32 protein-coding genes and 2 pseudogenes are annotated in these 42,141 nt (G+C 73.3%); 21 read left to right on the top strand and 13 right to left on the bottom strand.

Annotation, left to right across the window (positions count from 1 at the left end):
* Nucleotides 1-381: pseudogene (locus tag ACFVXK_RS17165) on the bottom strand (hypothetical protein); the annotation flags it as partial.
* A 107-nt stretch (nt 382-488) separates the two neighbouring features.
* Between ACFVXK_RS17165 and ACFVXK_RS17160 the strand changes: the two are divergent.
* Together ACFVXK_RS17160 and ACFVXK_RS17155 are read left to right on the top strand one after the other, a co-directional pair.
* The gene (locus ACFVXK_RS17160; RefSeq protein WP_389612453.1) at nt 489-1,028 is read left to right on the top strand and encodes an acyl-CoA thioesterase; all 540 of its coding nucleotides are present in this window, start codon (nt 489-491) and stop codon (nt 1,026-1,028) included.
* Between the two features lie 190 nt (nt 1,029-1,218).
* A complete protein-coding gene (locus ACFVXK_RS17155) occupies nt 1,219-2,715 on the top strand; it encodes a glycosyltransferase family 39 protein (RefSeq protein ID WP_389612452.1) in 1,497 nt (498 codons plus the stop codon).
* Nucleotides 2,716-2,737: 22 nt separating this feature from the next.
* On the opposite strand, the gene ACFVXK_RS17150 is transcribed toward ACFVXK_RS17155, so the two are convergent.
* A complete protein-coding gene (locus ACFVXK_RS17150; protein ID WP_389612455.1) occupies nt 2,738-4,138 on the bottom strand; it encodes an LCP family protein in 1,401 nt (466 codons plus the stop codon).
* Between the two features lie 261 nt (nt 4,139-4,399).
* Here ACFVXK_RS17150 and ACFVXK_RS17145 point away from each other — a divergent pair, with 261 nt between their 5' ends.
* Nucleotides 4,400-5,425 (top strand): glycosyltransferase family 2 protein, encoded by a 1,026-nt coding sequence (locus ACFVXK_RS17145; protein ID WP_389612450.1) that lies wholly within the window; start codon nt 4,400-4,402, stop codon nt 5,423-5,425.
* Nucleotides 5,426-5,524: 99 nt separating this feature from the next.
* Here the strand turns inward: ACFVXK_RS17145 and ACFVXK_RS17140 are convergent, their stop codons facing one another.
* The 4 genes from ACFVXK_RS17140 to ACFVXK_RS17125 all read right to left on the bottom strand — a co-directional run bounded on the left by ACFVXK_RS17140 (nt 5,525) and on the right by ACFVXK_RS17125 (nt 11,968).
* Nucleotides 5,525-7,237, bottom strand: coding sequence for an LCP family protein (locus ACFVXK_RS17140; protein WP_389612448.1), 1,713 nt, complete (start codon nt 7,235-7,237; stop codon nt 5,525-5,527).
* A 156-nt stretch (nt 7,238-7,393) separates the two neighbouring features.
* Nucleotides 7,394-9,130, bottom strand: coding sequence for an LCP family protein (locus ACFVXK_RS17135; protein WP_389612446.1), 1,737 nt, complete (start codon nt 9,128-9,130; stop codon nt 7,394-7,396).
* Between the two features lie 222 nt (nt 9,131-9,352).
* A complete protein-coding gene (locus tag ACFVXK_RS17130) occupies nt 9,353-10,645 on the bottom strand; it encodes an LCP family protein (protein WP_389612444.1) in 1,293 nt (430 codons plus the stop codon).
* Between the two features lie 573 nt (nt 10,646-11,218).
* Nucleotides 11,219-11,968, bottom strand: a complete 750-nt coding sequence (locus ACFVXK_RS17125) for a TIGR03089 family protein (protein WP_389612442.1) — start codon at nt 11,966-11,968, stop codon at nt 11,219-11,221.
* Nucleotides 11,969-12,108: 140 nt separating this feature from the next.
* Between ACFVXK_RS17125 and ACFVXK_RS17120 the strand changes: the two genes are divergently transcribed.
* Nucleotides 12,109-13,527 carry a peptidoglycan recognition protein gene (locus tag ACFVXK_RS17120; protein WP_389612440.1) on the top strand — a complete coding sequence of 473 codons (1,419 nt, stop codon included), beginning with the start codon at nt 12,109-12,111 and terminating at the stop codon, nt 13,525-13,527.
* A 70-nt stretch (nt 13,528-13,597) separates the two neighbouring features.
* Here ACFVXK_RS17120 and ACFVXK_RS17115 read toward each other — a convergent pair whose 3' ends face one another.
* Complete coding sequence (locus tag ACFVXK_RS17115; RefSeq protein ID WP_389612438.1) at nt 13,598-14,596, bottom strand: LuxR C-terminal-related transcriptional regulator; 999 nt, start codon at nt 14,594-14,596, stop codon at nt 13,598-13,600.
* Nucleotides 14,597-14,725: 129 nt separating this feature from the next.
* On the opposite strand from ACFVXK_RS17115, the gene ACFVXK_RS17110 reads away from it, so the two are divergent.
* From ACFVXK_RS17110 to ACFVXK_RS17080, 7 genes are all read left to right on the top strand, one after another.
* Nucleotides 14,726-14,869: a hypothetical protein gene (locus ACFVXK_RS17110; protein ID WP_389612437.1), complete on the top strand. Its 144-nt coding sequence runs from the start codon at nt 14,726-14,728 to the stop codon at nt 14,867-14,869.
* Between the two features lie 92 nt (nt 14,870-14,961).
* Complete coding sequence (locus ACFVXK_RS17105; RefSeq protein ID WP_389612435.1) at nt 14,962-15,990, top strand: HesA/MoeB/ThiF family protein; 1,029 nt, start codon at nt 14,962-14,964, stop codon at nt 15,988-15,990.
* Between the two features lie 701 nt (nt 15,991-16,691).
* Nucleotides 16,692-17,981: an alpha/beta hydrolase family protein gene (locus tag ACFVXK_RS17100; RefSeq protein ID WP_389612433.1), complete on the top strand. Its 1,290-nt coding sequence runs from the start codon at nt 16,692-16,694 to the stop codon at nt 17,979-17,981.
* Complete coding sequence (locus ACFVXK_RS17095; protein WP_389612431.1) at nt 17,981-19,207, top strand: tetratricopeptide repeat protein; 1,227 nt, start codon at nt 17,981-17,983, stop codon at nt 19,205-19,207. The genes ACFVXK_RS17100 and ACFVXK_RS17095 overlap by 1 nt, the downstream gene beginning before the upstream one ends.
* Nucleotides 19,204-20,457 (top strand): MFS transporter, encoded by a 1,254-nt coding sequence (locus tag ACFVXK_RS17090; protein ID WP_389612429.1) that lies wholly within the window; start codon nt 19,204-19,206, stop codon nt 20,455-20,457. Before ACFVXK_RS17095 ends, ACFVXK_RS17090 begins: the two co-directional genes overlap by 4 nt.
* Nucleotides 20,439-20,969, top strand: a complete 531-nt coding sequence (locus ACFVXK_RS17085) for a flavin reductase family protein (protein ID WP_389612427.1) — start codon at nt 20,439-20,441, stop codon at nt 20,967-20,969. Before ACFVXK_RS17090 ends, ACFVXK_RS17085 begins: the two co-directional genes overlap by 19 nt.
* Before the next feature lie 54 nt (nt 20,970-21,023).
* Nucleotides 21,024-22,034 carry a DNA-3-methyladenine glycosylase family protein gene (locus tag ACFVXK_RS17080; RefSeq protein ID WP_389612425.1) on the top strand — a complete coding sequence of 337 codons (1,011 nt, stop codon included), beginning with the start codon at nt 21,024-21,026 and terminating at the stop codon, nt 22,032-22,034.
* 24 nt (nt 22,035-22,058) lie between these two features.
* Here the strand turns inward: ACFVXK_RS17080 and ACFVXK_RS17075 are convergent, their stop codons facing one another.
* The 3 genes from ACFVXK_RS17075 to ACFVXK_RS17065 are packed head-to-tail and all read right to left on the bottom strand — an operon-like array spanning nt 22,059 to nt 24,917.
* Entirely contained in the window at nt 22,059-23,354 is a 1,296-nt protein-coding gene (locus ACFVXK_RS17075) for a coenzyme F420-0:L-glutamate ligase (protein ID WP_389612423.1), read from the bottom strand.
* The gene (gene cofD / locus ACFVXK_RS17070; RefSeq protein ID WP_389612421.1) at nt 23,351-24,310 is read right to left on the bottom strand and encodes a 2-phospho-L-lactate transferase; all 960 of its coding nucleotides are present in this window, start codon (nt 24,308-24,310) and stop codon (nt 23,351-23,353) included. The genes ACFVXK_RS17075 and cofD overlap by 4 nt, the downstream gene beginning before the upstream one ends.
* 13 nt (nt 24,311-24,323) lie before the next feature.
* Nucleotides 24,324-24,917: a cysteine dioxygenase gene (locus ACFVXK_RS17065; protein ID WP_389612419.1), complete on the bottom strand. Its 594-nt coding sequence runs from the start codon at nt 24,915-24,917 to the stop codon at nt 24,324-24,326.
* Between the two features lie 646 nt (nt 24,918-25,563).
* Between ACFVXK_RS17065 and ACFVXK_RS17060 the strand changes: the two genes are divergently transcribed.
* From ACFVXK_RS17060 to ACFVXK_RS17050, 3 genes are all read left to right on the top strand, one after another.
* Nucleotides 25,564-25,827 (top strand): WhiB family transcriptional regulator, encoded by a 264-nt coding sequence (locus ACFVXK_RS17060; RefSeq protein ID WP_003983763.1) that lies wholly within the window; start codon nt 25,564-25,566, stop codon nt 25,825-25,827.
* A 241-nt stretch (nt 25,828-26,068) separates the two neighbouring features.
* On the top strand, nt 26,069-29,716 hold the full coding sequence (locus ACFVXK_RS17055) for a glycosyltransferase (protein WP_389612416.1): 3,648 nt from the start codon (nt 26,069-26,071) through the stop codon (nt 29,714-29,716).
* The gene (locus tag ACFVXK_RS17050; protein ID WP_389612414.1) at nt 29,713-31,200 is read left to right on the top strand and encodes a DUF5719 family protein; all 1,488 of its coding nucleotides are present in this window, start codon (nt 29,713-29,715) and stop codon (nt 31,198-31,200) included. Before ACFVXK_RS17055 ends, ACFVXK_RS17050 begins: the two co-directional genes overlap by 4 nt.
* A 27-nt stretch (nt 31,201-31,227) precedes the next feature.
* On the opposite strand, the gene ACFVXK_RS17045 is transcribed toward ACFVXK_RS17050, so the two are convergent.
* Nucleotides 31,228-31,704, bottom strand: coding sequence for a metallopeptidase family protein (locus ACFVXK_RS17045; RefSeq protein ID WP_388948278.1), 477 nt, complete (start codon nt 31,702-31,704; stop codon nt 31,228-31,230).
* A gap of 217 nt (nt 31,705-31,921) precedes the next feature.
* Between ACFVXK_RS17045 and ACFVXK_RS17040 the strand changes: the two genes are divergently transcribed.
* From ACFVXK_RS17040 to ACFVXK_RS17015, 6 genes and pseudogenes are all read left to right on the top strand, one after another.
* Complete coding sequence (locus tag ACFVXK_RS17040) at nt 31,922-32,296, top strand: DUF3499 domain-containing protein (protein WP_389612412.1); 375 nt, start codon at nt 31,922-31,924, stop codon at nt 32,294-32,296.
* A gap of 79 nt (nt 32,297-32,375) precedes the next feature.
* Complete coding sequence (locus ACFVXK_RS17035; protein ID WP_389612411.1) at nt 32,376-33,746, top strand: phosphomannomutase/phosphoglucomutase; 1,371 nt, start codon at nt 32,376-32,378, stop codon at nt 33,744-33,746.
* Between the two features lie 245 nt (nt 33,747-33,991).
* Complete coding sequence (locus ACFVXK_RS17030) at nt 33,992-34,177, top strand: Trm112 family protein (protein WP_366450763.1); 186 nt, start codon at nt 33,992-33,994, stop codon at nt 34,175-34,177.
* 71 nt (nt 34,178-34,248) lie between these two features.
* Entirely contained in the window at nt 34,249-35,382 is a 1,134-nt protein-coding gene (locus tag ACFVXK_RS17025; RefSeq protein WP_389612409.1) for an SIS domain-containing protein, read from the top strand.
* Between the two features lie 48 nt (nt 35,383-35,430).
* Nucleotides 35,431-36,603 (top strand): mannose-6-phosphate isomerase, class I, encoded by a 1,173-nt coding sequence (gene manA, locus ACFVXK_RS17020; protein WP_389612407.1) that lies wholly within the window; start codon nt 35,431-35,433, stop codon nt 36,601-36,603.
* A 75-nt stretch (nt 36,604-36,678) separates the two neighbouring features.
* A pseudogene (locus tag ACFVXK_RS17015) lies at nt 36,679-37,678 on the top strand (cation diffusion facilitator family transporter).
* Nucleotides 37,679-37,719: 41 nt separating this feature from the next.
* Here the strand turns inward: ACFVXK_RS17015 and lepB are convergent.
* Entirely contained in the window at nt 37,720-38,430 is a 711-nt protein-coding gene (gene lepB, locus ACFVXK_RS17010; RefSeq protein WP_389612405.1) for a signal peptidase I, read from the bottom strand.
* Between the two features lie 176 nt (nt 38,431-38,606).
* A complete protein-coding gene (locus ACFVXK_RS17005; RefSeq protein ID WP_389612403.1) occupies nt 38,607-40,643 on the bottom strand; it encodes a fructose-specific PTS transporter subunit EIIC in 2,037 nt (678 codons plus the stop codon).
* Nucleotides 40,644-40,963: 320 nt separating this feature from the next.
* On the opposite strand from ACFVXK_RS17005, the gene ahcY reads away from it, so the two are divergent.
* Nucleotides 40,964-42,141, top strand: a 1,178-nt coding sequence (gene ahcY, locus ACFVXK_RS17000) for an adenosylhomocysteinase (protein WP_389612401.1), incomplete at its 3' end; no start/stop codon positions are given.

Here is a 42,141-nt window from a genome sequence, read left to right as displayed (position 1 = left end):
GCCGGGGCCGCCGGGGCCGCCGGGGCCCGTGGGGTGGCCGGGGCCGGAGGGGCGCCCGTAGACCTGGCCGGTGTTGTAGCCGCTGTCGTACGCCGCGTCGGGGCCCTGCGTCTGCTGCGGCGGCACGCCGTAGCCGGGGCCGGGCCGCGCTCCGGGCCGGCCGCCCGGCGGCGGGGCCTGCGGCGGCACGGGGGGCCGGGCGGGGCGCTGGGCGGGACGGGGCTGCTGGGACCGGGGAGGCTGCGGGGGCTGCGGCTGCCGCTGGACGTGCCGCATCCGCTGCGGCCCCTCCGGCTGCGTCTGCCCGCTGCCGCGTCCGTACCCGTCATCACGCCGGCCGCGCGCGTCGCGCTCGCCGCCGAAGCCGTCCCAGTCACTCATGCGCACAAGGATGCCCGTCCGCCGGGGGGCCGGGACACCCCGGTGGGGAGTTCGTACCGGTGCTGTTGCAGAGCTGATGCCGGAGCCGCGCACTTTAAAGTGGGTGCATGACACAGATACCGGAGGCACCGGAGGGCAAGCCGATCTCGGCGTCCCGGACCACCCTCAGCCACATCATGACCGCGGCCGACACCAACCTCCTCGGCACCGTGCACGGCGGTGTGATCATGAAGCTGGTGGACGACGCGGCCGGCGCCGTGGCCGGACGCCACTCCGGCGGGCCCGCCGTCACCGCCTCCATGGACGAGATGGCCTTCCTCGCCCCCGTCCGCGTCGGGGACCTGGTCCACGTCCGGGCGCAGGTCAACTGGACCGGCCGCTCCTCGATGGAGATCGGCGTACGGGTGCTGGCGGAGCGGTGGAACGAGTCCACCCCCGCCACCCAGGTCGGCAGCGCCTACCTCGTCTTCACCGCGGTGGACTCCGACGGCAAGCCGCGCCAGGTCCCGGCCGTGATCCCGGAGACCGAGCAGGACGAGCGCCGCTACCAGGAGGCGCAGATCCGCCGCACGCACCGGCTGGCCCGCCGCCAGGCGATCAAGGAGCTGCGCGAGCGCCGCATCGCCGAGGGGCTGGACGAGGACTGACCGCCGCCCCGGCCCGCCGCCCCGGTCCGGCCCGACCGGCGGGACTCGGTCATACGGGAGCTTTATCGGACACCGCCGTATGCTGGTACGTCGACGTCCGGCTCCCGCGCGAGTGACGGCCGTGCACCCACGACCGGCCCACGATCGGCCGTGACCGGCCCACGACCGGCACTGCCGCGGAGACCTCTTGATGCCGACTGCCACCCAGACCGCCCCCGCGCCCGCCGCTCCCGCTCGTGCGGGGCGGCGGCGGCCGTCCGGGCCCGACTGGCTGTGGGCGGCGCTGCTGACCCTGGCGGTGACCACCTTCCGCGCCGGGAGCCCGCAGCTGTGGCGCGACGAGCTGGCCAGCTGGAACGCCGCCTCCCGCAGCACCGGTGAGCTGTGGGGGATGCTGGGGCACGTCGACGCCGTCTCCGGTTTCTACTACCTGCTGCTGCACTTCTGGGTCGCCCTTTTCGGTGACTCCGCGGCGGTGCTCCGGCTGCCTTCGGCGCTGGCCATGGCCGGTACCGCCGCCTTGGTGGTGGTGATCGCCCGGGCCCTCTTCGACCGCCGGACGGCGGTGTTCGCGGGGCTGCTGTTCGCGCTGCTGCCCGTCGTCACCCGGTACGGCACCGAGGCCCGGTCGTACGCCTTCGCGGTGCTCGCCGTGACCGCCGCGACGTGGCTGCTGCTGCGGGCGCTGGAGCGGCCGGCGGCGGGGCGCTGGGTGGGGTACTCCGCGCTGGTCGCCGTGTCGGGGCTGCTGCACATGGTGTCCCTGCTGGTGCTCCTGCCGCACGCGCTGATCGTCGTCCTGCGGTGGTGGAGCGTCCGCCGTACCCGCACGGTGGTGTCCTTCGCGGTGGCGGCCGTGGCCGGGCTGGTGCCGGTGGTTCCGCTGGTGCTCCTGGGGCGGCGGCAGGTCGGCCGGCAGATCAGCTGGATCGAGACCCCGCGCATGCGGGACGTCTCCGGGCTCTGGGACAACCTGTTCGCCTCCCCGCTGGTGGGGCTGGCCATCGCCGCGCTGGCCCTGCTGCCGCTCGCGTGGCCGCGCGGCCGGCGCCACGCCGTCGAGCTGATGCTGCTGGGGGCGGCGCCGATCGCCGCCTGCTTCGTGGTCTCGCAGGGCAGCTCCTCGTACTTCATCGACCGCTACCTGCTGTTCACCGTCCCCGCGTGGGCGGTCCTCGCCGCCGCCGGGCTGGCCGCGCTGCGGCCCCGCGCGGCGGGTGCGGCCGGGCTGGCCGCGCTGGTCCTGCTCGGCGCCCCCGACCAGCGCCAGCTCCGTACCGCGCAGGCGAAGGAGCCCTCCGACGGCGTCGCGGCGGCACGGGTGATCGCCCAGGGCTACCGGCCCGGCGACGGCTTCGTGCCCCCGCGGGGCAAGACGGAGCGGGTCTTCATGGTCGACTACCAGATCGAGTACTACCTGCCCGAACGGGTCCGGCTGCGCGACGTCTTCGCCGAGCGGTCGGCGGTGGCGTCCGACGACCTGTTCCCCGTGGAGTGCAAGCAACCCGAGCGCTGCCTGGGCGACACGAAGCGGATCTGGCTGGTGACCCGGGACAGCGGCGACGACCACGACCCGTACAACTGGCTCCCCGCGGCGGACAAGAAGGCGCTGAAGGACCACTACCGGATCGCCCGGACCACGGACGTGCGCGGTCTGCACGTCTCCCTGCTGGAACGGGTGAAGTAGCCGCCCCCCCCGCGGGCGTCGGCTACTTCCCGCAGACCACCTGGTCGCCGGTGACCACGCCGTACTCGCCCTGGGAGGGTTCCTCGGCCCGTACCGGTACGACCTTGGTGTAGTCCGAGCCGGCGATGACCAGCACGGTCCTGCCCTGCCCGGCCACCGCGCGCAGCTCGCTGCCGGGCAGCGCCGCCGCCACCGTGCGGGCGGAGCGGTCCCAGCGCGGGTCGTACGAGACCACCGTGCGCCGCACGTCGCGGCCCGCGCCGTTGCCCGGGGTGCCGGTGGTGTCGAAGCCGGTCGCGCGCAGGGCGGAGTCCACCCGGCCGCCGAGCCCGTCGATCCGGGTGCCGTTCTCCACCTGGACCCGGACCTGCTGCGGCGGCACGTCCACCGGGACGGCCGCCGGTGTGGCGGCGGCCGCGGGCCGTGCGGCGGCGGGGTGGCCGGGGCGGGGCGCGGCCAGCGGGCGGTCCTCGCGCAGGGACTCGAACAGCTGGGCGGCCTTGGGTTCGTCCCACTTCACGGTCGAGCCGATGCCCTTGACCGGGTACGAGGCGTCCCCGATCGGGACGGAGGCGAACTCGGACGAGGAGGGGGTGAAGCCGCGCATGGCCTGCCCGAGCGCCAGCATCTGCTCGGAGCCGAAGTCCTTGTCGGCGCGCACCGAGCCCAGCAGGGTGGAGCTGACCTCTTTGAACTTCACCGGGTTGAGCAGCACCCCGCCGCCGGTGGCCTGCTTGATCAGGGCGGCGACGAACCGCTGCTGACGCTGCATCCGGCCCAGGTCGGCGGCCCCGTCGACATGGCGGGAGCGGACGTACTGGAGGGCCTGGCCGCCGGTGAGGCGGTGGGTGCCGGGCAGCAGGTGCAGGCCGGTGTTCTGGTCGTGGAGGGCCTTGGCGGTGCAGATCTCGACCCCGCCCATCGCGTCGACGGTCCGCATGAAGCTGGTGAAGTCGACCTCCAGGTAGTGGTCGATCTTGACCCGGGTCAGGTTCTCGACGGTGCGCACGGTCAGGTTCGGGCCGCCCTCGGCGTAGGCGGCGTTGAGCTTCACGGGGTGGGGGCGGTGGGGCTTGCCGGTGACCGGGTCCTGGTGGGCGGGGAGCTCGGCGTAGCTGTCGCGGGGGAGGCTGACGACGCTGGCCCGCTGCCGGTCGGCGGACAGGTGCACCAGCATGATCGTGTCGGTGCAGTGGCAGGGCTCCCCGCCGAGGCGGTACTCGCGCTTCTCCTCCGGGGTGATCTTGTCCCGGCCGTCGGTGCCGACCAGCAGGAAGTTCATCCCGTGCCCGGCCTGGGGGCGGTTCTTCATGTCCTTGAAGGGGTCCACCCGTTCGATGCCGGTGTCCAGGCCGGTCATCACGGCGTGCCCGACGGCGCCGGAGCCCAGGACCACCAGGGAGACCCCGGCCGCGATCCGCACGCCCCAGCGGGGCCGGTCGCGCCGGCCGCGGGCCGTTCCGCCGCGTCCGCCGCCCTTGCGTGCGCGCTGCGGCCGGTCCGGCGCGGCGGGCCGGTGGGGACGGTGCGGCTGGGGCACGGGGGACACCTCCCGGTACGTCGGGCAGATTCATCGGAACAGTAGGCCCATACGATCAGCGTCTGTCCGTACCGCTCGTCCGCCGCGCACCCGTGTCCCCCGTACGCGGTAACGTGACACCGATACCCGACCCTGAAGGACGACATGCCCGCCCACCAGCCCGCAGTCTCGGTGATCATGCCGGTGCTCAACGAGGAGCGCCATCTGCGCGACTCCGTCCGGCACATCCTCGGACAGGAGTACGCAGGCGAGATGGAGGTGGTGATCGCGCTCGGGCCGTCCACGGACCGCACCGACGAGATCGCGGCCGAGCTCGTCCGGGAAGACCCCCGCGTCCACACCGTCCCCAACCCCACCGGACGGACCCCCGCCGCCCTCAACGCCGCGATCGGGGCCTCGCGCCACCCGGTCGTCGTCCGCGTCGACGGCCACGGCATGCTCTCCCCGGACTACATGGCCACCGCCGTCCGCCTCCTGGAGGAGACCGGTGCGCAGAACGTCGGCGGCATCATGCACGCCGAGGGCGAGAACGCCTGGGAGGACGCCGTCGCCGCCGCGATGACCTCGAAGATCGGCGTCGGCAACGCGGCCTTCCACACCGGCGGCGAGGCCGGTCCCGCCGACACGGTCTACCTCGGCGTCTTCCGCCGCGAGGCCCTCGAACAGCAGGGCGGCTACAACGAGGAGTTCATCCGCGCCCAGGACTGGGAGCTGAACTTCCGCATCCGCGAGGCCGGCGGGCTGATCTGGTTCTCGCCCGAGCTGAAGGTGCAGTACCGCCCGCGGCCCTCCGTGCGCGCGCTGGCCAAGCAGTACAAGGACTACGGCCGCTGGCGGCACGTCGTGGCCCGCTACCACGCCGGCTCCATCAACCTGCGCTACCTCGCCCCGCCGACCGCCGTCTGCGCGATCGCGGCCGGGGTGGTCGCGGGCGTCGCCGTCAGCCCGTGGGCGTTCGCCGTCCCGGCCGGCTACCTCGCGGCGATCACCGCCGGGTCCGTCCCCGCGGGCAAGGGGCTCCCGCTGAAGGCCCGGGCGCAGATCCCCGTGGCCCTCGCGACCATGCACATGTCCTGGGGATACGGCTTCCTCACCAGCCCGCGCGCGCTCGCCCGCAAGGTCGTCGCCAGCCGCCGGCCGTCGGTGCGCCGCGACCCGGCCGGGGTCTGAGGCGGCGGGCGCAGGCACCACGCGAAGGGGTGACCCGGTCCGTACGGGACCGGGTCACCCCTTCGCGTGCGGTGGAGCCGCCTCAGCGCGGCCGCCGGCTCACCAGCGGTACGGCTTGTAGACGTCCATGCAGGCGCCGGTGTCCGAGCCGTTGATCGCGTCGGCGGAATCCGGGATCGACCCGGCCGCCGGCGGGGTCTGCGCCGGGAAGGCGTTGCCCTCGCGCCAGTCCGCGCCCACGATCAGGGTGATCTTCGAGACGTCGGCCGACTGCTGCACCGCCGTGTCCGGGATGCCCAGGGAGGCCGCCACGTTCTTCGCCTCGTCCGCCAGGTCCGGCGTCGGGTAGCGCACCACGGTGGTCTTCTCCGGGGTCAGCGCACTGTCCGCCCTGGCCCCGGTGAAGCCCTTGGAGACCAGGACGTCCGCGATCGCGTTCGCCCGGTGGGGCACCAGCGGCTGGTCGACGGCGGTGCCGTTGACCACGTTCACGGCGATCTTGTCGGGGGCCGTGCCCGGGAGCTTCGAGGGGATCTGGCCGGCCGGCGCCGCGGGCTGCGAGCCGGCCGGTGCGGGCTGCGAGGCACCGGTGGCGGGCTGGGTGGCCGACGGGCTCGGCGCCCCCTGCGGCGCGCCGTTCTTGTCGAACGCGATGTCCTTGCGGAGCATCGTCCACAGCTTCTCGGCGTCCGGCTGGTTCACGATGAGCCGGTCCTCGTCCCGGGGGTCCTGGAACGTCGGCATCGTCGTCATCGTGATGCGGTTGGTCGGGACGTCCTTGAGCTGCATGGCCAGGTTGTAGAGCTTCTTGACCGAGCCGATCTCCTCGGAGACCTCCAGGGCCTTGGTGCCCGCCTCCGCCAGGTCCGTGATCCGGCCGACGTCGGTGAAGGCGTTCTGGCTCTTGAGCTCGCGCATCATCGAGTTCATGTACATGTGCTGGGCCTGCGCCCGGCCCAGGTCGCTGCTGAACGCGTGCCGGGTGCGCAGCCACTGGAGCGCCTGCTCGCCCTTGACGCGGGTGGTGCCCTTCTGGAGCTTGAGGCCCGAGCCGCCCCCGGAGGTGGGCAGCGGCCGGTCCCAGACGTTGTCCTTGACGCAGACCGGGACGCCGCCGATCGCGTCGGCCATCTTCACCACACCGGAGAAGTCGATCATCATCCAGTGGTCGATGTAGACGTTGGTCAGCTTCTCCCACGTCGCCAGGGTGCAGCCGGGGCCGCCGCGGCCGAGCGACTCGTTGATCATCGCGTTGGTCTTCTTGAACTTCTCACCGGTCTTGGGATCGGTGCACTCGGGTATGTCCACCCGGGTGTCGCGCGGGATGCTCACGACCGAGGCGTTCTCGCGGTCGGCCGACACGTGCAGCAGCATCTGCACGTCCGCGAGCGGGGGGTTCCCCACGGTGTCGCGGCTGCCGCCGAGTTCCACGTTCTCCGGCTTGTTGCGGCTGTCGGAGCCGATCAGCAGGATGTTCAGCGGGCGCTGGCCCTTGGCGTTCGCGTGGGTCTTCTCCACGCCGCTCTCACCGCTCAGGCGCTGCCCGCTGCGGATGTTGTTGTTGAGGTGGTTGTAGTAGAGGTACCCGGCCGCCGAGGTTCCCAGGATCAGGAACGCCAGGACGGACGCCACCCAGAACAGCACCCGCCGGCGGCGCCGTCGGGCGGGGACGCCGCCGCCCGGGGGCCGGGCGCTGCCGCCCGAACCCTCCCGGGGCGGGGGCACCGTGCCGGACGCCTTCTTCTCGCCGCCTTCGGATATGCCGTCGGTGGCCTTGTCGGGCGCCCCCTCCCCCCGCACGCTGCTGTGCATCACGCGTACCCCCCATCGAGTTTCTTCACCGGTCGGTATTGTGCCGGTCCTGCCGGCCACCGCTCATCGGCGGTCTGTGGACTGTCGGCGGGCGGCCCGATCGCCGCCCGGTACTGCTTCGCCGCGCCATGGCGCGGCGCCCGCCGGAGCGGTCGGTCACTTGGCGCAGACCGCCTTGTCCGCCTCGACCCGCTGGACCCCCTCCGGGGCCTGCTGCGGTGCCGCCGCTCCGAGCGGTGTGCCGGGCTCCTTGAAATCGGAGCCCAGGGTCAGCTTCATCGGGGTCTTCGGCGCCGCGTCCACCGCACCCGGCTTCAGGGCCGAGGCCGGCAGGCCCATCATGTCCGCCAGCGCCCGGGCCTGGTCGGCCTGGTTGGGGGCGTACTCCAGCTGCGTCGCGGCCAGCCGCGCCGAGGCGTTGCCGTGGTTGCCGGCCTTGTAGACGCCCTTGCTGTTCTGCAGCCAGGTCAGGGTGGTGGACGCCGATCCCGGGGGACCGCCGCCGTTGTACACGTCCACCCGGACGTCCCCGGCGGGGGCGCGGTTGCCCTGGAGCAGCGCGTCCTGCTTGTTCTTGGCGTCGGTCTCGGCCGCGTTCTTGGCGGCCTGCTCCTTCTTCTCGACCTCCGTCAGGGACACGTCCTGGCGGATCATCTGCAGGAGCGGGTCCGCCTGCGAGGGGTTCAGCACCACGGTCGCCTTGCGGTTCGCGGGCTCGTTCGGGTTGTCGACCACCGGGAGCGTCGTGAACGTGACGTTCTTGGGGTTGATGTCCTTCAACTCGCCCGCCAGGGCGGTGAGCTTGGCGATCGAGCCCAGTCCCTGGTCCACGGTCAGCGACTTGGTCGCCGCCTCCGCCAGGGAGAAGAACTTCTTCGGACTGGTCAGCGTCTCCTTGGACTTCATCTCGCGCATCATCGAACCCAGGAACTGCTGCTGGGTCTTGATCCGGTCCAGGTCGCTCTCGTTGCCGAAGGAGTGCCGCGTGCGCACGAAGGCCAGCGCCTGCTCGCCCTCCAGCCGGTGCTCGCCCGCCTTCAGGTTCAGCTTGGAATCGCGGTCGTTGACGTCCTTGGCCAGGCAGACGGGTACCCCGCCCACGGCCGTGCTCAGGTTCTTCACCGCGTTGAAGTCGACCATCATGAAGTTGTCGACGTCGATGCCGGTCAGCTGCTTGACGGTGCGCATCGTGCAGCCCGGGTCGCGGCCCTCCTGGCCCAGGCTGTTGTTGAAGCGGGTGTTCCGGGTGCCGGGGATGTCCTTGACCGAGCCGTCGATCTTCGTCGGGCAGGACGGGATGTCCGTGATCAGGTCGCGCGGGATGGACAGCGCGGTCGCGTTGCTGCGGTCCTTGGAGACGTGGAAGAGGATCGTGGTGTCCGCGTGGCCGACGCTGTCCGGGTCCCCGTAGCCGTCGTTGCCCTTGCCGCTGCGCTTGTCCGTGCCGATGACCAGGACGTTGATCGGCTGGTCCTTCTTGAAGCCGCCGCCCGCGCCGCCGGTGTCGATGACGTTCAGGTTGTCGTTCAGGTGCTGGTAGTACAGGTACGAGCCCACCCCGCCGCCGACCAGCAGGAAGGCCAGGGTGCCGCCGGTGACCTTGAGCAGCCGCTTGCGGCGGTCCGGGGCGCCGCCGCCCTTGCGGGAGCGGCCGCCGCCGCGCCGCCCGCCGGGCGGGCCCTCGCCGCGGCGGGGCCCCGGCACGGCGGGGGAGGGGGCGGCCGGAGCCGGGGCGGCCGTGGACGATCTACGGGTTCTGCGGGGGCCGGAGGCGAGGCGCTGCTGCGCAGCGGAACGGCCCAGTTGCAGTTCGTAGTTGCCAGTGCGGGGATTGAGGACCCACTGGTCGGCGGGGTCGATCTCGTCCGCCCGCCCACGGCTTTGCGCATCCACGGTTGCTCGAATCCTCCGTCGGTGCTTCGCGACGCGCCTCCCCCCAGGCGCGCGGTCAACGATCCGGCTGCTGGTGCACGGCCTCTTCACAGCCGGTGCACCGGATCGCTCACCTTATCCGGCCAGGTCAGCCGCAAACCATGCTGGTGACAAAATCCACTCCCCCTATAACGGGCCAAAGCGCTCATCCGGCTCGGTTGAGCGGCCGGCTTTTGGATTGCTTTACCGGCAGTCGGCCGTGCCTGCCGTGGTTCCTGTGAAGGCAGGGGCGGGGGTGGTCGCCGAGGAGGTTCCGCTTCCCGTCGGCGAAGGACCGCCCGAACCGTCCCCGGAGGCCTCGCCCGTGCCGTCCGGGGAGGCCTCGCCCGAACCCTCCGCGGACGCACGGCGCGAGGGCCCGGCCGGCTCCGGATCCGGGCTCGGCGACACCGCGGGCGCGGTCACCGACACCGGCCGGTCCGCCCGCAGCTGCTCGAACAACCGGGACGCGTCCGGCTCCACCAGCTCGTCCCGGTTCGGGTCGGCCGCGTACGGGCGACGGGGCACGGTCAGGAACCTGACCTGGTCGGCCGGTATGTCCCGGACGCCCCGTACGAGTTCGTACAGCCCCCGCAACGAGGCCAGCCCCGGGTCCGTGGTCACCGAGGAGGTCGCCGCGTCCAGCACCGGGTACAGCTTGGCCGGGTTGAGCAGCACACCGTTGCTGCTCACCTTCTCCCACAGGGAGCCGAGGAACTGCTGCTGGCGCTCCATCCGTTCCGTGTCACTGCCGTCGCCCAGGCTGTAGCGGGCCCGGACGAACCCCAGCGCCTGCTCCCCGCCCAGCACCTGCCGGCCCGCCGGCAGCCGCAGGTGCGCCTCGGCGTCGTCCACCGGCCGCTTCAGGCAGACCTCCACGCCGCCGACCGCGTCGACCATCTTCTTGAACCCGCCGAAGTCCACCACCATGTGGTGGTCGACCCGGATCCCGGTCATCTTCTCGACCGTACGGATCGTGCACGCGGCCCCGCCCCACTGGAAGGCCCAGTTGAACTGCGCGAACCGGTCCCCGGTGCGCGAGCCGTCCGTCCCCAGGCACTCCGGCACCTGCGCCATCAGGTCCCGGGGGATCGACACCGCCGTCGCACTGCGCCGGTCCGCCGCCAGGTGCAGCAGGATCGTGGTGTCCGAACGCTGCGTGCCCCCGTCCTGCCCGTAGCCCGCGTTCGCCGACCCGGCGCGCGAGTCCGACCCGATCAGCAGGATGTTCTGGGCCCCCGACGCGAAGTGCGCCGGCCGCTCGCGTTCGTAGCGGCGCAGTTCGGCCGCAGCGGAGGTGTCCTCCGTGATGTTCCCGTCGAGCTTGGCGTACAGCCACCAGCCCGCCGCCGCCCCCGCGAGCACCAGCAGCACGGCCACGAGCCCGATCCAGCGCAGCAGCCGGCGCCGCCGGCGGCCGCGCGGGGGCGTTCCCGCGCCCGAGCCCGCGCCCGCCGCCGTGCCGGCGTCGTCCGGTATGCCCGCGCCGTCCCTCACTCGCGCACCGTCCCCTCGCCACGCCGGCCGCGGCTCCACCGCACCGGCTTGGGGGCCGTACGGGTGAGCACGGCCTGCAGCGATACTCCCCCCGGGGGAGAGGGGCGGCCCGGGGGCGGGGGCCTGTCTAGACCCATGCGGGTGACAAATCGCCCTCAGGTGCCCTCAGGCGTCGCGGGTCGGGTCCCGGTGGCGGGCCCGGGCCCGGGCAGCGGGCCGGGACTCGGGCGGCGGGCCGGGGCTCGGCTCCGGTCCTGGCTCCGGTCCCGGCTCCGGTCCCGGCTCCGGCTCCGGTCCTGGCTCCGGTACCGGCTCCGGTCCCGGCTCCCGGCTCGGCTCCGGTCCCGGCGCGGCTCCGGTCCCGGCTCCGGCTCCGGTCCTGGCTCCGGTACCGGCTCCGGTCCTGGCTCCCGGCGCGGCTCCGGTCCCGGCTCCGGCTCCGGCCCTGGCTCCGGTACCGGCTCCGGGCGCGGGCCGGGCCGAGTCCTGCGCCGGGCCCCGCCCGGGTCGGGTCCTGCTCCGGGCCCGCCCGGTCCGTCCGGGTCGACCGTTCGCGCCCCGTGCACCGCCCGGCTACACGGTGTGCGTGACCCGCTCGCTCTCCACCCGCTGCGCCAGCGCCTGCGGCGCCAGCCGGTCCAGGTTGCGGCACAGCACCACCGAGCCGCCCGCGGCCAGCGGCCCGTACAGACCCGCCGACAGCCCCTCCCAGCCGTCGAAGTCCAGCCCCGACAGCACCCGGGCCCCCGCGCCCAGCCCGCGCTTCGCCGCGTCCTCCCGGGCCCGCTCGACCAGCGCCGCGAACGACAGCTCCTCGCCGCCGACCACCAGCCCCGGCCCGTCCGCGTCCACCGGAACGAACGGCGCGAACCGGTCACCCTGCCCCGGCACCTCCACCGCGTAGTCCGCGAACCCTGCCGGCGGCTGCGGGAACCGCCCGCCCAGCGGCCGCAGCGCCAGCGCGACCCGCTCACCGGAGCAGGCGCGGGCCTCCTCCAGCGTGTCGGGCCCGCTCACCACGAGGTCGGCGCCGGCGGGGTCCCCGCCGATCTCCGCCACCACCCCGACGGAGGCACAGGCGAGCAGCCACACGGCGCTCTGCCAGTGCGCGGGCAGCAGCAGCGCCAGCCGGTCGCCCGGCTCGGCGCCCAGGTCGCCCTGGAGCAGATTGGCGGTCTTGGCCACCCAATTGGCGAAGGTGGCGACGGACAATTCGACCCGCTCGCCCGTGGCGTCGTCGTAGAAGGTGACGAGGGGGCGGCCCGGATCGGCGGCGAGCGCGGATCGCAGCAGGTCGGCAGGGGTGCGGTCAATGGCGTTCACCCGCCCCAGCGTACGCGGGCCCCTCCCCCGTACGGGGGGCGGACGCTCGCCCGTCCAGGGGAGGTCCGCCCGGCGCGCCGTCGGACGGACCGTCAGTTCTCCGATGGCGTCCGGTGGTGGCTGTGCCCAGCATCGCTTGCATGCGCGGATTCCTTGCTTCCTCGATCGGTGTCGTGACGGCCGCCGCACTGGCGGTGCCGCTCACGCTCTCCACTCCGGCCCTGGCCGAGGCGGTCCCCGTCGCCCCGGGGTCCACCCAGTCACTGCCCCTCCTCCCCCTCGGCCCCTCCGCCACCGCCCGGATCCCCGGCGTCCCCGGCATGAGCACCCTCCCGGACCTGGCCGAAACCCGGGGCCTGACCCCGCGCGACGTCAAGACGTTCTCGCTCGTCGGGGTCGTCTGGGACGACGCCGCCGCCGAACTCGGCGGCCGGGTCCAGGTCCGCACCCGCTCCGTCGCCACCGGCGCCTGGTCCGACTGGCAGGACGTGGACACCCACAGCGGCGAACACGCCGCCGACCCCGACGCCGCCGAACGCGGCACCGGCCGCGTCCGCGGCGCCACCGCCCCCCTGTGGGTCGGCCCGTCGAACGGCGTGGAGGTCCGCGTCCAGGCGGACGACGCCACCGCCCCCCGCGCGGCCGCCCGCCCCGGGCGCCTCCCGTCGGGCCTGCGCCTCGAACTCGTCGACCCGGGCTCGGCCGCGCAGCCGCCGGCCGCCGCGGACGACAAGAACGGCGCGCCCCCGTCGTCCACCCCCGCCGTCCCCCCGGACGACGACAAGCCCGACGCGCCCGCCCTCCCCGAGATGTCCATGGAGGCGGCGGAATCCTCCTCCGCCAACGTCCCCCACGCCCCGCTCGGCGCACTGGAGATCAGCGCCCTCGACAAGGCCGACTCCACCGCCGACGCGATCGCCGCGGACGGCGAACTCAGCGCCGCGGCCCGCCCCTACATCGGCCCCCGCCCGCGGATCGTCACCCGGCGGGGATGGGGCGCCGACGAGTCCCTGCGCGAGCCGGGCTTCGTCTACACCAGCACGGTCAAGGCGGCCTTCGTCCACCACACCGCCTCCGGCAACAACTACGCCTGCAAGGACGCCCCGGCGGTGCTGCGCAGCCTGTACCGCTACCACGTGGTCAGCGAGGGCTGGCGGGACTTCGGCTACAACTTCGCCGTCGACAAGTGCGGGACGGTCTACGAGGGCCGGGCGGGCGGCGTCGCCAAGGCGGTCCTCGGCGCGCACACCATGGGCTTCAACGCCGATAGCATGGGCGTCGCGGTGATCGGCACCTACTCGTCCGCGGCCCCGCCGAAGGCGGCGGTGGACGCGGTGGCGGGCCTCACGGCATGGAAGCTCGGCCTGTTCGGCGCCGACCCCCGGGCCAAGACCACGCTGAGGTCGGGCGGGGGGAACCTCTACAAGAAGGGCACCAACGTCAAGCTGAACGTCATCTCGGGCCACCGCGACGGCTTCGCCACGGAATGCCCGGGCCGCCTCCTGTACAACCAGCTCCCCCCGACGAGAACGGCCTCGGCAAAGCTCCAGGGCCGGTAGCCGGGGACCGGGCGGGCCCGCGGCCCTCGACGGCGCGGGCCCGCCCTCCGCGTGGGACGTCGGACGCCTTCTAGGGGGTGTCGGTGCCCTCGGTGTTCAGCAGCTGGGACGAGGCCAGGAGGAAACCCATCTGGGCGCGGTTCTTGCTGCCCAGCTGGGCACTGAGTTTCGCGATGTGGGCCCGGCAGGTGCGCACGCTCATCCCCAGGCGCCGGGCGATGGCCTCGTCCATGTGCCCCTCGACGAGGAGCCGGCCGATCGTGAGCTGCACCTCCGGCAGGGAGCCGTCGGCGCGGGTCTCCGCGCCCCCGCGCTCGGCCAGCGGAGACGCTCGGGCCCAGGCGGTCTCGAACACGCCCGCGAGGTATTCGACGAGGGCCGGCTCCCGGATCTCCAGCGCTTCCTGCCGGTCGTTGCGCGCCGGTACGAAGGCAACCTTCCGGTCGAAGACCATCAGACGGTCGAAGAGCTCGTCCAGGGTACGGACCTCGATGGGGCCGATCTCGAGCATCCTCTCCATGTACGCCAGCGTGGGCTGGTTGTGGCGGACGGTGTGCTGGTAGAGGGTCCGCATGCGCACGCCGCGTTCGAGCGGACCCCGCCCCCGGTCGACGGCGTCGGCGAGCGTCGAGGGAGCGCGGCCGCCGCCGGGTTGCGCGGTCAGGATCTCCTCGCGCGTGGCCGCCGTGACCTCGTCGAGGGCGGCGTTGATCGCCGGCAGCCCCTTCAGCAGCGTGACCGATCCGCTGCTGCGGTCCGCGTTGGCCTCGTAGACGTCCTGGACGGGGTCGAGCACGTTCTGGAGCTCGGCCACGCGCTGGGCGTGGCGCCGCATCTCGTCCTCGATGGGCCGGACGAGCGTCGCCAGCGCCGCGGAGGGGCGGACGGCCGCGACGCGGTGCGGCAGGCCGGGGAGCGACTGCAGCAGTCCCAGGCCGACGAGGCAGGGGGGAAGCGCCGGCGCGTCCGAGACACCGGTGCGGACGCAGTCGGCGTACAGAGCGAGAGCGGCGGCACACAACTGCGCCTCGGTACCGCATGCCTTGTCCCGGTTTCCACACTGATGCACCCAGCTCACCTTCCAGCAATGTAACTACTGAACCACCCTAGCCCGTTGATTACCCCCTCACCCGGGCGGCAGTATTCAGTCATCGGCCGAGAACGACGCCGGTGGAAAAGCAAAAAAAGGGGGGGGAAGATGAGCAACGTCTTCCGAAAGGCATTCATCGGGCTGTGTGCGGCCCTGGCGGTCTACGCGTTTTCCGCAGGGGCGGCATTCGCAGGGGATTCGACCAGCGGAACCACTCTGAGCGCGCAGCCGCGCGATCTGGGCTGGGACTGACGCGACGTAGGCGATGCTGCGGCCATTGGCTGAATAAGACCGGACGGCAGGGATTGGCTGAAATGGGATCGATACGCCTTCGCCAGAGGGTGATGAAGTTCGTCGACGGCGAAAACATCAAACTCATCATGCGGAACCGTGGGATAGCAATACCGGACAGTCCCTCGAACCGGAAGATGATCACACAGCTTTCGCACGGCGTTCACCCGCAGGATTTGCATGTGGAGGCACAGGGGGAGGACGGCGAGTCCGCAACGGACAGCCTGATATCTGCCCTCCACGGCATCCGCGCCCTGGAGCGGATCGACCTCCCGCACGATTTCCCTCCGCTCGACCTGGAGCGGAACTCGCGCACGATCGAGTTCCTGTCCGCCGAGGAGAGCGAAGGCGCCAACCGCTTCGAGATGCAGGCCCGGGTGCGCAACGCCCGGGTGCTGCTGATCGGCACGGGCGGCCTCGGAAGCTGGATCGCGTACGGCCTGGCCGCAATGGGGGTGGGGGCCATCCGCCTGTGCGATCCGGACACGGTGGCCCTGTCGAATCTCAACCGTTCCATCCTGTACGACGAGAGCACGGTCGGCCGCCCCAAGGCCGAGGTGGCGCGCGACCGGCTGAAGGCCTTCGCCCCCCGCCTCGACGTGGAATGCTGCATCGAATACGTGAACGGTCCGGATGACGTGGCCCGCCTCGCGGAGGGGTGCGACCTCGTCATCAATGTGGCGGACCAACCGCACCGGGTCATCCGGCGCTGGGTCGCCCAGGGGGCCCTGCAGTGCGGCGTCCCGGTCCTGGAGGCGGGGGGCGGCCGGATCGGCCCCTTCTTCTTCCCAGGTCAGTCCAGCTGTGCAGGTTGCCTGCAGGCCTCCCAGGCAGAGCCCGGGAGTTCACGCGACGTCCTCGTCGAGCAGGAACCGGCCTTTCCCGGGCGCTCCGCCGGCTCGCTCGCCGCGTATCCCGCCTCCGAGTCCGGTGTCGTGCTGCTGGAGGCCTACCGCTTCCTTTCCGGCATGGCCGAACCGCAGACGAAAAATGCTTACCTCGCAGAAGGAAAGAGTCTCTTCGATGGCGAGCGTATCGAGCTTCCCGTTCACCCCGCATGCCGGGTGTGTTCCGGGCGATGAACTTCCGGGAGACAGTTCGCTCCCGGTTGAATTGAATAAGGGAAGGAGGTGTTTCAGGATGCAGTTCGTCGAGATCGTGGCCGAGGAGTTCGAGGCCCTCAACAACATCGAGTACGCGTAATCCACGGGCCCATGGGGCTTGTCGGGGCAACGCTTCAGCAATGGAAGGGAGGTGTTTCAGGATGCAGTTCGTCGAGATCGTGGCCGAGGAGTTCGAGGCCCTCAACAACATCGAGTACGCGTGATCTGCGGCATGACGCCACGCAGATGAGCAATGCGATGTGAGGGGGTGCCGACACGGTCGGCACCCCTTCATCCATTGATGGCAGGGAGGTACGGTGCACGGAATCCGAACGATGAGCAATGCAGAGGAAGTGGCTCAAAACATACGGTCTGCGCGGATCGTCAAGCAGGCCGTCGGATCCTCTCGTTCGCTCGCCTGCGGTCTGGTGGCGCAGGGCGACACGCTCCACCTGGAGTCCGCCCAGTTCTCCACCCCGATCCCTCCCGAATGGGCGGACGGAATCCGGTTGCACGGAATCCTCGACGGGGGCTCGGTCGTCGTCTCCGTGAGCGGGCGGCAAGGAGTCCGTACCGTCCATCTGTACCGCGAGCAGAAATGGTCCCGATGCGCGGAGATTCCCGCCTCCGGCCTCGTCCACGTGCGCGGGAAAGAAATCTACATTTCACACGGCCCCTCTGTGACAAAGCTCATAGGTGAGGAGCCTGAATTCCTGACCGCCCCCGCGCCCGTCGCGGCGTTCGTCACGGCCGCCGACGCGTCCGTGTCGGCGGTCCTCACCGCCGGCCGCGCCCCCGCCGTGCTGCTCCACCGTGCCGGAACGCTCCGCACCCTGAGGGAGGCCTCGCCCACGCAGCGTCCGGTCGAGGTCGGGCTCTGCCCCGCCGGCTGCCACCTGCTGACCGTGGTCCGCACCGTCGAAGGCCGGGAGGCACACGTCTTCGACACGGCGACGGGGGAGCTCGCCAGGATCCTCCCCGGCATCGGGCGCATCGCGGTCCTCATGGAGGGATGCCGCCTCGTCGCCGTGGACGATGCCTGGCCCCTCCCCGACGTCCTCGAAACGCCGTGCACGGGCGGCCCCGTCCTCACCCGCCCGGTCCGTTCCTCGGTCCTCGGCCTCTTCGAGGATGCCTCCGGCCCGATCGCCCACTGCACGCGTCCCGGGCATCCCCCGGACCTCGTCCCCCTGGCCCAGCTGGTGGACGCCGGCGAAGACGCCGACGCCGACCCGCCGCCCCGGCACCACACCGTGAACACGAGGTGGGGGGCGCTGCGCGTGCTCACCGTCCCGGCCGTCACCGAGCCGGTCGGCGACGTCGTGATGCTCCACGGAGGCCCCTACGGCGTCTGGATCCCGCGCTGGGACCCCCAGGTCGAGCTCCTGGCCCGCCAGGGCTACCAGGTGCACCAGCTCGAGGCCCCCTACACCGCCTCCCTGCGGCGCGCGCACACCCGCTTCGTCCCCGGCGACTTCGGCGTGAAGGACGTCGAGAGCGTCACCGACGCGGTCGCAGGACTCGCCGCAGGAACCGGGCGCCCCGTGCTCCTCTTCGGCTTCAGCTACGGCGGGCTGCTGGCCGCGCGCACCGCGGCAGCGCTGCCCCACGACGTCGACGGCGTCTTCCTGATGAGTGCCGTCTGGCGGAGCGCCGACGTCCAACAGCTGATCGACGACGACCGGCCGGCGCCCGGAGACCTGCGCGCCTTCCTGACGCACGCCTTCCCCGACCGGCGGGTGGACCTGCCGGAGGTGGAGCTGCCCCCGGCCGTGAACGTGGCCGTCGTACACGGGACGAGGGACACCGTCGCACCGTTCGCCCTGGTCGAAGCGGCCTGCGCCGCCACACCCGGGGTCGCGTTCACCCCGCTGACGGACGAGGACCACATCCCGCGCCGCGGCTCGTCCGTCGTCCGCGCCCTGTACGCCCTCCACACCTGGCTCCAGCACTGCGAAGGCACACCGTGATGACCAAACTCCCCACCTACCTCCCCGCCCCCGGGGCCCAGGCCTTCGCCCGGCGGCTGCGGGCCCTGATGGCGGCGGGAACACCGGCCGCATGCCCCATCCACGTGGGCCTCGGCGACCCGGTCCCCAACTCCAGCAGCCTGGCCGTCCTCACCCACACCACGGCCCGGTACCTGGTCGACGGCAACGCACACCTCCTGCCGTCCTTCAACACCGCGCCCCCGCCGGCCCTGCGCATCCTGAACGCCGCCAGCTGGGGACGCGACGACGCCATGGCCCGCGAGTTCGACGCCATGCCCCAGGACCTGGCCGGCGATCTGTGGCACGCCGTGGACAAGACGTGCCGCGAACCGGAGGCCCTCTCCCGCATCGAGCGCCGCACGGCCGGCGACCTGTTCCTGCGGCTCGGCTACCCGCAGCGGGCGGGGCAGGTGCTCGGCCTGCTCCTGGCCGACGTCGAGACGCACGTGTTCCACCCCGAGACGGTCCGGGCCGAGCTCGCCGTCCTCTTCCGGCTCCACCCCGGAGCCCAGGACGTCCTGGAGGACCGTGCCCTGCAGGCGGCGGCGGACGAGGCCCTTCCACCGCGTGCCCGGGTCTCGCTGGCGAACTTCGTCGTCGTACGCAACGGCAAGCGCGGAACCGACACCCCGGCCCTCCACCGGGCCGCGGAGCTCGGGCGCCGCGCCATGGCGGAGGTCGAAGGCACCGGCATGGACCGCCACCTGGCCGAGCACACGCTCTACCGCGCCATCGCCTACGAGCCCTTCCTCGTCCGCGACGTCGCCGCGACCATGGAACTGCTCGAGCGTGCCGCTTTGGCGCTGATCGAGGCGCAGCCCCGCCGGGACACGGTGGAGTACCAGGCGTGGGAGGACCACGCCTTCCCCATGTTCGAAACGCTCTCCAAGACCCTCCTGGCCCAGGGCCGTTCCGACGAAGCCCTCAAGTCCACCGCCGAACTCGTCCAGCTGAGCCCCTACGACCACCGGGCCTGGGCCGTCCGGGCCCAGGCCCTGGTCGCCGTCGGCGAGCTGGAGGAGGCCGTCCGGGCCTGGGAGAAGGTGCTGCCCCAGGGAGGCCTGCCCGTGGCCGCCGCCCTCTTCCACATCGGCTGGGCCCACGACCGGATGGGCGACCGGGCCCAGGCGCAGTCGTACTACCGGCGCTCCCACACGGTGGACCCCACGCCCGAGGCACTGACCGCACTCATGGAGCCCGTATGACCAGCACGTCGGCAGCCGTCCTTCCGCAGGCCGGCAGCGGAGGCCGGGCGCGCACCGACTTCCTGTGCCTGTGGACCGCCCAGACCTTCTCCAACCTGGGCGACGCACTCTTCCTCTCCTCGGTGGCGTGGTCGGCGACCTCGCTGTTCGGGGAAGGGCGGGCGGCGATCGCCCTGGGCCTGGCCCTCTTCGTTCCGACGGCGGTACTGCTCCCCTTGGCGGGCGTCGTGGTCGACCGCTACCGGCGCCGCACGCTCCTCGTGGCCACCGACTCCTTCCGTGCCGTCCTCACCGCACTGCTGGGGCTGGTCCTTGTCACCACCCAGGCTTCCCTGCCCCTGCTGCTCGGCACCGTCGTCGTGGTCCAGGTCGCGGGGCTGCTCTTCCAGCCGAGCATGCACTCGCTCCTGGGACAGATCGCGACCGACGACGACACCCTGCTCCGGTTCGACTCCTGGATGCTCGCCTCGCGGATGCTCGCCACCATCCTCGGCCCCCTCCTGGCGGGTCTCGTCATCGGCAGGGGACTGGGCACCGCCCTCCTCCTGGACGCCGGCACGTTCTGCATCTCGCTCATCGGCCTGTTCGCGGCACGCAGGCTGCTCGGCACCGCGCCGGCGCCACGCGCGCACGAGCGCAAGGGCCTGCTGCGCGAGGCGCGGGAAGGGTTCCAGGTCGCCCTCGGCGACCCGCTCTTCCGCAAACTGGCCCCCACCCTCCCGGTGATCGACCTCGTCGGAGCCAGTCTCACCCTCCTGCTGCCCGCCCTGCTGCTGCAGGGGGACATCATCGACCCCCTCGCCTACGGGCTGCTCATTTCCGCCTGGGCCGTGGGCCGCTTCTCGGGCCTGCTGCTCCTGCGCGTCCCCCGAGTCCGGGCATGGCGCGGGGTCCTGATGGCCGTCAACTGCTCCGCACAGGCCCTCACGGTCATCGCCATCGCCGCGACCCCCGACCTCCCGTGGCTCGTCGCGCTCTTCGTCCTGCTGGGCATCCCTTCCGGCGGAGCGTCGGTCAGCGTCAACGCGTACATCCAGACGCACATCCCCAACGAACTCAGGGGCCGTGTCTTCGCCCTCCTCCAGACGACCGTCACCGCCGCCATGCCGCTCGGCCCCGTCGTCGCCGGATGGCTCACCGCCTGGCGGAGCCCGGGCGCGGCGCTCACCCTGATGGGCACCCTCCTGTTCGCCGTGGGCGTCCCGCCCCTGATCAGCAAGCGAGTGTGGCAATGGCGATCGGGCAACTAGACAAGCCGGCGGCGCAGGCCTATCGGGCGTCCGCCCGTCAATGGCCCACCGGTGTCGCGGTCCTGACCACCCTCGACGGGGACGACCGCGCCCACGGCACCACCATCAACTCCCTCACCACCATCGCGCTCGACCCCGCGCTTCTGCTCGTATCGCTGCGTGCGACGAGCCGGTCCGTCACCCACATCCTCCGCACCCGCAGATTCGCCCTGTCCGTCCTGGCACACGACCAGGCGGAGGAGGCGCGCCACTACGCGACACCGAACCGGCCCCAGGGCGTCGCAAGCCCGCTCGCCGAACGGTCCCGGCCGGGCTCCCTCACCGGATGCGCCCTTCTGGACCGCGCCAGCGCCCACTTCGAGTGCACACTGGACAGCATCCAGACGATCGCCGACCACTGCCTGGTCATAGGCTCGGTCCTCGCCTGCTCGGCTCAGGACACGACACCGCTGGTCTTCTCCCAGGGCGTGTTCACCTCGCCGGGCACGACGGGAACCTCCTCCCTCCGGTGACCGTCGGTTCCCCGAGCCCCCTGCCCTGTCGGTGCCCCCCGCTACCCTCGAAGCATGGCCGGACGTTTCGATCCCCGACCCCTCAGCCGTACCGACCTGCGGGCCGGGCGGACGCCCGTGCCCGGTGGGCGCGGGGTGCGGGCGGGGGGCGGGGCCGAGCGGCGGGTGTGGCGGCCCGAGGGGCCGCTCGACCTGGGGCTCGTTCTCGGACCGCTGCGTCGGGGGCCCGGCGACCCGACGTTCCGCACCACCCCCGACGGCTCCGTCTGGCGGGCCACCCGGACGCCCGCCGGGCCCGCCACGCTCCGGGTGGCCGCCACCCCGGACGGGGTGGACGCCGAGGCGTGGGGGCCGGGGGCCGACTGGGTGCTGGACGGGCTGCCCGCGCTGCTCGGGGCCGAGGACGACCCCGGCGCCTTCGTCCCCCGCCACCGGCTCGTGCACGCCAGCCACCGCCGCCGCCCCGGCCTGCGCCTCACCCGCACCGGGCTGGTGCTGGAGTCGCTGATCCCGACCGTCCTGGAGCAGAAGGTCACCTCCGACGAGGCCTACCGCTCCTGGCGCCGACTGGTCAGCCGGCACGGCGAGCCGGCGCCCGGCCCGGCGGCCGGCCGGCCGGAGTTGTACGTGATGCCCTCCGCCCGGGCCTGGGCGCTGATCCCCTCCTGGGACTGGCACCGCGCCGGGGTCGATCCGAAGCGTTCCGACACCATCGTGCGGGCCGCCCGGGTGGCGGCCCGGCTGGAGGAGGCCGCCGCGATGGAGCTGCCGCAGGCGGCCGCCCGGCTGGAGGCCGTCCCCGGCATCGGCCCGTGGACCTCCGCCGAGACCCTCCAGCGCAGCAACGGCGCGCCCGACGCCGTCACCACCGGCGACCTGCACCTGCCCGGCATCATCGGCTACGCCCTGACGGGCGACCGGGACGCCGACGACGCGCAGATGCTGGAGCTCCTCGCCCCCTACGCCGGACAGCGCCACCGCGCGGCCCGCCTGATCCTCCTGGCGGGCCGCACCCCGCCCCGCCGCGCCCCCCGCATGTACCGCAGCGACATCAGCCGTATCTGAGACGCCGGACGGGACCGGACGCGGCTACCGCACCTCGACGAAGTCCTCCACCGCCCGGGCCCCCCGCTCGGCCGGTGCCCCGGCCGGGTGGCCCACGGCGACGGCGCCCATCGGCTCCCACTCCTCGGGCAGCGCCAGCACCTTGCGCACCACGTCGCGGCAGAACATGGTCGAGGACACCCACGCCGAGCCCAGCCGCTCCCCGGCCAGCGCGACCAGGAAGTTCTGCACGCCCGCACCCGCGGCGACCACGAACATCTCCCGCTCGGCCGCGTCCCGCCGGGCGTGCCCGTAGTCGTGGGCGCCGTCCATGACCATGCACGGCACCACCAGGTAGGGGGCGTTCCGCAGGACGTCCCCGCGCCGGACCCGCTTGGCGATGGACTCCTCGGACTTGCCGTCGCGCCGCAGGTCCGCGATCCACGCGTCCCGCATCGCGTCCAGCAGCTCCCGCCGTGCGCCCGCCGACTCCAGCAGGACGAACCGCCACGGCGTCGTGTGGTGCGGGGCCGGGGCCGTCAGGGCCGCCGCGACCGCGCGCCGCACCGCGCCCGGGTCGACCGGTTCGCCTGTGAAGGAGCGGACGGTGCGCCGCCGGGTGACGGCTTCGCGCACGGCCTCCGAGGTGCCCAGCCGGAACATGTCGTCGGCGGGTGTCCGGACGAGGTCGCGGGCGGAGGAGGTGCCGCCCACGACGTGTCCCAGTCCCCGGACGAGGGCCACCGGCAGGCCGGCGGCCTTGCCCTTGACGAGGTCGCCGGCGGCGGCGAGTTCGTCCGCCGTCGCCACTATCGTCGCGCTGAGCGGGTTGCCCCGGTCGTCGGTGGCGCCGCGCAGGTCGTCCAGGACCCGTACCCCGGCCGCGCCGATGGCGACGTCGGTGAGCCCGGCGCGCCAGGGCCGGCCGAAGGTGTCGGTGACGACCACGCCCACGTCGACGGAGAGCAGCGTCCGCAGTCCGTCGCGGAGGGCGGCCGCCGAGGCGTCGGGGTCCTCGGGCAGCAGCAGGACGGTGCCGGGTTCGGTGTTGGAGGCGTCGACGCCGGCCGCCGCCATGACCAGCCCCTGCCGGTTCTCGACGATCCGCAGCGTGCCCCGGCGCGCGACGACCCGTACGGTCTCGGCGTCGATGGCCTCCTCGCGGGAGTCGGCCCGTACGATCCGCCCCTCCGCCTTCGAGACGATCTTCGAGGTGACCAGCAGGACGTCGCCGTCGCGCAGGCCGGGCGCCGCGTCGGCGATCAGCCGGGCCAGGTCGTCGCCGGGCCGGACCTCGGGGATCCCGGGGAGGGCGCGCACCTCGTACGAGGGTGTGCTCACCGGGCCTGCCCGGCGAGTTCCAGCGCGGCGCGGGCCATGGCGGCGGTGGCGTCGGTGTCGGTCATCATCAGCGGCACGGCCCGGCAGGCGATCCCGGCGGCGGTGACCGCCTCGACGGCCTCGGCGTCCGAGGTGTCCACGAGCCAGCCGTCGAGGAGTCCGGCCCCGTAGTGCAGGGCGACGGCGGAGGCCGTGGACTCGACGCCGACGGCCGCGAGGACCTTGTCGGCCATGCCGCGCACGGGGGATCCGCCGACGATGGGGGAGAGGCCGACGACCGGGGCCGCGGCCTCGGCCACGGCCTCGCGGATGCCGGGGACGGCGAGGATGGTGCCGATGGAGACGACCGGGTTGGACGGCGGGAAGAGGATGACGTCGGCGGCCGCGATGGCCTCCAGCACGCCGGGGGCGGGCTTGGCCTGCTCGGCGCCGACGGGGACGACGGCCTCGGCGTCGAGGGAGGCGCGGAGCTTGACCCAGTACTCCTGGAAGTGGATGACGCGGCGTTCGCCCGTCTCGGGGTCGTTGACGGCGACGTGGGTCTCGACGCGGTCGTCGGACATGGGGAGCAGGCGGACGCCGGGTTGCCAGCGGTCGCACAGGGCCTCGGTGACGGCGCTGAGCGGGTAGCCGGCGTCGATCATCTGGGTGCGGACGATGTGGGTGGCGAAGTCGCGGTCGCCGAGGCCGAACCAGGAGGGGCCGACCCCGTACGCCGCGAGTTCTTCCTTGACGGTGAAGGACTCGTCGGTGCGGCCCCAGCCCTGGTCCTCGTTGATGCCACCGCCGAGGGTGTACATCACGGTGTCCAGGTCGGGGCACACCTTCAGCCCGAACAGGTGAATGTCGTCACCGGTGTTGCCGATGACGGTGATCTCCGCGTCGGGGACCGCCGACAGCAGTCCGCGGAGGAAACGGGCGCCGCCGATACCGCCGGCCAGAACAACAATGCGCATACGCGGCAGTCTGTCAGGCGGGTACGTGCTCCGGGTGGGCCGGGGAGCAGCTGTGCATCGGCATCTCGGTCAGGCCGGGGAAGTAGACGTGCAGGCTGACCGCTCCTTCGAGGGTGTCGTTGACGACCTCGTGGGCGTAGCCGGGGGCGAAGACGCGCTGGGCGCCGGGGCGGTGGGTGAGGCGGCCGCGGGGGGTGTGCTCGGTGAGCTCGCCGTCGAGGACGGTCAGGACTCCGGAGGAGGCGCCGTGGTCGTGGAGGCCGCTGCCCTGGCCGGGGACCCAGCTGAGCAGCCAGACCTCGTAGCCGGGGCCGGTGCGCAGGCGGTGGTACCAGCGGGTGGTGGCGTCGTAGCGGACCAGGTGCTCCCAGCTCGCGCGGTCCTCGGCGATGGAGCGGGCGAGGCCGACGAACTCGGCGACGGTGACCGGGTGTTCGCGGGCGGGCTGCAGGAGGTGCTGGACGGCCAGGATGTCGCCGGCGATCTGCAGGTCGCTCTCGACGGGAGCGGGAGCGGCGGCGGGCGCGGCGGCCTCGGTGCGGGGGGCGGTGACGGCAGGGGCGGTGACGGCGGGGGCGGCGACGGTGGAAGCGGGGGCGCTGTTCATCGTGGGGGGTCCTCGACGTGTGTCAGTCGTGCGGGGCGGTTGCTGTGGGGGATGGCTGGAGCTCAGGGGAGCCGGGGCTCCGGGGGCATCAACAGCTGCAACAGCAACAGCGAACCTGGGCAGCGCACAGGAACCCACGAATGGGGGTCCGGGTGGTGGCTGCGGGCGCTGACATGAGGACAAGGAGACCGGGCGGAGGGCCTGACTGTCAACCCAATGTCCGGTTTAGTCGGAAACTTTCACCTCATCCGGTTACTGTCCGCGGAGAAAGGTTTGTGCAGTCCCGGCCAGGGCATGTGCCGGTCCACGCGTGCCTGCGGGCACCGCTCTCAAACCTGTCGACGCCAAGTCGTGACCGGAATGTGATCCGCGCCGCATCTTCGGCTGGATTGCAACCCCTCCACGGAGTGACGCGTCGCCCAGGAGGGAGGGCGTCACCCGCCGGACGCCGGTGCCTTCTGTCACGATTTTTGGCGATATGAACACTTTCTGTATAGGCTTGGTTCCGCAGAGTGAATAAGGGGCCCAATAGCAGATCTCGGCTTGACTGGGCAGAAGACACACACTTGTAATTTCACTCGTGTCGTTACCCGGCGATCGGTAACGGCAACACCACGGGGACGCACAGACAGAGCGAGGGGCGCACATGACCGAGCTGTTTCAGGAACTGCTGGTCGAGGAGGCGGACGAGGAGCTCGGATGGCAGGAGCGCGCACTGTGCGCCCAGACCGACCCCGAGTCCTTCTTTCCCGAGAAGGGCGGCTCCACCCGCGAAGCCAAGAAGGTCTGCCTCGCCTGCGAGGTCCGTTCCGAATGCCTTGAGTACGCCCTCGCCAACGACGAGCGATTCGGCATCTGGGGCGGCCTCTCCGAAAGAGAACGCCGCCGCCTGAAGAAGGCAGCGGTCTGACCCGCCGCACAGCCCGCCACGACCCCCGGTCAACCGCGCTCCACCGAGCGCCGCACACCACCGCAGACAGAGCGAACGGTCCGCCTCCCGCACCTTCCCCGCAGGAGGCGGACCGTCGCGTTCAGGGCCTTCTCCGCAGGAGGCGGACCCGCCCCTTCCCAGCCGTTAGTGTGGGGCGCTGTCCAGCAGCCTCCGGGGGCACCCCACCCCCGGATCCCCAGGCCGGAGGGCCCGTACCGCGATGTCCCCGCACAGCAACTCGCCGGTCTCCCACCAGGCGGCCGCCACCCCCGAGTTCCCCCGGCACGTCGTCACCGCAGTCCTCGTCGCCCACGACGGAGCCCGCTGGCTGCCCCAGACCCTCGCCGGACTCCTCGCCCAGGAGCGCCCCGCGCAGGCCCACGTCGCCGCCGACACCGGCAGCTCCGACGCCTCCGCCCGACTCCTCGCCGAGGCCCTCGGCGACGAGCACGTCCTGCACCTCGCCCGCCGCACCGGATTCGGCGCCGCCGTCGACGAGGCCGCCCGCACCGCCGGCACCCTCACCCCCGACGACCTCCCCTACCTCAAGCGCCCCAGCGGCTGGGACCCCGTCAGCCGCACCTGGCGCGACGACACCTACGACCTCCCCGACCTCCCCCACGGCGAACCCGTCCAGTGGCTCTGGCTCCTCCACGACGACAGCGCCCCCGAACCCGACGCCCTCACCGAACTCCTGCGCGTCGCCGACGGCAACCCCGAAGCCGCCGTCATCGGCCCCAAGCTCCGCGGCTGGTACGACACCAAGCAGCTCCTCGAAGCCGGCGTCACCATCGCCCGCGGCGGCCGCCGCTGGACCGGCCTCGACCGCCGCGAACAGGACCAGGGCCAGCACGACCAGGTCCGCCCCGTCCTCGCCGTCTCCACCGCCGGCATGCTCGTGCGCCGCGACGTCTACGACGCCCTCGGCGGCTTCGACCGCCGCCTGCCCCTCATGCGCGACGACGTCGACCTCTGCTGGCGCGCCCACAGCGCCGGCCACACCGTCCTCGTCGCCCCCGACGCCGTCCTGCGCCACGCCGAAGCCGCCTCCCGCGAACGCCGCACCGTCGACTGCGCCGGCCGCTCCTCCGTCGACCCCCACCGCGTCGACAAGGCCGGCGCCGTCCACACCCTGCTGGCCAACACCCCCGGCCGCGCCCTGCCCTACGTCCTCCTGCGCCTGGTCCTCGGCACCCTCCTGCGCACCCTCGGCTACCTCGTCGGCAAGGCCCCCGGCCAGGCCGCCGCCGAGTTCACCGGCCTGCTCGCCACCCTGCTGCGCCCCGGCCGCCTCCTCGCCGCCCGCAAGGCCCGCAGCCGCCCCGCCGTCCCCGCCGCCGAACTGCGCCCCCTCTTCCCCCCGCCCGGCGCCACCCTCCGCGCGAGCGCCGAACAGCTCGCCGCCTACCTCGGCTCCGGCCAGGGCGCCGAGACCGCCCCCACCGGCCGGCACGGCGGAGCCGTCGAATCCGGACCCGGCGGCGACGACGCCGACTACCTGGAGATCGAACGGTCCTCCCGGCTGGGGCGCATCGCCCGCAAGCCCGCCCCCGTCCTCTTCGCCCTGCTCCTGCTGGTCTCCCTCGCCGCCTGCCGCGCCCTGATCGGCGGCGGCAGCCTCATGGGCGGCGCCCTGCTCCCCGCCCCCGCGAGCGCCCTCGACCTGTGGCACCGCTACACCACCGACTGGCAGCCCGCCGGCACCGGCACCACCGCCGGGGCGCCCCCCTACCTCGCCGTCCTGGCCGCCGTCTCCGCCCTGCTGTTCGGCTCCACCAAGGCCGCGCTGACCCTCCTGCTCGTCTGCTCGGTCCCGCTCGCCGGCCTCACCGCCTACTTCGCCTCCCGCCCCCTGGTCGAGTCCCGGCTGCTGCGCGCCTGGGCCGCCGTCGCCTACGCCTTCCTGCCCGCCGTCACCGGAGCCCTCGCCGGCGGCCGCCTGGGCACGGCCGTCCTCGCGGTCCTGCTGCCCCTCCTCGCCCGCTCCGCCGTCGCCGCCTCCGGCCTCGCCGACCGCGACACCCCCGGCACCTGGCGCGCGACGTGGACGTACACCCTGCTGCTGAGCCTGGCCACCGCCTTCACCCCGGTCGTCTGGCCGCTCGCCGCCGCCCTCGGCGCCGTCGCGCTCCTGGTGCGGCGCGCCCGCTGGAAGACGTACGCCCCCCGGCTGCTCGCCGCCCTCGCCGTCCCCGTCCTCGTGCTCGCGCCCTGGTCCCTGAGCCTGTTCACCCACCCCGGCCGCCTCCTGCACGAGGCCGGACTCCCCTACGGCAGCGGCTCCGCCACCCCCCTCGGCCTGCTCACCGCCGACCCCGGCGGCCCCGGCACCGGCAGCGGGCTCCTCCTCGCCGGCACCCTGCTCGCCGCCCTCGCCGCCCTGCTGCGCGCCGACCGCCGCCCGGCCATCGCCACCGCGTGGACCGCCGCCCTCGCCGGGCTGCTCCTCGCCGTGCTGCTGAACCGCACCGCCTGGGCCGGCCCCGCCGGCCTGCTGTACGGGCTCGGGCTGATCGCCGCCGCCGTGCTCGGCGCCGACGGCGCCAAGGAGCGGGTCGCCGCCCGCAGCTTCGGCTGGCGCCAGCCGCTGGCCGCCCTCATCGCCGTCGCCGCGGCCGCCGGCCCGCTGCTCGCGGCGGCCGTCTGGACGGTCGCCGGCGCCGACGGACCGCTGCGCCGCCACGACCCCGTACAGGTCCCCGCGTTCGTCGCCGCCCAGTCCGACGACAGCAACCGCACCCGCACCCTCGTCCTCGGCGGCGACTCGCCCGCCACCGTCTCCTACACCCTGGTCCGCGGAGGCGGCGTCGGCCTCGGCGACGCCGAGGTCCTCGCGGAGGCCGGCGCCCAGCCGCGCCTCGCCCAGGCGGTCTCCAGCCTGGTCTCCGGCTCCGGCGCCGACCAGTCCGAACAGCTCGGCGCCTTCGCCGTGCGCTACGTGATGATGCCGCCCGGCGGTCCCACCGCCCTGCGGCAGGTCCTCGACGGCACCCCCGGCCTCAAGCAGCACCACCAGGACGACGGCACCGCCGTCTGGGAGGTCCAGCGGCTCCCCGCCCGCGTCGCGATCGTCCCCGCCAGGCGGGGCCAGGCCCCCGTCGCCGTCGACGCCGGCCCCGTCGAGGCCCACGCGAAGCTCCCGGCCGGCGAGGCGGGCCGCACCCTGCGCCTCGCCGACCGCGCCGACCCGGGCTGGAAGGCCACCCTCGACGGCAAGCCCCTCACCCCCGTCACCCTCGACGGCTGGGCGCAGGGCTTCGAGCTGCCGCCGGGCGGCGGCCGCCTCGACCTGGTCCACCAGGACTCCGCCGCCCGCGACGCCTGGCACTGGGCGCAGGGCCTGCTCGCCCTGGTGCTGCTGGTGATGGCCCTGCCCGGCCGGCGCGCCCGCCTCGACGACGACCTGCCCGAGGAGCCCGCCGCCGGCTCCGGCACGGCGGACGGCGACAGCGGCCAGGGCCGCCGCGCCCGCCGCCGGGGCACGTCCGCCGACGGGACCGAGCCGGCCGCGGCGCAGGCGGTGGCCGACCCGTACGCGCAGATCCCCGCGCAGCAGGTGTACGGGGAGGAGTCGTACGCGTACCAGGAGCCCTACGCCTACGAACCCGCGTACGAGACGCCGTACGAAGCCGGGTACGAACCGGGGTACGGCCCCGGCCACGACCACCCGGAGAACGGCCCGGCCCCCTACCAGCAGCAGCCGCAGCAGTACCCGCAGTACCCGGACTACGGCGGCACCTACGCCCAGCCCGGGCAGCAGCCCGTCTTCCCGCACCAGCAGCAGCCCCACCCGTACGAGTACGAGCCCCAGCAGTACGACACCTACGGACAGCACCACCCGCGTCCGGACGGGAGCCCCCAGCCGTGAAGCAGCGCGCCCCCCTGACGCTCGCGGCCGTGACGGCGGCTCTCGCCGCCTCCTGCGGCCTGGCCTTCCTCACCGCCCCCGCCGCGGCCCCGGCCGCCGGTGCCCGCGGCGCGGCCGCCGCCCGGATGCCGGTGGAGCGGTCCGTGCTCGTCTGCCCGGCCCCCAGTTCCTCGGACATCGCCGACACCACCTACACCTCCCTGAGCCCGGCCACCCCGGGCCCGGCCGCAGGCAAGGGCGCGGCCCGGCTGGCCACCACGGAGGGCAAGGCGGTCCTGGAGCCCAAGGAGCCCGGCAAGCCGGTCGCCGCCACCGTCTCCGGCGCGGAGGCGCCCGCGCTGACGGGCACCGCCCAGGGCGCCCTCGCCCCCGGCTGGACCGCCCAGCAGACCACCAAGGTCGCGGTCGGCCAGGCACGCGGCCTGCTCGGGCTGGCCTGCACCGCGCCCGGCACCGACTTCTGGTTCCCCGGCGTCAGCACCGCCAAGGGCCGCCAGGACTACGTGCACCTCACCAACCCCGACGACACCGTCGCCGAGGTGGACATCAAGCTGTACGGCCCCGACGGCCTGCTCAAGCCCAAGCCGGGCACCCCCGACCTGGTCACCGAGGTGAAGCCGCACTCCACCACCAAGGTGTGGCTGGCCACCCTCGCCGCCGACGCCCAGCTCCCGGACGTCACCGCGCACGTGACGACCCGTTCCGGCCGGGTCGGGGCCTCCACGCAGATCGCCGAGGACGGGGTCGGCTCCGACTGGCTGCCCGCCTCGGACGGCCCGGCGCCCTCCCTGGTCCTGCCCGGTATCCCCGCCGACGCCACCTCGGTGCGGCTGGTGGCGTTCGCACCGGGCGAGGACGACGCAGACCTGTCGCTGAAGCTGTCCGGCCCGAGCGGCTCCATCAGCCCGGCCGGCAAGGAGCAGCTGCACGTCAAGGCCGGTATGACGGCCTCCCTGGACCTGGGCGACCTCACCCGCGGCGAGGCCGGCTCCCTGTTCCTGGCCCCCGCCGACCCGAAGAAGCCCGTCCCGGTGGTGGCCGCGCTGCGGGTGGTCCGCGGCACCGGCGCCAAGCAGGAGGTGGCCTTCATCCCGGCGAGCCCGCCGGCCGGCGAGCGGGCCACCGTCGCCGACAACCGCCTCGACGACAAGGCCACCACCCTGACGCTCACCGCCTCCGGCGCCGACGCCAAGGTCCGCGTCACCGCCTCCCCGGGTACCGAGGGCGGCACCCCGGCCGTCCAGGAACTCACCCTCAAGGCGGGCACCACCCGCGCGGTGACCCCGCCGCCGGCCCCGGCGGGCGGCAAGGGCCCGTACGCGCTGACCGTCGAGACCCTCTCCGGCGGGCCCGTCCACGCGGCCCGCACGCTGGCCCTGCCGACGGACGGGATCCCGATGTTCACCGTGCAGACCTTCGCGGACGACCGCTCCCGGGTCTCCGTCCCCCGCGCCGTCGAGGACCCGTCGATCCTGGTCCGCTGACGCCGTGACCGCCCCGGTGCGGCGGGCTCAGTCCTGCCCGTACCGGGGGTCGACCGTCTCCGGCGAGAGCCCCAGCAGCTCCGCCACCTGCTCCACGACGATCTCGTGCACCAGCAGCGCCCGCTCGTCGCGCGTCTTCGCCCGGATCTCCACCGGCCGCCGGAACACCACGATCCGGGCCGGCCGCCCGTCGCGGGCCTCCACCAGCCCGCCCAGCGGCACCGCCTCGTCGTTCCAGCCGCCGTCCGGTCCGCCCGGCGGCCCCGGTACGTCCGCGATCACGAACTCCACCTCGTCCAGCTGCGGCCAGCGCCGCTCCAGCCGTTCCACGGAATCCCGCACGAGGTCGCCGAACAGCTCCGCCCGGCTCGCCGACAGCGGCACCTGGGGCGGGGCCAGCGGCCCGCGCATCCCGCGGCCGTGGCGGTCGCGCCGCCGGGGCCGGGGCTCCTGGGGGGCCTGCGCGTCGGATGCGGGGCGGGGAGGAAGCGAACTGTCCGTCACCCCGGCAGGGTAGCTCCCGTGCGGCACCGCCCCACGGCCTCGATCCGGTCACGACCTGGTGTCGCGCCGGTGTCGCACCCCGGACGATCCGGCCGGGATCACGCACCATTACGGACTCGCTGCCCCTGTTCGTCACCGCCCGCCGGAGACGACACGGGGGAGTGGCCGGGGGGCGAGTCGTCGCGGCCCGGTCAAGAGTGCGGTACCGTCCAACGTCGTGAGCCTTGTACGTCGCTGTTCGCGCACCGCGTGCGGCCGCCCTGCCGTCGCCACACTGACGTACGTCTACGCCGACTCGACCGCAGTTCTCGGCCCGCTCGCCACCTACGCCGAACCCCACTGCTATGACCTGTGCGCCGAGCACTCCGAGCGCCTGACCGCCCCGCGCGGCTGGGAGGTCGTCCGCCTGTCGGACGGCTCCGGCCCGTCCGCGCGCACCGGCGACGACCTCGAAGCCTTGGCCAATGCCGTCCGTGAGGCGGCCCGTCCGCCCGAGCGCGCCGCCGAGGCCGGAGGCTCCGCGGGGAGCGCGCCGACATCGGGCGAGACGCGTCGCGGACACCTGCGCGTCCTGCGTTCGCCCGACTCCTGACACTCGGATCGTCTGAAAAGCCACTGTCCGTACAAGGTAGGTTTGCCCCACCGCACGGAATTCCTCAGGAGGGCAGGCAGTGGCCGCAGATCTTTCGAACATCGTCAAGGCCTACGACGTACGCGGCGTCGTACCGGACGAGTGGGACGAGCCGCTGGCCGAACTGTTCGGTGCGGCGTTCGTCCAGGTCACCGGTGCGAGCGCGATCGTCGTCGGCCACGACATGCGGCCCTCCTCGCCCGCCCTGTCGGCCGCCTTCGCCCGCGGCGCGGCCGCCCGCGGCGTCGACGTCACCCTCATCGGGCTCTGCTCCACCGACCAGCTGTACTACGCCTCCGGCAAGCTGGACCTGCCCGGCGCGATGTTCACGGCCTCCCACAACCCGGCCCAGTACAACGGCATCAAGCTCTGCCGCGCCGGCGCCGCCCCGGTCGGCCAGGACACCGGCCTCGCCACCATCCGCGAGCTCGCCGAGAAGTGGACCGACGAGGGCGCCCCCGAGATCCCCGCGGGCACCGTCCCCGGCACGATCACCGAGCAGGACACCCTCGCCGGCTACGCCGAGCACCTGAAGTCCCTCGTGGACCTCGGCGCGATCCGCCCGCTGAAGGTCGTCGTCGACGCGGGCAACGGCATGGGCGGCCACACCGTCCCCACCGTCTTCGAAGGCCTGCCGCTGGACCTCGTCCCGATGTACTTCGAGCTGGACGGCACCTTCCCGAACCACGAGGCCAACCCCCTCGACCCGAAGAACATCGTCGACCTCCAGGCCCGCGTGAAGGCCGAGGGCGCCGACCTCGGCCTCGCCTTCGACGGCGACGCCGACCGCTGCTTCGTCGTCGACGAGCGCGGCGAGGGCGTCTCCCCGTCCGCCATCACCGCCCTGGTCGCGGACCGCGAGCTCGCCCGCAACGGCGGCACCGGCACGATCATCCACAACCTGATCACCTCCTGGTCGGTCCCGGAGGTCGTCCGCGAGAACGGCGGCACTTCCGTCCGCACCCGCGTCGGCCACTCCTTCATCAAGGCCGAGATGGCCGCCTCCGGCGCGATCTTCGGCGGCGAGCACTCCGCGCACTACTACTTCAAGGACTTCTGGAACGCGGACACCGGCATGCTCGCCGCGCTCCACGTCCTCGCCGCGCTCGGCGGCCAGGAGGGCCCGCTCTCCGAGCTGGTCTCCTCCTACGACCGCTACGTCGGCTCCGGCGAGATCAACTCCACCGTCGCCGACCAGGCCGCCCGCACCGCCGAGGTCAAGGCCGCCTACACCGGCCGGGACGGCGTCACCTTCGACGACCTGGACGGCCTCACGGTCTCCGCCGCCGACTGGTGGTTCAACCTCCGCCCCTCGAACACCGAGCCGCTCCTGCGCCTCAACGTCGAGGCCCGCGACGAGGCCACCCTCGCCAAGATCCGCGACGAGGTCCTGGCGCTGGTCCGCGCGTAAGCTCCGCCGGTACGCCGCCCGGGCACATGCAGCCCGGGCGGCAAAATCCAGCCCCGCCGGCGTTTGAGGCGCGGGGGCGCGGGGGCAGAGCCCCCGGAACGGCGCCGCACCGGCTTCCCGGGCGGCACCGACACCGGTCGGGCGGCCCCCCGCACCCGCCGAGCCGCACGCCCAGTGACTCGGCGGTACGCTGACCACGCCCAACCCGCGACAAGCGATCCGCACCCCCGAAGGGACACCGCCCCATGCCGCTCGAAGCCGGCCTGCTCGAGATCCTCGCCTGCCCCGCCTGCCACGCCCCCTTCCAGGACAACTCGGCGGACGAGACCACCCCCGAGCTGATCTGCACCGGCCAGGACTGCGGCCTCGCGTACCCGGTCCGTGACGGCATCCCGGTCCTCCTCGTCGACGAGGCCCGCCGCCCCGCCTGACCCCGCCCGGCCGGCCCCGCCGCCGACCCCGCTCGACCAGCCTGGATCCGTCAACCCCGCCGGAGGCCCCCATGCTCGACGAGTCACTCCTCGACGCACCGGACGATCTCGCCCGTGCCGACCGCCGCGGCCTGCTCCGCGGCGCCGCCGAGGCCGGGGCCAGGGTGCGCACCGCGGCCCGGCACGCCACCGAGGCCGGCCTCGCGGACCTGCGCCCCGACGGCCGCCCCCGGGCGGTGCTCATCGCCGGCCCCGGCACCGCCGCCACCGGCGTCGCCGACCTCCTCGGCGCCCTCGCCGGAGCCTCCGCCCCGGTCACCCGCCTGCACCCCACCGGCGTCGCGCACGCCGCCGGGGCGCTGCGCTGGACCCTGCCCGGCTGGGCCGGCCCCGTGGACCTGCTGCTCATCGCCACCACCGACGGCACGGAGCCCGGCCTCGGCGTCCTCGCCGAACAGGCCTACCGGCGCGGCTGCACCGTCGTCGCCGTCGCCCCCGAGCGCTCCCCGCTCGGCGAGACCGTCGACGGCGCGCACGGGCTCCTCGTTCCGATGGCCAAGGCCCCGTACCAGGAGTACGACGAGTCGGCCGCCGCCGGACCCGGCGCCCTGTGGGCCCTGCTCACCCCGCTGCTCGTGCTCCTCGACAAGGTCGGGCTGATCGCGGCCGCCCCGGACACCCTCCAGCGCGTCGCCGACCGCCTCGACCGCACCGCCGAACGCTGCGGCCCGGCCATCGCCACGTACTCCAACCCGGCCAAGACCCTCGCCGCCGAGCTCGCCGACTCGCTCCCCCTCATCTGGAGCGAGGGCGCCGGCGCCGGACCGGCCGGCCGCCGCTTCGCCGCCACCCTCGCCGAACTCGCCGGCCGCCCCGCGCTCGCCGCCGACCTCCCCGAGGCCCTGCCCGCGCACGGGGTCCTGCTCTCCGGGGCCTTCGCCGCCGGGGCCGACCCCGACGACTTCTTCCGCGACCGCGTCGAGGAGCCCCAGGCCCTGCGCGCCCGCGTCGTACTGCTGCGCGACCGGCCCACCGGCGGACTCACCGCCGCACCGGCCGCGCGCGAGCTCGCCCTCAGCCACGACACGGCCGTCAGCGAGCTCGAACCGGAGGAGGGCGGGGAGCTGGAACAGCTCGCCGAACTCCTCGCCGTCACGGACTTCGCCACCGCCTACCTGGCGCTGGCGGGCCGGGGCCACAGCTGAGGCACCCACCCGTGCCCGCACCGCACCAGAAGATCCAGGAAGACGACGATGGACCGCCTGACGAACACGATCCGCCCCTACGCGTGGGGTTCCACCACCGCGATCCCGGCCCTCCTCGGGGTCGAGCCCACCGGTGAACCCCAGGCCGAGATGTGGATGGGCGCCCACCCCGGCGCCCCCTCCCGCCTCGACCGCGGAGCCGGCGAGACCACCCTGTCGGCCGTCGTCGCCGCCGACCCCGAGGGCGAGCTCGGGGCCGCGGCCGTCGCCAGGTTCGGCCCCGCCCTGCCGTTCCTCCTCAAGGTCCTCGCGGCCGGCGCCCCCCTCTCCCTCCAGGTGCACCCCGACCTCGCCCAGGCGAAGGCCGGCTTCGCGGACGAGGAGCGCCGCGGGGTCCCGATCGACGCGGGCCACCGCAACTACAAGGACGCCAACCACAAGCCCGAACTGATCTGCGCCCTCACCCCCTTCGACGGCCTGTGCGGCTTCCGCCCGCCCACCGAGGCCGCCGACCTCCTCGAAGGCCTCGGCGTCGACTCCCTGAAGCCGTACGTCGACCTGCTGCGCGCCCACCCCGAGGACGCGGCCCTGCGCGAGGTCCTCACCGCCGTCCTCACCGCCGACCGGGCGGAGATGGCCCGCACCGTCGCCGAGACCGCGGCCGCCGCCGCGCGCCTGGGCGGCCCGTACGCCCCGTACGCGGGCCTCGTCCACGACTACCCGGGCGACCCGGGAGTGATCGCGGCCCTGCTCCTGCACCACGTCCGGCTCCAGCCCGGCGAGGCCATGTTCCTCGGCGCCGGCATCCCGCACGCCTACCTCGACGGCCTCGGCGTCGAACTCATGGCCAACTCGGACAACGTGCTGCGCTGCGGGCTCACCCCCAAGCACGTCGACGTCCCCGAGCTGCTGAAGGTGGTCGTCTTCGAGCCCAACGCCCCCGGCATCCTGCGCCCGGAGGGCGACGGCGAGGAGGTCTACGAGACCCCCGTCGACGAGTTCCGCCTCTCCCGCTTCGCCCTGGCCCCCGGCGGCGCGCCCCGCACCCTCCCGGACACGACCCCGCAGATCCTGCTGTGCACCGCCGGGCAGTGCACGGCGCGTTCGGCGCGGGCCGGCGAACTGGCCCTCGTACCCGGCGAGTCGGTATTCGTCCCCGCGGGCGAAAAGGTCGAACTGTCCGGAACCGGCACGGTTTTCCGTGCCACCGTGGTCCTCTGACGTGACGTCGGCCGCACGGGCAGCTGCAACAATGTGCGGCCGTAGCCAGTGGCCAGGAAAGGACATCCAGCACCCATGAGCGCGTCGGGCGGCACCAAGGCGATCGTGGCGGCACTCGCCGCCAACCTGGCCATCGCTGTGGCCAAGTTCGTGGCATTCCTCTTCAGCGGCTCCTCGTCGATGCTCGCGGAGAGCGTCCACTCGGTCGCCGACTCCGGCAACCAGGGCCTGCTCCTCCTCGGCGGCAAGAAGGCCCAGCGCGAGGCCACTCCGCAGCACCCCTTCGGGTACGGGCGCGAGCGCTACATCTACGCCTTCCTCGTCTCCATCGTCCTGTTCACCGTCGGTGGCATGTTCGCCATCTACGAGGGCTACGAGAAGATCCACGACCCGCACCCCATCGAGTCCTGGTACTGGCCCGTCGGCGTCCTCGTCTTCGCGGTCGTCGCGGAGGGCTTCTCCTTCCGCACGGCGATCAAGGAGTCCAACGAGACCCGCGGCAGCCAGTCCTGGGGCCAGTTCATCAAGAGCGCCAAGGCCCCCGAGCTGCCCGTGGTCCTGCTGGAGGACCTCGGCGCCCTCGTCGGCCTCGTCCTCGCCCTGCTCGGCGTCGGCCTCGCCCTGATCACCGGCGACGGCGTGTGGGACGGCGTCGGCACCCTCTGCATCGGCACCCTGCTGATCGCCATCGCCGTCATCCTCGCCCTGGAGACCAAGTCCCTGCTGCTGGGCGAGTCCGCCGGCACCGCCGAGGTCGAGAAGATCAAGGCCGCGCTCGTCGACGGGGACACCGTCACCGGCGTCATCCACATGCGCACCCTGCACCTCGGCCCCGAGGAGCTCCTGGTCGCCGCCAAGATCGCCGTCCAGCACGACGACACCGCGACCGAGGTGGCCAACGCCATCAACGCCGCCGAGGCCCGCATCCGCGCGTCCGTCCCGATCGCCCGCGTGATCTACCTGGAGCCGGACATCTACAACCCCGAGGCCGCCAAGGCCGACGGCCGCTGACCCGCCCGGCGAACCCGCCGGTCCGCTCGCACCGGACGCACGAAGGCCCCCGCGGCTCACCTGAGCCGCGGGGGCCTTCGCCTGCCGGGAAGGGGGAAGGGAACGCTAGGACCGGGCGTCGGCTGCCGCCGCCGCGACCGGCTCGGACACCGGCGCCTCCGCGGCGACGGCGGCGGAGGCGGCCCGCCTGCGCGCCCGCAGGGACACGAACGCCAGCACCGCGCCGGCCACCAGCACCAGCCCGCCGGCCGCCTGCCCCCACACGGCCAGCTTCGCCATCGGGTACATCACGACCTTGGCGGAGACGTTCTCCGCCGGGACCGGCCCGTTGTTCGCGTACTGCGAGCCGTCCGAGTTCATCCGGTTGTCGGCCATCAGGAACACCGACCCCTCGGGCACCTTCACGTCGAAGGCCACCGCCGAAGGGTTCTTCCACTGCTCCAGGTACGGCTCGTCCAGGGGGTCACCGTTGAGCACCAGCCGGTACTGGCCGCTGGTCTTGCTGCTCGGCCGGTACCGGACCCGGTCCCCGCCCACCGCGATGACCCGGTTCATCTGCGTCTTCTGCAGGGACCACGGAACGGAGGCGAGGACGACGTCCCCCCGGCGCAGCGTCCCCGGGTCCACCGGCTCCAGGTAGATGCTCTCCCCGTCGGTGTAGGTCGGGGCCATCTGCCAGCCGGCCGCCCTGCCCTCCGAGTAGCGCGCCGGAGGGTTCACGGCCTTCGCCACCGTCACCCCTCCCAGGATGACCGTTCCGAGCACCAGCAGGACGATCGCCGCGATCCCGCGCCTGCGTCCTGGCCTGTGTGTCATTTCGTCCCTTCCGATGTACCTGCCCTGCATCGTAGGTCGACGGCGACGCGCCGAACGCCGCCGGGGGCCCGGTGCACCAAGTCCGTACATACCGATTCGGACACTGCCCGCAGGCCGCCGGGCCCCGCACCACGGAGGTACGGGGCCCGGCGGACGGAACGCGGCGGGGAGGGCGGCTACCGGATCTCGCGCAGCAGCTCCAGGACGGCCGGCCCGTCGGGCGCCGACCCCAGCCGGTCCCGGAAACCGCCGTCCATCAGCTTGCGCGACAGCAGGGCCAGGATCCTCAGGTGCTCGTCACCGGCCGCCGCCTCCGGCACCGCGATCATGAAGACCAGACGGGCCTTCGTACCGTCCAGCGCACCCCACTCGATGCCCTCGCCCGACCGGGCGAAGCCCACCGTGGGACGGGAGACCGCGTCCGTCTTGGCGTGCGGTATGGCGATCGACTCGCCGAGCCCGGTCGTGCCCTGCGCCTCCCGGGCGAGCGCGACCCGCACCAGCTCCGCCACGTCGCGGACGTTGCCGGTGGCGGCGAGCATCTCGGCCATCTCCCGGATGGCCTCCTCCTTGGTGCCGGCCGCCAGCTCCGTCCTGACGGTCCGCTCCGTCAGATAGCCGGACAGCACCTCCGCCTGCCCGGCGGGCGCCGCCTGGGCGGCCGCTGCGGCGGCCGGTGCGGCGGCGGATGCCACGGCCGTACCACCCGCACCGGCCCCCACCCCGGCGAGCACCGGCTCGGGCACCGCCCCGGCGGCCGGGGCCCCGGCCCGGCCGGCCCCGCGGCCCTTGAGCTCGATCAGCGCGTTGGTGGTCAGCGCGGTCACCACCGTGCCGACGGCGATCGCCACGAAGAACATCGCCACACCGCTGATCGCGCCGAACAGCGAGACCACCGGACCGCCGTGCGGCACCGAGTTCCCGACCCCCGCCACACCGGCCACCGCACCGGCCACCGCGCCGCCCAGCATGTTCGCCGGGATGACCTGCGCCGGCCGCGCCGCGGCGAAGGGGATCGCCCCCTCCGAGATGCCGAAGAAGCCCATGAACAGGGCCGCCATCCCGGCCTCCCGCTCCTGGTCGGTGTAGATCCTGCGGCGCAGCAGCGTCGCCAGGCCCTGGCCGAGCGGCATGACCGGGATCGCGGCGGCGGCCATGCCCATGACCGCGTTGTTGGTGCCGATGAGGCCCACGGCCACCAGGAAGGCCGTCTTGTTGACCGGTCCGCCCATGTCGAAGGCGATCATCAGACCGATCAGGGCGCCGAGGACGACGGCGCTGGAGCCGGTCATCCCGTTCAGCCAGTCGGTCAGGTGCGTGAACAGCCAGGAGATCGGCTGACCGATGACGTAGATGTAGAACAGCCCGAGCGCCAGCGTCGACACGATCGGGATCACGATGATCGGCATGATCGGCTGGACGAACCGGGGGACCTTGACCTTCTTGATCCACACGACCAGGTAGCCGGCCAGGAAACCGGTGGCGATGGCGCCCAGGAAGCCCGCGTTGGCGTCCGCCCCGTAGACGTTCACGGCGTCGGCGGCCAGGAACCCGCCGATCATGCCCGGCACCAGCGCGGGCCGGTCGCCGAGCGCGTGGGCGATGTAGCCGGAGAAGATCGGCAGCATCAGCTTGAAGCCGAGGCCGCCCAGCTGGTTGACGTAGAACCAGAACGAGTCCTTGTCGAACTCGATGCCCTTGGGCGTCGTGTGCCCGCCCAGCGCGATCGAGACGGCGAGCAGCAGACCGCCCACGACCACGAACGGGATCATGTGGGAGACGCCGTTCATCAGCGCCTTGTAGGCGGCGCTGCGCTCCCGGCCCCCGCCCCGGGCCGCCACGGCCGTGCCTTCCTGCACCGGCGCCGTCCCCACCCGCTCGATCAGCTCCTTCGGGCGGTGGATCCCGTCCGCGACGCCCGTGGACAGGACCCGCTTGCCGGCGAACCGCGCCCGGTCGACCTCCTTGTCGGCGGCGATGATGATCCCGTCCGCCTCTCTGACATCGTTGTCAGAGAGCACGTTCTCCGCCCCGATGGAGCCCTGCGTCTCCACCTTCATGTCCACGCCGAGCTCGGCGGCGGCCTGCTGGAGCTTCTCCGCGGCCATGTAGGTGTGGGCGATCCCCGTGGGGCACGCGGTGACGGCGAGCAGCTTCAGCCGCTTCGCGCCGTCCGCGCCCCCGCCACCGGGAGGGCCGGCCGTAGTACTCACGTGGAATCTCCTTCGCGCCAGGGGTCGATCCAACGGCATCCTCCCCCACACGAGGAGTGGATCAAAAGTCCGAAAGGCCCCGAACACTCCGCCGGACGGCCCGAAAACGCGACCTGACTTCTCCTCCGGCGGGCTGGGGGCCGCTCCGCCGATCGGTGTAGATTCGTCATCAGTGTCAGGCGTCGCTGCTGATGGCAGTCGGGCGGTCCTCCAGACCGGCCGAGGGGAGAGAGGGCCCCGCGACGGACTGTGCTCGGCGCACCGGCCCGCCCGTGCGCGGCTCAGCCGTACCCACCTCTCACCCATGAGGAGCAGCACCCATGGACTTCAAGGTCGCCGACCTTTCCCTTGCCGCCTTCGGCCGCAAGGAGATCACCCTGGCCGAGCACGAGATGCCGGGTCTGATGTCGATCCGCCGGGAGTACGCCGAGGCGCAGCCGCTGGCCGGCGCCCGCATCACCGGCTCCCTGCACATGACCGTGCAGACCGCCGTCCTGATCGAGACCCTCGTCGCCCTCGGCGCCGACGTCCGCTGGGCCTCCTGCAACATCTTCTCCACCCAGGACCACGCGGCCGCCGCCATCGCCGTCGGCCCGAACGGCACCCCGGAGAACCCGCAGGGCGTCCCGGTCTTCGCCTGGAAGGGCGAGACGCTGGAGGAGTACTGGTGGTGCACGGAGCAGGCGCTGACCTGGCCGAACACCCCCACCGGCGGCCCGAACATGATCCTCGACGACGGCGGTGACGCCACCCTCCTCGTCCACAAGGGCGTCGAGTTCGAGAAGGCCGGCGCGGCCCCGGACCCGTCCACGGCGGACTCCGAGGAGTACGGCCACATCCTGACCCTCCTCAACCGCACCCTCGGCGAGACCCCGCAGAAGTGGACCCAGCTCGCGTCCGAGATCCGCGGTGTGACGGAGGAGACCACGACCGGTGTCCACCGTCTCTACGAGATGATGGCCTCGGGTGACCTCCTGTTCCCCGCGATCAACGTGAACGACGCGGTGACGAAGTCGAAGTTCGACAACAAGTACGGCTGCCGCCACTCGCTGATCGACGGCATCAACCGTGCCACGGACGTGCTGATCGGCGGCAAGGTCGCGGTCGTCTGCGGTTACGGCGACGTGGGCAAGGGCTGCGCGGAGTCGCTGCGCGGTCAGGGCGCGCGGGTGATCGTCACGGAGATCGACCCGATCTGCGCGCTGCAGGCGGCGATGGACGGTTACCAGGTGGCCACGCTGGACGACGTCGTGGAGATCGCGGACATCTTCGTGACGACGACGGGCAACAAGGACATCATCATGGCCGCGGACATGGCCAAGATGAAGCACCAGGCGATCGTGGGCAACATCGGCCACTTCGACAACGAGATCGACATGGCGGGTCTGGCCAAGATCGACGGGATCGTCAAGGACGAGGTCAAGCCGCAGGTCCACACCTGGACGTTCCCCGACGGCAAGGTCCTGATCGTGCTGTCCGAGGGCCGTCTGCTGAACCT

This window comes from Streptomyces sp. NPDC058157, assembly GCF_042884105.1.
In the GTDB taxonomy this organism is placed as follows: domain Bacteria; phylum Actinomycetota; class Actinomycetes; order Streptomycetales; family Streptomycetaceae; genus Streptomyces.
The sequence above is the reverse complement of the archived record's forward strand: the minus strand, read 5'-3'. Positions and strand labels throughout refer to the sequence as shown.

Excerpts from the sequence above, each read along its gene's own strand:
- ACFVXK_RS17105 (WP_389612435.1), top strand. The coding sequence starts at position 14,962 with ATGAAGTTCGTCGACGGCGAAAACATCAAACTCATCATGCGGAACCGT.
- ACFVXK_RS17155 (WP_389612452.1), top strand. The coding sequence starts at position 1,219 with ATGCCGACTGCCACCCAGACCGCCCCCGCGCCCGCCGCTCCCGCTCGT.
- ACFVXK_RS17055 (WP_389612416.1), top strand. The coding sequence starts at position 26,069 with ATGTCCCCGCACAGCAACTCGCCGGTCTCCCACCAGGCGGCCGCCACC.
- ACFVXK_RS17140 (WP_389612448.1), bottom strand. The coding sequence starts at position 7,237 with ATGCACAGCAGCGTGCGGGGGGAGGGGGCGCCCGACAAGGCCACCGAC.
- ACFVXK_RS17145 (WP_389612450.1), top strand. The coding sequence starts at position 4,400 with ATGCCCGCCCACCAGCCCGCAGTCTCGGTGATCATGCCGGTGCTCAAC.
- ACFVXK_RS17065 (WP_389612419.1), bottom strand. The coding sequence starts at position 24,917 with ATGAACAGCGCCCCCGCTTCCACCGTCGCCGCCCCCGCCGTCACCGCC.
- ACFVXK_RS17160 (WP_389612453.1), top strand. The coding sequence starts at position 489 with ATGACACAGATACCGGAGGCACCGGAGGGCAAGCCGATCTCGGCGTCC.
- ACFVXK_RS17025 (WP_389612409.1), top strand. The coding sequence starts at position 34,249 with ATGCTCGACGAGTCACTCCTCGACGCACCGGACGATCTCGCCCGTGCC.
- lepB (WP_389612405.1), bottom strand. The coding sequence starts at position 38,430 with ATGACACACAGGCCAGGACGCAGGCGCGGGATCGCGGCGATCGTCCTG.
- ACFVXK_RS17030 (WP_366450763.1), top strand. The coding sequence starts at position 33,992 with ATGCCGCTCGAAGCCGGCCTGCTCGAGATCCTCGCCTGCCCCGCCTGC.
- ACFVXK_RS17060 (WP_003983763.1), top strand. The coding sequence starts at position 25,564 with ATGACCGAGCTGTTTCAGGAACTGCTGGTCGAGGAGGCGGACGAGGAG.
- ACFVXK_RS17085 (WP_389612427.1), top strand. The coding sequence starts at position 20,439 with ATGGCGATCGGGCAACTAGACAAGCCGGCGGCGCAGGCCTATCGGGCG.
- manA (WP_389612407.1), top strand. The coding sequence starts at position 35,431 with ATGGACCGCCTGACGAACACGATCCGCCCCTACGCGTGGGGTTCCACC.
- ACFVXK_RS17080 (WP_389612425.1), top strand. The coding sequence starts at position 21,024 with ATGGCCGGACGTTTCGATCCCCGACCCCTCAGCCGTACCGACCTGCGG.
- cofD (WP_389612421.1), bottom strand. The coding sequence starts at position 24,310 with ATGCGCATTGTTGTTCTGGCCGGCGGTATCGGCGGCGCCCGTTTCCTC.
- ACFVXK_RS17110 (WP_389612437.1), top strand. The coding sequence starts at position 14,726 with ATGAGCAACGTCTTCCGAAAGGCATTCATCGGGCTGTGTGCGGCCCTG.
- ACFVXK_RS17095 (WP_389612431.1), top strand. The coding sequence starts at position 17,981 with ATGACCAAACTCCCCACCTACCTCCCCGCCCCCGGGGCCCAGGCCTTC.
- ACFVXK_RS17120 (WP_389612440.1), top strand. The coding sequence starts at position 12,109 with ATGCGCGGATTCCTTGCTTCCTCGATCGGTGTCGTGACGGCCGCCGCA.
- ACFVXK_RS17090 (WP_389612429.1), top strand. The coding sequence starts at position 19,204 with ATGACCAGCACGTCGGCAGCCGTCCTTCCGCAGGCCGGCAGCGGAGGC.